Annotated in this window: 63 protein-coding genes and 5 pseudogenes (1 of these 68 cut by a window edge); 7 read left to right on the plus strand and 61 right to left on the minus strand. The window is 47.8% G+C overall.

Features of this window, described 5'->3' with window-relative positions; genetic code table 11:
- Nucleotides 1-220, plus strand: a 220-nt coding sequence (locus tag ACGCCZ_RS04370) for a DUF6514 family protein (RefSeq protein ID WP_411655385.1), incomplete at its 5' end; no start/stop codon positions are given.
- Nucleotides 221-998: 778 nt separating this feature from the next.
- Here the strand turns inward: ACGCCZ_RS04370 and ACGCCZ_RS04375 are convergent.
- The 9 genes and pseudogenes from ACGCCZ_RS04375 to ACGCCZ_RS04415 form a co-directional block, all read right to left on the minus strand.
- Nucleotides 999-1,397, minus strand: coding sequence for an Rrf2 family transcriptional regulator (locus ACGCCZ_RS04375; RefSeq protein ID WP_411655386.1), 399 nt, complete (start codon nucleotides 1,395-1,397; stop codon nucleotides 999-1,001).
- Nucleotides 1,385-1,615, minus strand: a complete 231-nt coding sequence (locus tag ACGCCZ_RS04380) for a hypothetical protein (RefSeq protein WP_411655387.1) — start codon at nucleotides 1,613-1,615, stop codon at nucleotides 1,385-1,387. Before ACGCCZ_RS04380 ends, ACGCCZ_RS04375 begins: the two co-directional genes overlap by 13 nt.
- Before the next feature lie 12 nt (nucleotides 1,616-1,627).
- Nucleotides 1,628-2,737 (minus strand): annotated as a pseudogene (gene rpoD / locus ACGCCZ_RS04385) (RNA polymerase sigma factor RpoD).
- Nucleotides 2,738-2,748: 11 nt separating this feature from the next.
- Nucleotides 2,749-3,393 (minus strand): DnaB-like helicase N-terminal domain-containing protein, encoded by a 645-nt coding sequence (locus ACGCCZ_RS04390; RefSeq protein ID WP_411655388.1) that lies wholly within the window; start codon nucleotides 3,391-3,393, stop codon nucleotides 2,749-2,751.
- 23 nt (nucleotides 3,394-3,416) lie between these two features.
- A complete protein-coding gene (dnaG, locus tag ACGCCZ_RS04395) occupies nucleotides 3,417-4,556 on the minus strand; it encodes a DNA primase (RefSeq protein ID WP_411655389.1) in 1,140 nt (379 codons plus the stop codon).
- On the minus strand, nucleotides 4,541-5,539 hold the full coding sequence (locus tag ACGCCZ_RS04400) for a deoxyguanosinetriphosphate triphosphohydrolase (protein ID WP_054323178.1): 999 nt from the start codon (nucleotides 5,537-5,539) through the stop codon (nucleotides 4,541-4,543). Before ACGCCZ_RS04400 ends, dnaG begins: the two co-directional genes overlap by 16 nt.
- 149 nt (nucleotides 5,540-5,688) lie before the next feature.
- Entirely contained in the window at nucleotides 5,689-6,315 is a 627-nt protein-coding gene (locus ACGCCZ_RS04405) for a YigZ family protein (RefSeq protein ID WP_411655390.1), read from the minus strand.
- An 84-nt stretch (nucleotides 6,316-6,399) separates the two neighbouring features.
- A complete protein-coding gene (gene rpmE, locus ACGCCZ_RS04410) occupies nucleotides 6,400-6,609 on the minus strand; it encodes a 50S ribosomal protein L31 (RefSeq protein WP_054323125.1) in 210 nt (69 codons plus the stop codon).
- Nucleotides 6,610-6,706: 97 nt separating this feature from the next.
- A complete protein-coding gene (locus ACGCCZ_RS04415; protein ID WP_054323126.1) occupies nucleotides 6,707-7,516 on the minus strand; it encodes a M15 family metallopeptidase in 810 nt (269 codons plus the stop codon).
- A gap of 203 nt (nucleotides 7,517-7,719) precedes the next feature.
- On the opposite strand from ACGCCZ_RS04415, the gene pyk reads away from it, so the two are divergent.
- Nucleotides 7,720-9,468, plus strand: coding sequence for a pyruvate kinase (gene pyk / locus ACGCCZ_RS04420; protein ID WP_054323127.1), 1,749 nt, complete (start codon nucleotides 7,720-7,722; stop codon nucleotides 9,466-9,468).
- Nucleotides 9,469-9,742: 274 nt separating this feature from the next.
- Here the strand turns inward: pyk and ACGCCZ_RS04425 are convergent, their stop codons facing one another.
- The 12 genes and pseudogenes from ACGCCZ_RS04425 to ACGCCZ_RS04480 all read right to left on the minus strand — a co-directional run bounded on the left by ACGCCZ_RS04425 (nucleotide 9,743) and on the right by ACGCCZ_RS04480 (nucleotide 19,502).
- The gene (locus ACGCCZ_RS04425) at nucleotides 9,743-10,366 is read right to left on the minus strand and encodes a sugar O-acetyltransferase (protein WP_054323128.1); all 624 of its coding nucleotides are present in this window, start codon (nucleotides 10,364-10,366) and stop codon (nucleotides 9,743-9,745) included.
- Between the two features lie 207 nt (nucleotides 10,367-10,573).
- Nucleotides 10,574-11,977, minus strand: a complete 1,404-nt coding sequence (locus tag ACGCCZ_RS04430) for an oxaloacetate decarboxylase subunit alpha (protein WP_411655391.1) — start codon at nucleotides 11,975-11,977, stop codon at nucleotides 10,574-10,576.
- A 50-nt stretch (nucleotides 11,978-12,027) separates the two neighbouring features.
- Nucleotides 12,028-12,393: a biotin/lipoyl-containing protein gene (locus ACGCCZ_RS04435; protein ID WP_054323130.1), complete on the minus strand. Its 366-nt coding sequence runs from the start codon at nucleotides 12,391-12,393 to the stop codon at nucleotides 12,028-12,030.
- Nucleotides 12,394-12,446: 53 nt separating this feature from the next.
- Nucleotides 12,447-13,802: an acyl-CoA carboxylase subunit beta gene (locus tag ACGCCZ_RS04440; RefSeq protein WP_054323131.1), complete on the minus strand. Its 1,356-nt coding sequence runs from the start codon at nucleotides 13,800-13,802 to the stop codon at nucleotides 12,447-12,449.
- 173 nt (nucleotides 13,803-13,975) lie between these two features.
- Nucleotides 13,976-14,272, minus strand: coding sequence for a hypothetical protein (locus ACGCCZ_RS04445; protein ID WP_054323132.1), 297 nt, complete (start codon nucleotides 14,270-14,272; stop codon nucleotides 13,976-13,978).
- Nucleotides 14,273-14,417: 145 nt separating this feature from the next.
- Nucleotides 14,418-15,137: pseudogene (locus ACGCCZ_RS04450) on the minus strand (pseudouridine synthase); the annotation flags it as partial.
- Between the two features lie 25 nt (nucleotides 15,138-15,162).
- Complete coding sequence (locus ACGCCZ_RS04455; protein WP_411655392.1) at nucleotides 15,163-16,266, minus strand: D-alanyl-D-alanine carboxypeptidase family protein; 1,104 nt, start codon at nucleotides 16,264-16,266, stop codon at nucleotides 15,163-15,165.
- 161 nt (nucleotides 16,267-16,427) lie between these two features.
- The gene (gene ytfJ, locus ACGCCZ_RS04460) at nucleotides 16,428-16,802 is read right to left on the minus strand and encodes a GerW family sporulation protein (RefSeq protein ID WP_411655393.1); all 375 of its coding nucleotides are present in this window, start codon (nucleotides 16,800-16,802) and stop codon (nucleotides 16,428-16,430) included.
- An 86-nt stretch (nucleotides 16,803-16,888) separates the two neighbouring features.
- On the minus strand, nucleotides 16,889-17,260 hold the full coding sequence (locus ACGCCZ_RS04465) for a DUF2953 domain-containing protein (RefSeq protein WP_411655394.1): 372 nt from the start codon (nucleotides 17,258-17,260) through the stop codon (nucleotides 16,889-16,891).
- A 272-nt stretch (nucleotides 17,261-17,532) separates the two neighbouring features.
- On the minus strand, nucleotides 17,533-18,087 hold the full coding sequence (gene scpB, locus ACGCCZ_RS04470; protein ID WP_411655395.1) for an SMC-Scp complex subunit ScpB: 555 nt from the start codon (nucleotides 18,085-18,087) through the stop codon (nucleotides 17,533-17,535).
- On the minus strand, nucleotides 18,057-18,797 hold the full coding sequence (locus ACGCCZ_RS04475; RefSeq protein ID WP_411655396.1) for a segregation and condensation protein A: 741 nt from the start codon (nucleotides 18,795-18,797) through the stop codon (nucleotides 18,057-18,059). Before ACGCCZ_RS04475 ends, scpB begins: the two co-directional genes overlap by 31 nt.
- 12 nt (nucleotides 18,798-18,809) lie before the next feature.
- On the minus strand, nucleotides 18,810-19,502 hold the full coding sequence (locus ACGCCZ_RS04480; protein ID WP_411655397.1) for a site-2 protease family protein: 693 nt from the start codon (nucleotides 19,500-19,502) through the stop codon (nucleotides 18,810-18,812).
- Nucleotides 19,503-19,876: 374 nt separating this feature from the next.
- Here ACGCCZ_RS04480 and rpmB point away from each other — a divergent pair, with 374 nt between their 5' ends.
- On the plus strand, nucleotides 19,877-20,065 hold the full coding sequence (rpmB, locus tag ACGCCZ_RS04485; RefSeq protein ID WP_054323139.1) for a 50S ribosomal protein L28: 189 nt from the start codon (nucleotides 19,877-19,879) through the stop codon (nucleotides 20,063-20,065).
- Nucleotides 20,066-20,213: 148 nt separating this feature from the next.
- Here the strand turns inward: rpmB and plsY are convergent, their stop codons facing one another.
- The 11 genes and pseudogenes from plsY to nagB all read right to left on the minus strand — a co-directional run bounded on the left by plsY (nucleotide 20,214) and on the right by nagB (nucleotide 30,328).
- Nucleotides 20,214-20,921 (minus strand): glycerol-3-phosphate 1-O-acyltransferase PlsY, encoded by a 708-nt coding sequence (plsY, locus tag ACGCCZ_RS04490; protein WP_411655398.1) that lies wholly within the window; start codon nucleotides 20,919-20,921, stop codon nucleotides 20,214-20,216.
- A gap of 23 nt (nucleotides 20,922-20,944) precedes the next feature.
- Nucleotides 20,945-22,277, minus strand: a pseudogene (gene der / locus ACGCCZ_RS04495) (ribosome biogenesis GTPase Der).
- Nucleotides 22,270-23,586: a DUF512 domain-containing protein gene (locus tag ACGCCZ_RS04500; RefSeq protein ID WP_411655399.1), complete on the minus strand. Its 1,317-nt coding sequence runs from the start codon at nucleotides 23,584-23,586 to the stop codon at nucleotides 22,270-22,272. Before ACGCCZ_RS04500 ends, der begins: the two are co-directional and overlap by 8 nt.
- A gap of 71 nt (nucleotides 23,587-23,657) precedes the next feature.
- Complete coding sequence (gene rpmF, locus ACGCCZ_RS04505) at nucleotides 23,658-23,840, minus strand: 50S ribosomal protein L32 (RefSeq protein WP_054323143.1); 183 nt, start codon at nucleotides 23,838-23,840, stop codon at nucleotides 23,658-23,660.
- A gap of 23 nt (nucleotides 23,841-23,863) precedes the next feature.
- Entirely contained in the window at nucleotides 23,864-24,364 is a 501-nt protein-coding gene (locus ACGCCZ_RS04510; RefSeq protein WP_411655400.1) for a YceD family protein, read from the minus strand.
- 155 nt (nucleotides 24,365-24,519) lie between these two features.
- Nucleotides 24,520-24,936 carry a hypothetical protein gene (locus ACGCCZ_RS04515; protein WP_054323145.1) on the minus strand — a complete coding sequence of 139 codons (417 nt, stop codon included), beginning with the start codon at nucleotides 24,934-24,936 and terminating at the stop codon, nucleotides 24,520-24,522.
- Nucleotides 24,937-24,991: 55 nt separating this feature from the next.
- Nucleotides 24,992-26,332: a glucose-6-phosphate isomerase gene (locus ACGCCZ_RS04520; protein WP_085532197.1), complete on the minus strand. Its 1,341-nt coding sequence runs from the start codon at nucleotides 26,330-26,332 to the stop codon at nucleotides 24,992-24,994.
- Nucleotides 26,333-26,524: 192 nt separating this feature from the next.
- Nucleotides 26,525-27,673 (minus strand): D-alanyl-D-alanine carboxypeptidase family protein, encoded by a 1,149-nt coding sequence (locus ACGCCZ_RS04525; protein WP_054323146.1) that lies wholly within the window; start codon nucleotides 27,671-27,673, stop codon nucleotides 26,525-26,527.
- A 221-nt stretch (nucleotides 27,674-27,894) separates the two neighbouring features.
- On the minus strand, nucleotides 27,895-28,653 hold the full coding sequence (gene hisF / locus ACGCCZ_RS04530; RefSeq protein WP_054323147.1) for an imidazole glycerol phosphate synthase subunit HisF: 759 nt from the start codon (nucleotides 28,651-28,653) through the stop codon (nucleotides 27,895-27,897).
- A 12-nt stretch (nucleotides 28,654-28,665) separates the two neighbouring features.
- The gene (hisH, locus tag ACGCCZ_RS04535) at nucleotides 28,666-29,283 is read right to left on the minus strand and encodes an imidazole glycerol phosphate synthase subunit HisH (RefSeq protein WP_054323148.1); all 618 of its coding nucleotides are present in this window, start codon (nucleotides 29,281-29,283) and stop codon (nucleotides 28,666-28,668) included.
- Nucleotides 29,284-29,575: 292 nt separating this feature from the next.
- Nucleotides 29,576-30,328, minus strand: a complete 753-nt coding sequence (nagB, locus tag ACGCCZ_RS04540) for a glucosamine-6-phosphate deaminase (protein WP_054323149.1) — start codon at nucleotides 30,326-30,328, stop codon at nucleotides 29,576-29,578.
- 333 nt (nucleotides 30,329-30,661) lie between these two features.
- On the opposite strand from nagB, the gene ACGCCZ_RS04545 reads away from it, so the two are divergent.
- Nucleotides 30,662-30,922: a putative ABC transporter permease gene (locus ACGCCZ_RS04545; RefSeq protein WP_411655446.1), complete on the plus strand. Its 261-nt coding sequence runs from the start codon at nucleotides 30,662-30,664 to the stop codon at nucleotides 30,920-30,922.
- A gap of 252 nt (nucleotides 30,923-31,174) precedes the next feature.
- On the opposite strand, the gene ACGCCZ_RS04550 is transcribed toward ACGCCZ_RS04545, so the two are convergent.
- A complete protein-coding gene (locus ACGCCZ_RS04550; RefSeq protein WP_054323151.1) occupies nucleotides 31,175-32,095 on the minus strand; it encodes a GH25 family lysozyme in 921 nt (306 codons plus the stop codon).
- A 180-nt stretch (nucleotides 32,096-32,275) separates the two neighbouring features.
- Here ACGCCZ_RS04550 and ACGCCZ_RS04555 point away from each other — a divergent pair, with 180 nt between their 5' ends.
- A complete protein-coding gene (locus ACGCCZ_RS04555) occupies nucleotides 32,276-32,521 on the plus strand; it encodes a heavy-metal-associated domain-containing protein (protein WP_411655401.1) in 246 nt (81 codons plus the stop codon).
- An 81-nt stretch (nucleotides 32,522-32,602) separates the two neighbouring features.
- Here ACGCCZ_RS04555 and ACGCCZ_RS04560 read toward each other — a convergent pair whose 3' ends face one another.
- From ACGCCZ_RS04560 to rpsU, 18 genes and pseudogenes are all read right to left on the minus strand, one after another.
- On the minus strand, nucleotides 32,603-32,971 hold the full coding sequence (locus ACGCCZ_RS04560; protein WP_411655402.1) for an ABC transporter permease: 369 nt from the start codon (nucleotides 32,969-32,971) through the stop codon (nucleotides 32,603-32,605).
- On the minus strand, nucleotides 32,968-33,741 hold the full coding sequence (locus ACGCCZ_RS04565) for a hypothetical protein (RefSeq protein ID WP_411655403.1): 774 nt from the start codon (nucleotides 33,739-33,741) through the stop codon (nucleotides 32,968-32,970). The genes ACGCCZ_RS04560 and ACGCCZ_RS04565 overlap by 4 nt, the downstream gene beginning before the upstream one ends.
- A 60-nt stretch (nucleotides 33,742-33,801) precedes the next feature.
- Nucleotides 33,802-33,978, minus strand: coding sequence for an ABC transporter permease (locus ACGCCZ_RS04570; protein WP_411655404.1), 177 nt, complete (start codon nucleotides 33,976-33,978; stop codon nucleotides 33,802-33,804).
- 130 nt (nucleotides 33,979-34,108) lie between these two features.
- A complete protein-coding gene (locus tag ACGCCZ_RS04575) occupies nucleotides 34,109-35,611 on the minus strand; it encodes a hypothetical protein (RefSeq protein WP_411655405.1) in 1,503 nt (500 codons plus the stop codon).
- On the minus strand, nucleotides 35,589-35,900 hold the full coding sequence (locus ACGCCZ_RS04580) for a hypothetical protein (protein WP_411655406.1): 312 nt from the start codon (nucleotides 35,898-35,900) through the stop codon (nucleotides 35,589-35,591). The genes ACGCCZ_RS04575 and ACGCCZ_RS04580 overlap by 23 nt, the downstream gene beginning before the upstream one ends.
- Before the next feature lie 11 nt (nucleotides 35,901-35,911).
- Nucleotides 35,912-36,655: an ABC transporter ATP-binding protein gene (locus ACGCCZ_RS04585; RefSeq protein ID WP_085532186.1), complete on the minus strand. Its 744-nt coding sequence runs from the start codon at nucleotides 36,653-36,655 to the stop codon at nucleotides 35,912-35,914.
- Between the two features lie 993 nt (nucleotides 36,656-37,648).
- The gene (locus ACGCCZ_RS04590) at nucleotides 37,649-38,299 is read right to left on the minus strand and encodes a glycoside hydrolase family 10 protein (RefSeq protein WP_411655407.1); all 651 of its coding nucleotides are present in this window, start codon (nucleotides 38,297-38,299) and stop codon (nucleotides 37,649-37,651) included.
- A gap of 70 nt (nucleotides 38,300-38,369) precedes the next feature.
- Complete coding sequence (locus ACGCCZ_RS04595; protein ID WP_411655408.1) at nucleotides 38,370-39,059, minus strand: glycoside hydrolase family 10 protein; 690 nt, start codon at nucleotides 39,057-39,059, stop codon at nucleotides 38,370-38,372.
- A 263-nt stretch (nucleotides 39,060-39,322) separates the two neighbouring features.
- The gene (locus ACGCCZ_RS04600) at nucleotides 39,323-41,215 is read right to left on the minus strand and encodes a nucleoside-diphosphate sugar epimerase/dehydratase (RefSeq protein ID WP_054324060.1); all 1,893 of its coding nucleotides are present in this window, start codon (nucleotides 41,213-41,215) and stop codon (nucleotides 39,323-39,325) included.
- 179 nt (nucleotides 41,216-41,394) lie between these two features.
- On the minus strand, nucleotides 41,395-41,559 hold the full coding sequence (locus ACGCCZ_RS04605) for a hypothetical protein (protein ID WP_411655409.1): 165 nt from the start codon (nucleotides 41,557-41,559) through the stop codon (nucleotides 41,395-41,397).
- Between the two features lie 13 nt (nucleotides 41,560-41,572).
- Nucleotides 41,573-42,025, minus strand: a complete 453-nt coding sequence (locus ACGCCZ_RS04610) for an ABC transporter ATP-binding protein (protein WP_411655410.1) — start codon at nucleotides 42,023-42,025, stop codon at nucleotides 41,573-41,575.
- Between the two features lie 9 nt (nucleotides 42,026-42,034).
- The gene (locus tag ACGCCZ_RS04615) at nucleotides 42,035-42,739 is read right to left on the minus strand and encodes an ABC transporter permease (protein WP_411655411.1); all 705 of its coding nucleotides are present in this window, start codon (nucleotides 42,737-42,739) and stop codon (nucleotides 42,035-42,037) included.
- Nucleotides 42,740-42,825: 86 nt separating this feature from the next.
- Nucleotides 42,826-43,866 carry an ABC transporter substrate-binding protein gene (locus ACGCCZ_RS04620; RefSeq protein WP_411655412.1) on the minus strand — a complete coding sequence of 347 codons (1,041 nt, stop codon included), beginning with the start codon at nucleotides 43,864-43,866 and terminating at the stop codon, nucleotides 42,826-42,828.
- Nucleotides 43,867-43,998: 132 nt separating this feature from the next.
- The gene (locus ACGCCZ_RS04625) at nucleotides 43,999-44,418 is read right to left on the minus strand and encodes a CD1247 N-terminal domain-containing protein (RefSeq protein ID WP_054324063.1); all 420 of its coding nucleotides are present in this window, start codon (nucleotides 44,416-44,418) and stop codon (nucleotides 43,999-44,001) included.
- A 128-nt stretch (nucleotides 44,419-44,546) separates the two neighbouring features.
- Nucleotides 44,547-45,105, minus strand: a pseudogene (gene efp, locus ACGCCZ_RS04630) (elongation factor P).
- Nucleotides 45,106-45,195: 90 nt separating this feature from the next.
- On the minus strand, nucleotides 45,196-45,627 hold the full coding sequence (gene aroQ / locus ACGCCZ_RS04635) for a type II 3-dehydroquinate dehydratase (protein WP_054324064.1): 432 nt from the start codon (nucleotides 45,625-45,627) through the stop codon (nucleotides 45,196-45,198).
- A complete protein-coding gene (locus ACGCCZ_RS04640) occupies nucleotides 45,624-46,139 on the minus strand; it encodes a YqeG family HAD IIIA-type phosphatase (protein ID WP_054324065.1) in 516 nt (171 codons plus the stop codon). Before ACGCCZ_RS04640 ends, aroQ begins: the two co-directional genes overlap by 4 nt.
- Nucleotides 46,140-46,244: 105 nt before the next feature.
- Nucleotides 46,245-46,421, minus strand: coding sequence for a 30S ribosomal protein S21 (gene rpsU / locus ACGCCZ_RS04645; RefSeq protein ID WP_054324066.1), 177 nt, complete (start codon nucleotides 46,419-46,421; stop codon nucleotides 46,245-46,247).
- Nucleotides 46,422-46,750: 329 nt separating this feature from the next.
- Here rpsU and ACGCCZ_RS04650 point away from each other — a divergent pair, with 329 nt between their 5' ends.
- The gene (locus ACGCCZ_RS04650) at nucleotides 46,751-47,089 is read left to right on the plus strand and encodes a helix-turn-helix domain-containing protein (protein ID WP_054324067.1); all 339 of its coding nucleotides are present in this window, start codon (nucleotides 46,751-46,753) and stop codon (nucleotides 47,087-47,089) included.
- Nucleotides 47,086-47,823 carry an ImmA/IrrE family metallo-endopeptidase gene (locus tag ACGCCZ_RS04655; RefSeq protein WP_054324068.1) on the plus strand — a complete coding sequence of 246 codons (738 nt, stop codon included), beginning with the start codon at nucleotides 47,086-47,088 and terminating at the stop codon, nucleotides 47,821-47,823. Before ACGCCZ_RS04650 ends, ACGCCZ_RS04655 begins: the two co-directional genes overlap by 4 nt.
- A gap of 827 nt (nucleotides 47,824-48,650) precedes the next feature.
- Here the strand turns inward: ACGCCZ_RS04655 and hisE are convergent.
- From hisE to ACGCCZ_RS04705, 10 genes and pseudogenes are all read right to left on the minus strand, one after another.
- Nucleotides 48,651-48,977, minus strand: coding sequence for a phosphoribosyl-ATP diphosphatase (gene hisE, locus ACGCCZ_RS04660; RefSeq protein ID WP_054324070.1), 327 nt, complete (start codon nucleotides 48,975-48,977; stop codon nucleotides 48,651-48,653).
- Between the two features lie 25 nt (nucleotides 48,978-49,002).
- On the minus strand, nucleotides 49,003-49,365 hold the full coding sequence (hisI, locus tag ACGCCZ_RS04665; RefSeq protein WP_411655413.1) for a phosphoribosyl-AMP cyclohydrolase: 363 nt from the start codon (nucleotides 49,363-49,365) through the stop codon (nucleotides 49,003-49,005).
- On the minus strand, nucleotides 49,362-50,090 hold the full coding sequence (gene hisA / locus ACGCCZ_RS04670; RefSeq protein WP_054324072.1) for a 1-(5-phosphoribosyl)-5-[(5-phosphoribosylamino)methylideneamino]imidazole-4-carboxamide isomerase: 729 nt from the start codon (nucleotides 50,088-50,090) through the stop codon (nucleotides 49,362-49,364). The genes hisI and hisA overlap by 4 nt, the downstream gene beginning before the upstream one ends.
- A 69-nt stretch (nucleotides 50,091-50,159) precedes the next feature.
- Nucleotides 50,160-50,734: pseudogene (gene hisB / locus ACGCCZ_RS04675) on the minus strand (imidazoleglycerol-phosphate dehydratase HisB).
- 43 nt (nucleotides 50,735-50,777) lie between these two features.
- Nucleotides 50,778-51,587, minus strand: coding sequence for a pyridoxal phosphate-dependent aminotransferase (locus tag ACGCCZ_RS04680; protein ID WP_411655414.1), 810 nt, complete (start codon nucleotides 51,585-51,587; stop codon nucleotides 50,778-50,780).
- Nucleotides 51,536-51,844 (minus strand): hypothetical protein, encoded by a 309-nt coding sequence (locus ACGCCZ_RS04685; protein WP_411655415.1) that lies wholly within the window; start codon nucleotides 51,842-51,844, stop codon nucleotides 51,536-51,538. Before ACGCCZ_RS04685 ends, ACGCCZ_RS04680 begins: the two co-directional genes overlap by 52 nt.
- Nucleotides 51,845-51,873: 29 nt before the next feature.
- Nucleotides 51,874-53,175 carry a histidinol dehydrogenase gene (gene hisD / locus ACGCCZ_RS04690; RefSeq protein WP_411655416.1) on the minus strand — a complete coding sequence of 434 codons (1,302 nt, stop codon included), beginning with the start codon at nucleotides 53,173-53,175 and terminating at the stop codon, nucleotides 51,874-51,876.
- 14 nt (nucleotides 53,176-53,189) lie between these two features.
- Nucleotides 53,190-53,822 carry an ATP phosphoribosyltransferase gene (gene hisG, locus ACGCCZ_RS04695; RefSeq protein WP_411655417.1) on the minus strand — a complete coding sequence of 211 codons (633 nt, stop codon included), beginning with the start codon at nucleotides 53,820-53,822 and terminating at the stop codon, nucleotides 53,190-53,192.
- Complete coding sequence (gene hisZ / locus ACGCCZ_RS04700) at nucleotides 53,819-55,027, minus strand: ATP phosphoribosyltransferase regulatory subunit (RefSeq protein WP_411655418.1); 1,209 nt, start codon at nucleotides 55,025-55,027, stop codon at nucleotides 53,819-53,821. The genes hisG and hisZ overlap by 4 nt, the downstream gene beginning before the upstream one ends.
- Before the next feature lie 168 nt (nucleotides 55,028-55,195).
- Nucleotides 55,196-55,561: the 3' portion of an HAD-IA family hydrolase gene (locus tag ACGCCZ_RS04705; protein WP_411655419.1), read on the minus strand. The gene runs 21 nt beyond the window's last position; only the last 366 of its 387 coding nucleotides appear in the window; its start codon lies beyond the right edge, outside the window; its stop codon occupies nucleotides 55,196-55,198.

Below are 55,561 nucleotides of genomic sequence, written 5' to 3' on the forward strand. Positions count from 1 at the left end.
GTACGTTCCCTTTGAAGAGTCTCTTTTTTCTCCATCCATAGGTGTTTATCATTCTTTTGGAATTGCTATTCTTCAGTTCGTCAAACACGGATGGAAACAAATCGACTCCATATCGGATGTCTCGACAGATTACAATTTTGTGGCCAAACTAGCACAGCGTTGTACAAGGGGGCAATTACATCCCGTACACCTGATCGATGTGATTCAAGATTCTATCTGAGCATTTCAGCATGTTTGCTCACAGTTTTCTGTGGGCTTTTTTGTGTTGCCCTTATAGCCTCTCTATAAAAATTTTCTGTATAGCAGCTAAAAGACTGATAAGGTGGGACGTCATTGCCAGACGCAATCTTGTACCAAACTGGTTCTGATATGATTCTACTATCCCATTCCCTAAATTTTCCTACTTAACTCATGCGGTGGCATTCCACCAGTCTCTGCCTGTACTCCCTGAAAGACAAAAAGACATCTGTGTAAGGAGCAAAATCGGGCAGAAAATTGGCAGCCATATGATTTCACGTTGTAATTGAGCTGCAAGTCGAAGTCACGAAAAGCTGACATCTACTTAAGGATGCGTTTCCATTTTAATTAATAAATAATTTATATGCTATTTCAAAGCTGTGGCTGTCTGATCTATGGGTTCAGAGTGCATTGTAACTTGATGACAGACTGTGATCTGCACCAAATTCGTTTTTGGTTGGATATAGACACCTACAATTCACAATTAAAAACCGGGACAAGATCTTGGTTGCGACCAAATCTTGCCCCGGTTTTTGTGCTTATCTTAAATTTTCTCGGCTGCATTTAGAACTCGGAACGATCAAGTTCCGTACCACTTCATTTTCAATGGATTACACTCTTTTCAGTTTCTTCATACAGAACACAATCTCGACTTCTATCAAAAAACGTCTCTCTTTAAAGTACAGTATATCCTGTCCAGCCAGTGCTCCAAAAATCGTTCCATGCCACGCAACCGTAAGAATTCAGCGGTTTCATCACACTCAACCCGCCGCTGGACGATAGCACACATAGCAAGATAAACCGTTGAATGAACCCGCTCGTGCTTTTATCCGTATGAAAATGAAGTAGGTGCGCCCCATTCGATTTCCACATGTTTTCATGAACACTCTTATCAATACACTCTTATTCCCCACCATTTTTTCTCTTGGAATCCTTGGATGTATGTATGGATTCCTTTGAAAACTTTCGGGAATGCAAAAACGATCAAACCCAGAGACATCAGCAAATGTATAGGAATCCAGCTTTTCCCGTACGATTTTGGAAATTTCAGAATAGATCTCATGAAACCGGCAACTCGCTGTATGCGTACAGGAATATTCTCTTTGCTGGCAACGGCTGATTACATAAGGGCCTTCTACCGATTCAATTACCTGACGCAATGTGATTTCCCCCGGCGGATGTGCCAGCAGGTATCCCCGCGCGCCCCTTTGTAAGAGATCATAATATCATCTGCAACCAATTTTCGTAAAATTTTCAAAGCAAAGCGCAGGGGCACATGCGTTTCTTCGGCGATTGTACGCGCATCCACCTTCTGGTCGGCCGACGCAGAAACTCTACAAATCCGCACCGCATAATCCGCCTCCAAAGTCATGTGCATGATTCTTCACTCCTAGTCCAAAAAGTCCTTCAGCTTTTTGCTGCGGCTCGGATGGCGGAGTTTGCGCAGTGCTTTTGCTTCAATTTGGCGGATACGTTCACGGGTCACGTTGAACTCCTTACCCACTTCTTCCAAAGTGCGCGAACGGCCATCCTCCAAGCCAAAACGTAGACTGAGCACCTTCTCCTCACGGGGAGTCAACGTATCCAGTACATCGGCAAGCTGCTCTTTCAAAAGCGTATGGGAGGCCGCATCCTGTGGAGCAGGCGCGTCGTCGTCAGGGATGAAATCCCCCAGATGGCTGTCCTCTTCTTCACCGATCGGCGTCTCCAAAGAAACCGGTTCTTGCGCCACCCGCATAATCTCCCGCACCTTATCCACCGGCATGTCCAACTCCGCAGAGATTTCTTCTGCACTCGGTTCATGGCCGTTCGTGTGCAATAACTGGCTGGAAACCTTTTTTACCTTATTGATGGTTTCCACCATATGAACCGGGATCTCGGATCGTCCTTGCCTCGGTCTCGCAATGGCGCGAGGTAATCGCCTGCCGAATCCACCAGGTCGCATAGGTTGAAAATTTAAATCCCTTCGTATCATCAAACTTCTCGACTGCTTTGATGAGGCCCAGATTTCCCTCTTGAATCAGATCGAAAAATTGCATTCCCACGCGCCAAATAACGCTTCGCAAACGCTGACAACCAGACGCAGGTTCGCCTCCGAAAGACGCTTTTTAGCCGCCTCGTCGCCGTCTTTGATTCGAATCGCAAGGTCAATTTCTTCTTCTGGAGAAAGCAGCGGCACACGGCCAATTTCCTTGAGATACACTTTGACCGGATTGTCGATCGCAATGCCCTCCGTGCTTAGGCTGGACTCCAAATTCTCATCGGAGACGGCCTCTGCGGCAAAATCGATGTCGTCCAAGGGAGCGTCTGCAAAATCTTCAATGATCTCAACGCCCTGCGCTTCCAACGTATCATAGAACTTTTCGATCTGCTCTGGCTCAAAGTCCAGCTCTCCAAGAGCATCGAGAATCTCTTTTGTCGAGAGCTGCCCTTTCGCCTTCCCTTGTTCAATCAATTCTCGAATGACCGTTTTTTTGTCCGGTGTTGCTCCAGTTCCCATTGTACATCCCCCTATTTCTTCTTAGCCTTCAGTTCCGCCAGGTATGCTTCGATACTCTGGGTCGGAACGGCGGCCACATCCTCCACACGGAGTTTTGCATGTTCTTCTTCAATCACGTTTATATATTCCTGTGCATCCTTCCAAGTGGCGGATGCATCGTGATGTTTGGCAAAAATTCGGGCAATCGCGCCGATCTCATCGACGGAAAATTCCCCCGAAATATCTGTAAGGCTATAGTCCTTGCCATCCATAATTTTCCCCATAATCACCTGATATACGCGGCGATTAAAGGAAGTGGAAAATTTTTCAGGCGGCAAACGTCCATAAATCTCCTCTGCACGATCCGGATATTTGACAAGATACGCAAGCAACGCTTCTTCCGCACTAGCAGCCCGCAAGTTCTTTGCCTTGTCAGGATTGATGTCGTCGCCAATCCCCGCTGTCTGCTGTTGAAATGCGCGAAATTGTCTCTGCTGCTGTTGTTTTTGGCGCTTCTTGCTGTTTTTATCCACCTGCATCATAATGGCCGAACGATCGATGCCGATCTCTTCCGCCAGTTTTCCTGCATAAACTTCCTGTTCCATCCGGCTTTCCAAGGTTGCCAACAGTTCTGCCGCCCCCGTCAAATAGGCAACTCGTCCGTCCGCACTTTCCATATTGCAGGACCTTCGAATTTTCGCTAGGCGGTACTCGACATCATTTCCGCAGGCATCCAAAAGCTGTTTAAACCGGGCCGGGCCCTGTTCGCCATAGGAACGTATGTACTCATCCGGATCTTTCCTCCCACGATGTTAAGCACTTTCACCAGCAATCCCGCATCGCGCAACATCGGAATCGCTCGAGCGGTCGCCTTTTGTCCCGCTTCATCGGCATCGTAACAGATGACCACTTCTTTGGCATAACGGGACATCAATCGCGCCTGATCCGTTGTCAATGCAGTTCCTAGCGTGGCCACTGCATTGGAAAATCCCGCTTGGTGCAACGCAATTACATCCATATATCCCTCGGCCAAAATCAACTGTTGGCTTCCTTGGTTTTTTGCAAAGTTCAGCGCAAAGAGCGCATCGCTCTTCCGAAAAACCAGGGTATCCGAAGTATTTAAATATTTGGGTTTGGCATCGGTGAGCACCCGCCCGCCAAAGGCAATGACATTACCCCGCAGGTCGATGATCGGGTACATGACCCGACCGGAAAAACGATCTACCGCACGGCCACTACGTCCTTTAAAAGCGACATTCGCTTGAATCATTTCCGACGGTTGGTACCCTTTCTGAGCCAAGTAGTCCACCAAAGCATAGCGGGAGGGCGGGGAATACCCCAACCCAAAGTGACGAATGGTCGCCTGCGTCAATCCACGGTCTTGAAGATAAGCAAGCCCCGGTCTCCCCTGTTCCGACATCAACATCGCGTGGTAAAACCGAGCCGTCTCACGGTTGATCTCCAGTACCCGTGCGCGCAGTTTGGCCATCCCATCGTCTACCCGATTTTCAGGGACCTGCAAACCGGCGCGCTGTGCCAGAAATCGCACTGCTTCCATATAGTCCAAGTTTTCTATACGGCGGATAAAGGTGATAACATCCCCTCCAACGCCGCACCCAAAGCAATAAAACGAACCGTTCTCCGGGTACACATTAAAGGACGGCGTCTTTTCATTGTGGAAGGGACACAATCCCACCAAATTCCTGCCGCTGCGCCGCAGGCCGACATAGGAAGACACCACATCGCTAATATCGCTGCGCATCTTCAGTTCCTGCAGAAAAGCTTCCGGCAAGGGCATAATTGCAATTCCCCCATTTTCTTCTGTCAATAATGGCTCCAAGCCTCGGGAATATAGATATTTTGAAAGAGCCGGATCGCATAATGATCCGTCATTCCCGCTAGATAATCGCAGGCAGCTCGTTCGCAGCCTTCCTCCTCTGCTATCCGCCGCATATCATCCGGAAGATGTGCAGGATTCTTTAAATAGGTAAAAAGGATTTCAATCAGCGTTGGAACCTTTTTTTCTTCCCCTTTTGCATAAGGATTGTAATAAACCCGCTGATACATAAAAGAATTCAATTCATCAAAGGCTTCTTTACACGCTGGGTCCATACGAATCTGACCGTCTTGGCTATTGTCCACCACAGCATTGACCAAACAATTGATTCTTGCAGATTTGCTTGTTCCCAAAAGATTGGTAATCTCCTTTGGAATTTGGGATTCTTCTAACACGCCTGCGCGCTCTGCATCGTCAATATCGTGGTTGATATACGCTATGCGATCGGCATAGCGCACAATTTGCCCCTCTAATGTAGAAGCCTCCTGGCCATGTGTATGGTGCAGAATCCCGTCACGCACCTCTTTTGTAAGGTTAAGGCCCAAGCCGTTTTTTTCCAGTTTTTCCACTACACGAACACTTTGCTCATAATGGCGGAAACCCCCAGGAAAAATTTCGTTTAATGCGCGCTCTCCCGCATGTCCAAATGGCGTGTGCCCCAAGTCATGTCCCAAGGAGATTGCCTCTGTCAAATCCTCATTCAGCCGCAATGCCCGGGCGATTGTACGCGCGATCTGTGCGACCTCCAATGTATGGGTCAGGCGCGTCCGGTAGTGATCGCCTTCTGGCGACAAAAAGACCTGTGTTTTTCGTTTCAAACGGCGAAATGCTTTACAATGGATAATTCGATCCCGATCCCTCTGATAGGGAGTCCGGAGATCACATTCCTCTTCCGGTCGGTCTCTGCCCTTAGTATTGCGTGAAAGGGAGGCATAGGGTGAGAGGATCTGTTCTTCAATCTGCTGCGTTCGTTCTCTGACATTCATCATTCGGCGCACCTTCTTTCCCAAAAGATTGACCGGTTCCATGAAAGATTGCGCAGAATTCTGTTTCTTTCTTCTACAGAGCGCACACGGTTTCAAAGAACCTGTCGTTATTGATTATATATGCGGCAAAGTGCGGATTTCCTGCATCATTATTTAAAAATCTCAAAAAATTTTTTTCCTTCTTCCTGGATCTCCACGGAACCACAGGTTGCGTCCGCCAGTTTTGGCCGCATCCGTTCCAAATCTATATCGCTCATATGGAAGTTTATGGTCACACGCTCGCCAAAGTCTGCATCGTCAATGATCCCTCCGCACTCCGGAATCAACGCTTGTAAACGTCCATACTGATTATAGTCACAAGAAAGCGACGATAAGATGCATTCGCGCATCGTAACGATCCCCGCCGCTTCTAATGCAATGGACGCTCCGTGCGAATAAGCGCGTACCAAGCCGCCTGCTCCCAACAAAACACCGCCAAAATAGCGCGTGACAACAACGACTACATCGGTAACGCCGGATTTTTGCAGTACATCCAATGTCGGGATTCCTGCCGTTCCCTGCGGTTCACTGTCATCCGAATAACGTTTGATCTGTCCATCGCGCAAAGAATAGGCATAAACATTGTGGGTGGCATCCCAATAAGTTGCCTTCATTTCATTGATAAAGGCAATTGCTTCTTCTTCTGTTTTTACAGGGGCTGCATGGCCAATAAAACGCGACCGGCGTTCGACAAATTCGTCTTCCGCCCGTTTTAAGACTGTTTTATATTCTGTCATAATGCGCCTCCGATTGGTTCAGACAAAACAGAAGGCGACGCAAAATCTCTTTGCGCCGCCCAGTTCATCAAAAAGAAACCCGAATTATTTTTTGTCCTGCATGCCATAACGCTTCTTAAACATATCAACACGACCGCTCGTATCGACCAGCTTCTGCTTACCGGTAAAGAACGGATGGCATTTGGAGCATATTTCAACGCGGATGTTTTCCTTCGTGGATCTCGTCTCAATCACGTTGCCACAAGCGCAGGTAATCGTCGTTTCTTTATACTTCGGATGGATCGCTTCCTTCATTTATGTCACCTCTTTCACCCAAACTGCAACCTAACGTTTGAATTTTAACATAGAACGACTAAAAATGCAAGTAGTTCCGGCACAATTTTTCTGTATTTCAATTTGCCGCTTGCTGCCTAACATACTGTGCATATTCTTCCAAACACATGGAATATTCCCGCATTTTGATCGCATTGTCCGTTCCGACATAACGAAAGCAAGACGGCGTATAATCGGTCCCAGTGATGCTGGTTTTATTTTCTGGATAGCGGAGTACAAAGCCATAATTTACGCTGTTCTTCATCAGCCACTGATACGCCTGTGACTGTTCAAACGGAACGCCCTCCTCCGAAGCTGCAAACTCCACCAGCATCCCCGTTTGATGCTCATTGTAACCGCCACGTCCAATCGTCTTTTGCGCTTGATCCTCGGCGCGCACTTGGCTGTACCCTTCCTGTTCCATCAATTGCTGAATCTTCGCATGGTATTGTGCATCCTGGTCTTCCTTGGAAACGTAACCGCTGGCAATTTTTAGTGTGCAACCAGCATTTCTTGCATCTTCAACCATCCGCTCAAGTGCCTCCACAATTCGTTCTTCAAAAGGCACCCCTTCATATTTTTCTAATTGCACCACGAAGTCTTCGGAAAGTGGTGAATCTGCATTCACAACCACCAGATTAAATGTATTATCATATACCGGCAATTCTGTCTCCGAAGAGACTGATGGCTGTGAAGAGACTGGAACACTGCTCGAAGAGGTATCAAAAGGATGTTGAATCTCAATCCAAGCCAAAACTGCTCCGGCTGCCACAGAAATACATAGGGCAACTACCACAAATGTCATTACAATTTTGATTTTGCGCACCTGGTCCGCTTTTCTCCAGCTTGCACGCGTTTTTACAACTTTTTCTCCCTTATTTCTGCGCATCCCTTCCGCTCCTTCATTCTGGCATTTTAGTCTTTTTATACTCTATTGTAACGCCAATTCCAAATTTTTTCAATAAAACTGCGTTTCCTTGTACAGGAAATGGAAAAAGTAAAATGGGATTGCTTTCTTGACATCATATCTTGTATACTATATATTGAAAAAATTTTGAAATCCGATCTTTCAACAATAAGGATGGCGTTATTATGAGAAAAACAAAAATTATCTGTACGCTTGGCCCCGCGACGGATGATGAATCTGTTTTGCGGGAATTGATGCTCGCGGGTATGGATGTCGCCCGACTAAATTTTTCCCATCAAACCAATGCAGAGCAAAAAGTTCGTATCGACATGGTTAAAAAACTTCGTGAAGAACTGAAACTTCCCATTGCGCTTCTCCTGGATACCAAAGGCCCGGAAATCCGCACCGGAAATTTCTCTAAGTCTAAGGTCACGTTGGAAGAAGGACATACATTCACCCTGACGACACGTGACGTAGTTGGCGATGAAAACATTGTCAGCATCACATTTCCACGCCTACCACAGGAAGTTTCGCAGGGATCCAAAATTCTGATTGACGATGGTTTGATTGAACTGCGCGTAGAATCCTGTACCGACACAGACATCGTGTGCACGGTTGTCAACGGTGGCGTAGTTTCTTCCCACAAGGGAATTAATGTGCCGGGCGCCCATCTCTCCCTACCCTTTATCAGCGATAAAGACCGGGAGGATATTGCCTTTGGCGTCGAACAAGGATTTGACTTTATCGCGGCTTCCTTTACACGTACAGCCCAAGATATTCTCGATCTGCGTGCAGAGCTTGAGAAGCACGATTGCCACAAAATCCGCATCATTGCTAAAATCGAAAACGCAGACGGTGTATCCAATATCGACGAAATTTTGCGTGTATCCGACGGCATTATGGTCGCCCGCGGCGACCTTGGTGTTGAAATCCCACTTCAGGAAATTCCGGTCATTCAGAAGGAACTTATCAAAAAAGGATACAACGCCGGTCTACAGGTGATTACCGCCACGCAGATGCTTGATTCTATGATGAAGAATCCTCGTCCCACACGTGCAGAGGCCACTGATGTCGCCAATGCAATTTATGACGGCACCAGTGCAATTATGCTCTCCGGCGAAACCGCCGCGGGTAAGTATCCGATTCAGGCGCTTAAGACGATGTCCACGATTGCTGAACGTACCGAACAGGACATTGATTATAAAAATCGGTTTAAAAAGCGCGATATCGACGAACAGCCCAATGTAACCTCGGCAATTTCCCATGCAACCGTCACAACCGCCCATGATCTTGGGGCTGTTGCCATCATGACTGTTTCTAAATCAGGAAAAACCGCCCGCATGATTTCCAAATACCGCCCCTGCTGTCCGATCATCAGTGGGACAACCGACCCGACTGTCCTTCGCCAAATGAATCTTTCTTGGGGCGTTATCCCAATTATGGTGGATGAAAAAGACAACACAGATGAGTTATTCAATCACGTGGTAGATGTAGCACGCAGTAAGGGCCTTGTCAAAAATGGCGATTTGACCGTCATCACCGCAGGTGTGCCTCTGGGTATCTCTGGAACAACAAACCTTTTGAAGGTTCAGTTGGTCGGTGACGTTCTTCTTTCCGGCATGGGTGTGACCAAGAACATTGTGTGTGGCAATCTTTGTGTTTGCAACAACGAAGAAGAAGCGCATGCCACGTTCAAAACCGGCGATATTTTGGTTATCCCACAGACCACCAATGGGGTATTGACCTTAATGAAGTCTGCTACTGGTATTATCACAGAGCAGGGTGGTTCCAATTCTCATGCAGCGATTGTCGGGCTTGCTCTGGACAAACCTGTCATTGCGGGCGCTGCACATGCTACACAGATTCTAAAAAGTGGTACAACCGTCACGCTAGATGCTTCCCGCGGTATTGTATTCAGCGGCATTACACAATAATTCTCGATTATGATGTGAAACCCCGGTGTTCCAATCATCCGATGGTTTTATCATTAAAGTTCAATAATAAGCTTCAAAACCCCCGGCATCCGTTCGAACGCCGGGGGTTTTCCAGCTTTAACTCAGTTCAATGCTCCATGATATAAAATTCTCTCTGTTACCGTACATTTTCGTTTTCTGCCCGTTCCGTCCTACAGGACATACATCCTGTATTTGAACATGGAAAAGAAGGCATTCAAACCGTACAGGGCTCCTATTGAGATTATTTCTCCTCTCAATCGAGTGGATAGAGCGCAGAATCTGATTTTTCATTGATCCGTCGGAGAACACGGCATGGATTTCCCACAGCAACACTATTTTCTGGTATATCCTTGGTGACGACGCTTCCCGCTCCAATGACACTTCCCTTTCCAATATGCACGCCTGGCAGAAGAATGGCACCTCCGCCAATCCAACAGCCATCTCCAATGGCAACGGGAAGTGCATAGGTCCGGCAAAAATACTCCCCACTTTCCGGAGACCAATTAGGCGTCAATCGCTCTGCCAACTCTACCGGATGGGTTGCTGTATAAATTTGTACATTGGAGGCAATCAGAACATTATCGCCTACCACAATACGGTTGCAATCCACAAAGGTACAGTTCATATTGATGGACACGTTATTCCCCAAATAAATATTACGCCCATAGTCACATGTGAACGATGTTCCAATGGACACGTTTGTCCCTAAACCGCCCAACATTTCTTCCAATATTTTTCTCTTTTGTTCTTTTTGATCATATGGCAACGCATTATATGCGGCAAGTAAACTTCGCGCTTTACGTTTAAACTCTAAAAAGATTGGGTCATGACAATTATACCATTCGCCCGCCATACATTTTTCCAGCTCATTTTTCATCTATTGTACGCCCTCCTCCCTCTGTCGCCGAGAACTTCCAATTCAAAAGTTCCCTATTAAACCGCTCCAAACGCCCATATAACATCCTATGTTCCAGGCATATCGCTTTATATGATACAATAACACATCTGGTAAAAGATTTAAGAAAATGCCCCTGAGCAAACAGATAACGATCTGTTGCCCTGGGGCATTTTTACTCATATAAACTTATACAGGATGTACCTGCTTCTCGGCATTCGAAAGCGAACTATTGATACCGTATTCTGCATCTCTACGCTTCTTGAAGAAATCCAACGCCACCTTCGGGAACTGTGCATAGGAGAGCACATCCTCTTCCTGCTCGGACCATTCGGCGACCTCTGCGCGGAGTTTTTCAAGCTCCGGCTCTAACAAGTCGGCCGGGCGGCAAGTGATCGGCGTCTCATCGCCAATAATCTTCTTACGGAACTCCGGATCGATCGCAACCGGTGTCGTACCATACTTACCGGCAACAAGATCCTTGAATTCCTTCGTGCACATCTTGTAACGTTCTCCGGTAATCACATTGTATACAGCCTGTGTACCAACGATCTGAGAGGTCGGTGTGACCAACGGCGGATAGCCGGAGTCCTTACGCACACGCGGCACTTCTTTGAGCACATCCTCGAGTTTGTCGGCCTTTCCCGCCTGCTTCAGCTGAGACAGCAGATTGGAAAGCATTCCACCTGGAACCTGATATACCAGAGCCTTGGTATTGGTAGCCAGCATGGAGGGGTCCAGAAGGCCGCTCTTGATGTACTTAGCACGCAACGGCATAAAATATTCACGGATCTCGTTCAACAGTTTGAGATCTAAGCCTGTATCATACTTGGTGCCCTGCAAAGCTGCAACCATAGATTCCGTCGGCGCATGGGACGTACCCAGTGCCAACGGGGACATCGCTGTGTCGATCATATCGACGCCCGCTTCGATTCCCTTCATCAAGCACATGGAAGCCAAGCCGGAAGTATAATGTGTATGCAGCTGAATCGGAATCTTAACAGCGCCCTTCAAAGACTTGACCAAATCATAGGTCTCATACGGCGTGAGAAGCGCCGCCATATCTTTAATGCAGATCGAATCCGCACCCGCATTTTCGATCCGCTTCGCATACTTCACATAGTAATCGGTCGTAAAGACCGGACCTGTCGTATAAGAAATTGCAACCTGTGCGTGGCCGCCCTCTTTCTTCGCCGCCTTAATCGCAGTCTGCAAATTCTTAATATCATTCAGAGCGTCAAAAATACGGATGATATCAATACCATTCGCAATGGAACGCTGTACCAAGTATTCCACAACGTCGTCCGCATAATGACGATAGCCCAACATATTCTGGCCGCGGAACAACATCTGCAGCTTTGTATTCGGGCAATGCTTACGGGTTGTGCGCAGTCTCTCCCACGGATCTTCGTTCAGAAACCGAAGGCAAGCATCATACGTAGCGCCGCCCCAGCACTCCAAGGAATGAAAACCAACCTGATCCAGCTTTTCCAAAATCGGCAGCATATCGCCGATCGGCATTCTGGTTGCAATCAGGGACTGATGCGCGTCACGCAGCACCACTTCGGTAATTCCAATTTTTTTATTAGCCATAGTTTGATACGTCCCTCCTAAAATATGATTCCGGATCTGTGTAAAAACTCTTACTGGAGGGAAACGAGCGCCGTACCGGACTCAACGCTGTCGCCTTTATTGACATGAACAGCTGCAACTGTCGCGTCATGGGGCGCCATGATCTCATTTTCCATCTTCATAGCTTCCAAAACAACCAACACGTCGCCCTTCTTGACTGCCTGGCCAGCCTTTACATTGATCGACATAATGGTACCTGGCATCGGAGAGGAAACCACCTCAGCACCAGCCGCCGGTGCAGCCGCCTTCGGAGCCGGAGCAGCTTTTGGAGCTGGAGCCGGAGCAGCCGCCGGTGCTGCAGGAGCAGCGCCGCCGCTAACTTCTTCTACCTGCACATCATAAGGAGTGCCGTTTACTGTAATTTTGAGCGTTTTCATATCGTAATCCTCCTGACAGTAATGACAAAATTTAAATCAAAACAAACAGACGCTTAAATCTGAATATTGGAGTGTTTCTTCGGCAGTCTGGACACACGCTTGCCATCCAACATCTCGAGGTTGGCGATGACTCTTGCGCGCGTCTCCGCAGGATTGATAATATCCTCAATAAAGCCCTCGGCCGCGGCTGCAAACGGGGTTGCCTCCGTCGCTTTATACTCCTCAATCAGTTTATTGCGGGCGTCTTTCGTATTGCCGGACTTCTTTAAGCGGTCGCTCCACAGGAACATTGCCGCTGTCTGCGGCGCCAACGGACAAACCACTGCATTTGCCCAAGCCATTGTATAGTCGGCATTTGCACCACGGCCGGCAACTGCAATATATACCGGGCCATATGCTTCCCCTGTAATGACCGTAATCTTGGCGGTTGTTGCCTCCGAATAGGCATTGCTCAACTTTGCAGCCTCTCGCACAGAAGTAAATTCCTTGGCATCTACCAATGTAACCACAGGGATCGAGAACGCATCGCAGAAGCGTACAAACCGCGCTGCCTTGGAGCAGGAGTCTGCATCCAAAACGCCGTTTAATGCAACAATTCCTACGGTAGAGCCATCAATCTGCGCCAAACCGGTCACTGCAGAAGTGCCAAAAGCGGAGTTCAGCTCAACAAAACTGCCTTTATCCGAAATGGCTTCCACAACCTTTTTGGCATCCGCACCTGCGGCAAGGGCTGCTTCCGCGCTGTCGGAGGATTCAAACACCGGTGCACCAGCCAGATTGTTGGAGGGAAGAACCGCCAGCAACTTGCGAACCTGCTCCATTGCCTCTTTGTCGTCCTTCGCTACCACATGGCAGATTCCCAGCTTTGCAGCATCGTCTGCTGCGCCGTCTTTACCGGTAGTGTCAATGGTCAGCTGTGCTTTTTCCGTCATCACAACGATGTCTGCGCTCGCAGCAATCATCGCAGAGGTACCCAGGCATGGTCCGAGCACAAGGGAGATCTGCGGCACAACACCGGAGAGGTTGTTGTTTCCCAAAAGGATTTCGCCGTAAGCGGCCAGCATATCCGCTCCCTGGTTCAAGCGGCCTCCGATGGAATCGTAAATTCCTACAACCGGCGAACCGGTTTTGACTGCTAAATCATAGATCTTCTTGATCTTCGCCGCCTGTGCCTTGGACATTGCGCCGCCGTCTACGTCGCTGTTCTGGACAAAGGCATATACCGGACAGCCGTCCACTTCGCCGTAGCCCGCTACAACTTCTGCAGAACCGTCGCCCGACTTTGCAAAACTGTCGACCTCATTGAAGGTGCCTTCGTCAAACAAGGCGGTGATGCGCTGGAACCCCTTCGTCTTTGCCGCAGCCTCGCGGGAAGCCTGCAGCCGTTCCGCACTGTTTCCTGTGCTCATGATGATAATTCCTCCATTCTATCGGTTGGGTGCTACTCTGCTTGTCCACCGATTCGGTGAATAAACAGTTGAAAAATACAATGAAAAGTTATCGCAATAAATAGATTATCACAATTGTTTTCATTATAATATATTCCAAAAGTCTTGACAAGAGTTTCTTCGGGAATTCATCCTCAATCTTTACAGATTTTCACAATCTTTGACAAGTCACAAACAAACTTTTTTCCTTCAGGAAGAAAACCGACTCCCTTCAAAAGCGTCCCCAGACCCGGAATCTCTGTTTCTATGCGATAGGCCCCTTTATTGGCGCCATAGGATGCAGCGGCCCGCATCAAGCTGTCTGAACAAACGCGAGCGTTCAGATCCGGCTGTTCCAAATTTGAGCCGAATACTTCCATTTTACGCATCCGCAGAACGGAATCCTTCATATCCACTGCTACATAACCCAGCTCATCTATCGGATCGCCCATTACCAAAACGGCGGCGTTGTCCCCTCTGTCCGGCAGATCTTCCAACACTGCCTCCACCCGTTTGGAATCTTGTAGTGGAAGAATAGTAATCATGTTTTGCTTCCCCTTTCCGGTTTATTTGAGTTTGCTGGACATGCTTGTCCGACTTCGCTCCAGCCATTAAACGCTTCACTTCTTCTCCGGTGAGCTCCCGCCATTTTCCCGGCTGAAGCATCCCCAGGCGTACGGGGCCGATGGCGATCCGCTTTAAACGCGCAACTTCAAGGCCCAGTGCCTCACACATTTTTCGAATCTCACGATTGCGCCCCTCGTGCAGCACCATCTCCAGCACGACTCGTCCCGGTTCCTGGGACAACACGCGTACATCGGCGGGCGCCGTCTTTCTTCCCTCGATCTCAATTCCCACTGCCATCTGGGTGAGTTGATCCTCCGTAATGGAAGGACGTACTGTCACCCGATATGTTTTGGGCACATGCTTAGAAGGATGCATCATCGCATTGGCGAATGCACCGTCGTTTGTCATTAGAAGGAGCCCCTCGGAATCCCGATCCAGCCGGCCCACCGGATAAATTCGTTCAGGGATCTCCCGAACCAGCTCTGCCACACATTTCCGGTCCATCTCATCGTTCATAGTTGTGATAAAACCGCGTGGCTTGTGAAGCATAATGTATACGTCCTGTGCACGGGATTCCACCGGTTTCCCCTTTACTGTGACCTTGTCTTTCTTCGGGTCCACCTTATCCCCGACCTTTGCAATGCTTCCGTTGACGCGCACCTCGCCGGCTGCAATCATTTCCTCCGCCTTACGGCGAGAAGCAATGCCGCAGTCGGCGAGCATTTTCTGTAATCTTATTTCTTTAGCCATCCATTCAACATCCTTTTGTTATTTCTCAATCCATCTGAAACAGACTCCGTATGGACTCCCATACCTGCTTCCAGAAAGGTTTCTCCTGGGGAGGCTGTTCCGCACACGCTTGCGCAAGTAGCGCCGTCTCTGCAATCGTTTGGCCGTCCAATACATAACGTACCCGTCCAACCGCTTGCTGTTCCATCACGGGTGCATATACAAAGCGCGGTAACTCTACAAGACGCTCAACGCGTGCCGCTGCCCCCCGCGGAATCACGACCGTTTCTCCCCTGGTTCCTTGTACCTGCACAGTGGAAGTCAACCCGCCGGTGACCGGCAAGGCGACACAATAACCACTGTCGTCTACCGGAAAGGATTCCAACTGAGTGAATCCATAATCCATCAGAGCAATATGATCGTTCCAATCGTCCGGAGCGTTCAAAGTTACTGCGATCAGGCGCACCCCATCGCGTTCCGCCGCTGAAACCAGACAACGGCCCGATTTCTTTGTAAACCCTGTTTTTACACCAATACAGCCCTCATACATGCTCAACAGCTTATTATGATTGGTATACCGCCGGGTCTGCTCCGGCGAGACAAAGGAAATGTTCATCGCCTTTTGCCCCACGATGGCCGCGAAATCGGGATTTTTCATTGCCGCAGCAGCCAATGTTGCCATATCGCGCGCGGTGGAATAATGCGCTTCATCGTCCAACCCCGAAGGCGTAACAAAATGCGTATGTTCCATGCCCAGCTCTTGGGCACGCAGATTCATTTTCTCTGCAAAAGCTTCCGTCGAACCAGCCACCGCAATTGCCACTGAATTTGCTGCATCATTTCCGGAGACAATCAACATCCCAGCCGCCAGGCTTTTCAGCGTCAGGCGATCCCCAGGCTGCAACCCCATGGAAGACCCCTCCACTCGCACCATCGGTTCGGTGATCGTGACCACTGGGTCATTTGTTGCAGCTGTCTCCAAAGCGATTAAGGCTGTCATAATCTTAGTTGTGCTAGCCATCGAACGCTGTTCGTCCGCATTTTTCTCATAGAGCACCTGCCCGCTGTCTGCATGGATAAGAATTGCCGCCTGAGCTGATACCTGAGGTTCCCCTACTGCATATGCAACCGGCGCAACGCGGACAGACATCCAAAAAATGAAAGCACCTGCCAAGAGAAAACAAATTGATTTTTTACACAAAGCAACCACCTGCCCATAAAAGGTATATGCAGGCGGCTGCTCATTTTCAGTATTGGATTTATTCTGCCGGGGATTCTGCGGAAGTTTCCGATTTTTTCGCTTTCTTTTCCTCACTCTTTTTGCTGACAAGGCCGCTGATCTTGTCCACAACGTCCGGCACCATACCAACAATCCGGTCCAGCCGAGCTGTTGTACAAATCGATCTGTAAAAGTTTCACATTCCCATTGGAAATCGTCAGAAATGCGATCGGATTTATAGAGATACCTGCGCCGGTACCACCTCCAAAAAACTCCTTGGTACTTTGCACTTTAGAAGGGAAATCCGAACCTCCGGATGCAAAGCCATAAGAGATCTTGGAAATGGGGATGATGATGGTGCCGTCCGGGGCTGTAATCGGATCTCCAACAATGGAATTGACATCCACCATCTGCTTAATTTTTTCCAAGGTGGTATTCATCATACCTTCGATCGGATGGTCGCTCATGTTTGATACACCGCCTTTTTCAATATGGTTATAATCCTTGTATTTCTATGGCACACGGCGTTTATTCTGCACGGGTAACTCCAGCTTTATGACGCGCGCTGTGCCGCTTGTCCACTATCCTTTTGAATCTGGATAAAATGCCAAAAAGCGCTTAAACTGCTTGTGATTAAAAAGAGAAGCCGGATACGCGCCTGAAATTCCAGAACAGCACGACTCTCTTCCCGATCAAAATCCGGTGTGATTTGCACATGGTAACGTTTACAGACACTGTTTTGCAAGAAAACGCTCAACGCCGTACAGACTACACCACATACATAGCCATAATGCAGGGCAGCCTGCGCGGCATCCTCGTCTGCCACCACAATTTCTAAATGCAGGCGCGTCACGACTAGATGTGAAAAAAGCTTGCGAGCCACTCCCACCGCTACTTCGCCAACTTGACGGAGGAGTTCCAACAAACCTGAAACACCCTTCTGTTTCCAGTATTTCCTGAAATTTTGATTTCTTGTGTTCCTGTGGCTCCTTTTTTCTTCGATTCTGGTTGTTTCTGTTTAGCTTTTTTCGGCTTTTTTTTCTGTGGCGCCACTTGATAAGTAAAGCACAAATAGCGCACCTTGATCTCCAGCTTCTCCCGAAAGTCCGCCGTAACCGCCACCGGACAGATCATAAGAAAAAGCAGCCCCAATAAGATTCCAAGGCTAATCCACAAAGCCGTCATAGACGCGCCCCCTTAGCTTTCATCTTCCCCCTCACGCTCCTTCTCAGACTCCTCCTTCTTATGTGGCAAGGGTGGGAGTTCGTTGAGGGAAGAGATATTGAGGCACCGCAAAAAGTCAGACGTCGTCCCATAGAGCAAAGGCCGTCCTGGTAACTCCAACCTCCCGCGTTCCTCAATCAGCCCTTTTGCTGTTAAACTTCCCGACACGCCAGAGCAGTCCACACCCCGGATCTGCTCCACAAACGCCTTTGTCACCGGCTGATTATAGGCGACAATCGCCAATACCTCCATCGCGGCCTGTGAAAGCGGTGTATTTCTATGAAGATCCAGCGCTTGACGAATCTCCTCCGCATAGATGGGATTGCTACACATCTGGTAAGAATCCTCCAATTTCACAATGCGGACCCCGCCATCCTCCTTATTAAAATCATCCATCACACTTTGCAAGAGCTTGGCTGCGGTCGCCCGGTCCAAAGAAAGCACCTGGGCCACGCGGTCCGTCGAAACCGAATCCCCGCTGGCAAAGAGGATTGCCTCTATTGCTCCTCGGATCTTTTTGATTTCCAATGCCGTTCACCGCCATCCATCAAATTTACTGTAGCCGCTTCGCCTTCTCCTTCAATACGCACGCGTTTCCCCTTGACAAGTTCCAGTACCGCCAAAAAGGTTGCCACCAGATCGGACTTTTCCCGCTTTTCAACAAACAAGCTCTCGTACGCAATGGATTTCACTTTCCACAATCTTCGAAGTACGTAGACAATCTGTGAAGTAACGGACACAATCCGGTGGGTAACAATTCCAGAAAACGACTGTGGCGAAGGCGGCAACACCCGCTTTCCTCGCCCTGCCGCACTCAAGTAAGCTGCCAATATCTCCCGGGGATCATGATGCCGTTTATAGCTCTTATCCAGTTCCACTTCAGCTGGTTCTCGCACATAAATATTATAATTAAACCGCTCTGTCAATTGTGCCGCAACTTGCTTGCACTCCTGATATTCAAGCAACTGACCGGTCAACTCTTGCCGGAGTGCCTCCATCTCCTCATGTTTTGGAAGAAGCGAAACCGTTTTCATGTATACCAAGCGGGCGGCCATCTCTAAAAACTCACTGGCAATGTCCATATCAGCTTCCTGCATGGCATTGATCTGCTCCATATATTGATCTAAAAGCTCTGAAATCTGAATATCGCAAATATCGAGCTTATTCTTGGTAATCAGATAGAGCAGGAGATCCAAGGGCCCCTCAAACGTCTCCAACTTATAGGATAGCTTTTCCATGGCTCCCCCGTATTATAACAACCCCAAAAGCTGATAGGGAAGTTCTGCCAACCACATAACTCCATTGTAACAGATATTTTGTAGGAATCCGATGGGCCCATCCAACAACCCCGTAAAAAGGACCAGCATCAGAATCATCATAATCATATTTTGATACCGGTAATAACTGTAAAGCGCCCGAGTCCGAGAGAAATGCACCCACAATCCGTGATCCATCGAGCGGGGAATGGGCAACAGATTGAACACCGCCAACCCAACGTTGATGATAATATAATACTGAAAGAAAACCCATACAAAAGTCGGTGCACCAAAATTGGTCGCCAGCAAGACACCGATATAAATCAAAGCGCCAATCAAGGAAGCCAGCAAATTGGATATTGGACCTGCCAACGCTGTGATCGCCATTCCACGTTTGGGATTCTTAAAATTATTTGGATTCACTGGAACAGGCTTTGCCCAACCAAAACCAAAAAGCAACAGGAACAACGCGCCCATTGGGTCAACACTCGCAATCGGGTTAAACGTCAAACGCCCCTGATATTTTGCTGTATTGTCGCCAAGCTTATAAGCCACCCATCCATGGGCAAATTCGTGCAGAGGTAAAATACAGAAGATGACGAACAATACCGCCACAATCTGCATTAAGATGCTCATAAAGTCAACGGAACCTCCGCTGAACAACGAGCGAATGACACTAAACAGCATAAAAACACGCTCCCTTTTTCCATTGTAGCTCCGCCCAGCGGAAAACCAACATTCAAACCGTGATTTCCAGTTTCATCGCCAAACAACGATGCATCTAATTAAAACCCTGTGATTCCCTCCGCAGGGCCCCTACCCTTCTCTGTACGGAAAAGTATTGGTTTAAAAAGGACCTACCCGCAGGCATCACATTTTTGTCGTTTCATTATAATACGTTTGGCCGCAAAATACAAGATATGGGTGGTTGACACGCAATTTTGTGGAAATGTTTGCCGTTTTGCGAAATATTCTTGCGAAAAAGCTTGCAATTGCCAGAGGAATCTGCTAGAATACTACTGTTACAAATTTGATGAGCCCGTTAAAGGAGGTGCAGACTCATGGCAAAATGTGATGTTTGTGGCAAGGATATTGCTTTCGGTATCAAGGTTTCTCATTCTCACAGACGTGCGAACAGAACTTGGAAGCCCAACATTCGTCGTGTGAAGGCGATTGTAAATGGCAGCCCCAAGCGTATTTACGCCTGCACCCGTTGCTTGCGTTCCGGCAAGGTTACCCGTGCCGTCTAAACTGAACAAAGAAGCTTAAAGGAGTCCAGAGGTGGACTCCTTTTTTCGTTTTCTATCAGTTGCATAGAGAGAGGCCGTGGAAACATCGTTCGGATGTTTCCACGGCCTCTTTGATTCTTCATTTTGTTATGTAGAGATTGCAAAGCCGTCAATGCTTTTTCACACTGAGCTTCTTTTCTGTACCTGCACGCAAACGTGCAATGTTTTCATGATGCTTCCATACCAGCAGCCCTCCCAAGAAGAATGCCGCTACCATGCTCAAAACACAGTATGTCGGGCTGCCAATCTGAAACATGCGGAGGTCCACAAGATAGTTGAATAGAAACGTACAGATCGGGAACGCAATTCCTGCACTGATAGAACCTGCTGAGACGATTCTTGTCAACAACACCACTAAAATAAACACAACAATTACAAACACGAAACTACGCCAATCGATCAGCAGAATAATCGCCCAGCTGGTTAAAACACCCTTTCCTCCCTTAAATCCAAAGAACACTGGAAAATCATGTCCCAACACGCAAAAAATTCCTGCCAAGTAGGCGCCATACTGTACAAACTCCCATGGGGACACTCCCGCTAATGGATATGCTGCGGCAAAATATTGAAAGAGCAACTTTCCAATAAAGACCGCCAACACACCTTTGACAAAGTCAAAGACAAAGGTACATGCCGCGGCCTTCGCCCCTACTGACCGAAGAACATTGGTTGTGCCAGCATTTCCGCTTCCCATCTTTCGAATATCCTGATGGCTGAACAGTTTGGTAAAAATGATGGAAGAGCTGACACTCCCCAGCAAATAGGCAATCACCATTGTCAAAAGTGCCGGCAAAACAGCGCTCATGAAAAGATTCATGGATCGTCCCTCCTACAAAATCGTTAAACAGATGATTTATCGCCGCGCTCGCGGACAATGAAGCGCACCGGAGTGCCCTCCAAACCAAACGTTTCACGGATTCGGTTTTCCAAATATCTCTGATAGGAGAAATGGAACAACTCCGCCGAGTTCACAAAACATACAAATGTCGGCGGCTTTGTAGAAGCCTGAGTCATATAATAGATCTTTAATCGTTTGCCCTTATCTGTAGGAGGCTGTACGCGTGCCGTAGCTTGTGCTAACACGTCATTGAGCATCCCCGTCGCTATCCGCATAGCATTGGAATTGGCTACATGTTTAATCAGCTCGAATAGACGATCGATGCGCTGCCCTGTCTTTGCCGATAAAAATAGAAACGGCGCGTAAGACATAAAGGAGAAATCTTCCTCTAACTTTTTGCGGTAAGCCGTCATAGTGTTGCCATCCTTCTCCACTGCATCCCACTTATTGACGGCAATGACGCATCCCTTTCCAGCCTCGTAGAGCCAATCCTGCGACCTTTGAATCCTGATCGGTGAACCCTACCGTTGCATCAATCATAATCACACAGACGTCTGCGCGTTCGATCGCCATCTGTGCACGAATCACACTGTATTTTTCAATGGAATCATCCACCTTATTGCGGCGGCGTAGCCCTGCTGTATCGATCAGAATAAAATGCCCATAAGCATTTTCCACTTCAGTATCAATAGCGTCGCGCGTTGTCCCAGCGATGTCGGAAACAATACAGCGATTTTCCCCGGAAATCCGATTCACAAGAGAACTTTTTCCCACATTTGGCTTCCCGATGATCGCCACACGGATCAGTTCGCCTTCCTCTTCTCTTCCATCCTCTTCTGGAAGATACTCGATCACACGATCCAACAGATCTCCGGTCCCGTGCCCATGTACCGAAGAAACTTGCACGGGGTCCCCCAGACCAAGATTGTAAAACTCATAAAAATCGGCCGGAGGCTCTCCAACCGAATCACACTTGTTGACGCAAAGGACCACCGGACGGCCGCTTTTGAGGAGCATCGCTGCGATGTCGGCATCCGTCGCCACCAAGCCGGAACGAATGTCCGTCACCAAAACGATCACATCGGCCGCATCAATGGCCAACTGCGCCTGTGCGCGCATCTGAGACAGGATTACGTCATTCGCACTCGGCTCAATTCCTCCGGTATCCACCAGAGAAAATTTACGCCCTTCCCACTCGCAGTCTCCATAAATTCGGTCGCGTGTGACTCCCGGCGTATCATCCACAATCGACAAACGCTGACCAATCAACTTATTAAACAAGGTCGATTTACCGACATTGGGCCTGCCGACAATCGCCACAACTGGCTTAGCCATTTTCTTCCCTCCCTGTCACCGCATCCAACAGCGCATAACCGTCGTTTGGTACGGTGATGATTTGAATCTGTAACGCCTCCGACAGCTCTTCTAAAGAAACATCGTCTAAAAAAATGTCCCCTTCTCTGCGGAGCATCACATCGGGCAACAGCAGTGCGTCGCCCAGGTTCCGGCCTTGAAGCTGCTTGAGGAGGTCTCCGCCTGTCACAAGACCTGCTACGGTAATAGTATCCCCAAAAAAGTGATTTACAATGGGTACCACATCGCATGTTAAATTATGACATCTTTGCCGCAGTTCGTCAAGCAATGTATCCAAGAAAGGATGCGCTGCCACACCGGTAGCCAAAGTGACCTTTCGGGGATTTTCTAGCAGAACAAAATCCTCTAGCGCATCTAAAAATTCCTGCCGTAAACTCGCCATCAACCCCACGCCATTTTCCAACTGGTCGAAGTCCCCGTAGAAGGGTGCAGCCGGAATCGGCAATTGCGCTTTTAGATAAAACTCATCTGCGGCATAACAGATACGTTGGCCATATTCCTTTTCGCAGTGATCTCCCCAGCGCTCCAATTGCCGTACAACCGCCAGAGCTGTCTCCGGATCGTATCCGATTAAGGGATACAACCCTTGACGGTGTTTGGTAAGCCCTATTGGAACAACCGCCACACTTTGGACCGACGGCCATAAACCCGTCAAATCCCGCAACGTGCGTTCCAGTTCTTCCCCATCGTTGATGTCCCGGCACAGCACAATCTGACAGTTCAGCTTAATTCCCGCCTTTGCAAAACGGTACAGAATGTCTAAGGACTTCCCTGCAAAGCGGTTTCCCATCATTTTGACGCGCAACTCTGGGTTGGTTGTATGTACAGAGATATTGATCGGGCTGATATGCATCTTGATAATGCGGTCTACCTCACGTTCCTTCAAATTCGTCAACGTTACATAGTTTCCAAACAAGAACGACAGACGCGAATCATCATCCTTGAAGTAAAGGCTTTTTCGCATCCCTTTGGGCAACTGGTCGATAAAGCAGAAAATACATCGGTTGGTACAAGAATGCTGCTGGTCCATCAAATATGTTTCAAATTCCAACCCGATGGATTCATATTGTCCTTTTCGGATTTGAATGGTCCGTTCTTCCCCAATCTCATTCTGCAAAACAATCGACAAATGCCGGTCCGTCTCATAAAACCGATAATCCAAAATATCACATATCTCATTGCCATTGATAGAGACAAGGGTTTCCCCCGGCTGAATCCCAGCATGCCGGGCAGGGCTGTTTGCCTCCACCGCCAGAATTTTTACAGGCATGTTCTCCCCCCTGTTCAGAGCAAAAAAATAGAGAAGGATTTCTCCTTCTCTATCCTTCGGAAATCAAAAAATCAGGCTTCCTTCTTGATGACTTCTCTGCCGTTGTAAAAACCGCAGTTGTCGCACACTCTGTGAGGCGCCTTGTACTCCCCGCACTTCGGGCATTTCATCAGTGCAGGAGCGTCGAGCTTCCACACATTGGAACGTCTCTTATTCTGTCTTGCGCTGGATACTTTCCGCTTTGGTACCGCCATGGTCAGCACCTCCTTATAAAAGCTTAGCTATCTATCAGTTGTTTAAGGACCTCCATACGGGGGTCAATCTGATGTGTTTGACAATTGCATGCGCCTTCATTCAGATTCTTTCCACATTGCGGACATAAACCCTTGCAATCCTCTTTACAAAGGAACTTTGTCGGAAGCTCCAACAAAATATCCGCCCGGACTAGTTCGTCCAAGTCCAACTTATAATCACTCACCTGAATGTATTCGCCACTGTCCTCTTCATTTTCCAAGGACAACACCAGCACATGCGAAAAAGGATAGTTATATGGCCGTTCTACTTGGACTGCACACCGGTCGCAAGGAATTGAAAACTGAAATTTCGCCTTCACATCCAACTGCACAAGTCCCGCGCGGTTCTCAACCTTTCCCTCAACTTCAACCGGCGCAACAAATGGATAAACGCCGTTTATATTGACGGATGATAGATCGATTGAGCCACAAAACGAACGACTGGCACCCTCCTGTAAAAACACGTCTTCGAGTTCAAGAAGCATTTTTCACACCTCGGCGCTACATTAGCTTATTATATAGGTTCCTCTACGCTTTGTCAATACAATTTATAGGTAAAAATTTGAAATATCCACAAAATATACGCAAAGATGCCGCCGGTACCGTAAAAGCACCGGCGGTATCGCATACATCAAACGGTTTAAATCTGCGTTGCGAGGTTTTCAATTCCCTCTGGAAGTTCACCCTTATCCGCAGAAACCAACAGGATGATGTTGACCTCGTCTTCCTTGGAAAGCTTGTTCATACGGCCAACAAACTCCTCCAGCGCTTTCATATCCTGGCCAATGATCTTCAATGTGGAATCCACAAAAATATCGGTCACGTCGTAATTACCAGCACAGATTCCGCTGATAAAGCCTGCCAACGCTTCCATCCCACAGATGTTGTAACTGTCGCTGTCCACCAGACGCGCCTGATGGGAGATGTCATAAGTCAGCTTCAAACCTTTTTCAATGACGACGACGTTTCCGTCAGAAGTCTTAACCGCTTCATTTGCGCGCTCAATCAATTTTTTTGTTTTGCCGGAACCTTTTTTACCTACGATTAGAGTAACCATTGAAACTCCCCCTGTATGATAGTATTTCCGCGTTCCGCGGATAAAATCGCCAGAATTATTTGTGGAGTCTTGCCTCCAGAGCTTCCTTCTGTGCCTCATAACCGGGTTTTCCAAGAAGAGCAAACATGTTCTTTTTATAGCTCTCTACGCCGGGCTGATCAAACGGATTGACTCCCAACAGATAACCGGAGATGGCACACGCTTTTTCGAAGAAATAGATAAGTGAACCCAAGGACTCTTCGGAGAAATCCGGTACATGTAGCACAACGTTCGGAACACCGCCGTCCGTATGTGCTAAGACCGTGCCCTCAAAGGCCTTTTCATTGACATAAGACATGCTCTTGCCTTCCAAGAAGTTTAGGCCGTCCACATTTTCAGGATCGTTGCCGATGTAAAGTTCTTGCTTTGCTTTGTCAAACAGAACAACCGTCTCAAAGAGGGAGCGGCGGCCCTGCTGAATGTATTGCCCCATGGAATGCAGGTCTGTAGAGAACACCACGGATGCCGGGAACAAGCCTTTATTATCCTTGCCTTCACTCTCGCCATAGAGCTGCTTCCACCACTCGCACATCATCGTATAGCAGGGTTCATAGCTGACGAGGATTTCGATCTCCTTCCCCTTGCGATAGAGCATATTGCGCAGAGCAGCATAAAGATAGCAGGGATTCGTGAACATATCGGGATTGTTGTACTCCTGCTGTGCCTTTGCAGCGCCAGCCATCAGCGCATCAATATCCGCGCCGCTGACGGCGATGGGCAGCAGGCCAACAGCTGTCAGAACTGAGTAACGTCCACCAACGTCGTCCGGGACTACAAAGGTTTCGTAACCTTCTTTGGTCGCAAGCTGCTTGAGCGTACCGCGCGCCTTATCGGTTGTGCAGTAAATGCGCTTTTTCGCCTCTTCTTTGCCGTACTTCTTCTCCAGGAACTCACGCAACACGCGGAATGCGATGGCGGGTTCTGTCGTTGTACCGGACTTGGAGATCATGTTGATGGAGACGTCCTTTCCTTCACAGATCGCCAGCAACTCGCTCAACGCGGTAGAGCTGATGCTATTTCCTGTGAAGTAAATGTCGGGCGTATCCTTCTTCATGTTGTTGTAATTGGGCGATTTTAAAAACTCAATGGCTGCGCGCGCGCCAAGATAGGAACCTCCGATGCCGATGACAATGAACACCTGCGAATCCGACTGAATTCTTTTGGCCGCCTCTTTGATGCGGGCAAATTCTTCTTTATCGTAATTGGTCGGGAGATCCACCCACCCGATAAAATCGTTGCCGAGGCCAGTGCCACTGTGAAGCATTTCGTGCGCAAGCTTTACCTGCGGCGCGAGCGCCTTATATTCATTTTCACCAACAAACCCGGACAGATGTTGTGTATCAACTCTGACAGACATATGAAATCCTCCTAAATATTGCAATCTTGGGTATGTTGTTATTTTACAATAGTTTGTCCATATTTGCAAGGGAAGGCACATATTTTATAATTAAATAATTTGTGAATCCTGCTTGCTTGTGCATTTTGTGTATTTTTGACGGGCGGCAAAGAGAGCCGTGCCCTTTTTCAAAGGGCACGGTCTTGCCGATGGTCACATGGACACAAGCTGCCGGAACAAAAGTTGAAAAACAGAGGAAAAGGTAATCTCCGGGATGGAAGTCTTAGCAAGAATGTTATATTCCTTGAGGATTTCGCCATCCAAAGTGCAGGTGACTTTCCCCAAAACTTGCCCTTCTTCAACCGGTGCCGTCAAGTTTTCTCCCACTGTCACCTGGTACTGAATCTCCGTATCCTTCCCCTTGGGAATTAATAGAACCCCATCCGTTGTGACCGTGGTCTCCACTTGATCGGACATGCCATTCAAAACCGGAATGGGAGCCACCGCTTCCGGCGGCACCTGAGGCGTAGCGACCGACCAGTTGGCGAACCCATAATCCAATAGGGTTGAAGCAGCGGAAAAGCGATCTTTGGTGTTTGCAGCGCCCAAAACCACGGCAATCAACTGGACCCCATCGCGCTCTGCGGTGGCACTGATACAGCTTCCTGCTTGCCCTGTTGTACCCGTTTTCAGCCCGGTAATCCCCTTATAGGATTTAATGAGTTTATTGGTATTGACCAACTGTGTCTGGCCATCGCGGACATAGTCGATCCAAATCATTGTATAATCAAAGATTTTCTTATGTTTCATCAATTCCCGTGACATAACCGCGACATCATAGGCAGAGGTTAAATGTCCTTCCTCGTCCAAACCGTTGCAGTTTTTAAACGTCGTATCCGCCATCCCCAGCTCCTGCGCTTTTTCGTTCATCTGCCGCAGAAAATCTTCCTCACTGCCGGCAACGTATTCTGCCAAAGCCACAGCGGCATCATTTGCGCTCGCCACTACAGTCGCTTTGAGCATGTCGTCTACAGACATGGTCTCCCCTTCTTTGAGCCAAATATCTGATCCTCCCATCGAAGCAGCATGAGCACTTGTCGTCACTGTATCGGTCAAAGAAATCTTCCCCGCATCCAGGGCTTCCATCACCAGCAACAATGTCATGACCTTTGTGATCGATGCACAAGGGCGTTTTTCGTGTGGGTTCTTCTCGTATAGCACTCTTCCTGTCTGCGCTTCCATCAGGACAGCAGCAGGCGCTTTGACCTCTTCTTCTGAAAGTGCAGATGCAGCGCGCATCGGAACGGACAATCCGATCAGCAGAACGGCCAGCAGCCCTGCTGCAATTCGTTTGCCTTTCATTTGTGTAATCTCCCTCCTCGTTCTGCTCCCGGAGCGGAGGCTGTACAGCTGCCCTCTTGGCATCCGGGAATCCAAACCCGTCCGAATAGACTTGTTCGGTCTTCCCTAATTCTTATGCCGTCCAATGCGGGATTATCGCAATATCTGCTCTGAAAATCAAAAAGTTCCTGTGCAGAAGGATGACATCCCCTTCATACACAGGAACTCAAATGCCAAATAACTCACTGGCGTACAGAAATCCCTCGCCCGGCAAGATACCCTTTCAATTCCGGAATCGTGATCTCTCCAAAGTGGAACAGCGAAGCCGCCAATACTGCATCCGCCTGCCCTTGGGTAAAGGCATCATAAAAATGCTCCATTTTCCCTGCACCTCCAGAGGCGATCACCGGCACATGAACACATTCCGAAACCGCTCGTGTCAATTCCAAATCATAGCCGTTCTTGACGCCATCACAGTCCATGCTGGTGAGTAAAATCTCTCCTGCCCCCAACCGAACCGCCTTCTGCGCCCATTCTATGGCATCCAATCCGGTATCCACCCGGCCGCCATTCAAATAGACCGTCCAGCCGCCTTCCGAACGGCGCTTCGCATCGATTGCACACACCACACACTGGCTCCCAAATTTATCGGCTGCCTCCTGAATCAAAGCAGGGTTTCGGATAGCTGCCGAATTGACGGACACTTTATCTGCGCCGGCACGCAACAAAGCGTTGAAATCGTCCACGGAACGGATTCCTCCTCCTACTGTAAAGGGAATAAAGATGCTATCCGCTACCTGTGACACTATGTCCAGAATAATGTTGCGCGCCTGCGCCGAAGCAGTGATGTCCAGAAAGACCAGCTCGTCCGCTCCCTGTGCATCATATATCTTTGCCGCTTCCACCGGGTCCCCAGCATCGCGCAGATTGACGAAATTGGTCCCCTTGACCACTCTCCCATTGTTGACATCTAGGCAGGGAATGATTCTCTTGGCGTACATATCCATTCCTCCTCAAACTGTATCAATCTGTGCAACAAAGTTTTGCAACATCTTCAAGCCAGTCCGTCCACTTTTTTCGGGGTGAAATTGGGTGGCAAACAGCTTTCCCCGCTGAATCGAGGCGTCAATCCGCACACCGTATTCCGTTGTTGATGAGACAACGCTCGGATCGTCTGCATGCAAATAATAAGAGTGCACAAAATACACGTATGGGTCTTCCTCCAAACCAGAAAAAAGTCCACTTTGGTTGCGGAGTTCCAGAGAATTCCATCCCATATGCGGTACCTTTAAACCGCGATTTGCTGGTATACGGTGGATTTTCCCCTCGAGGACCCCTAAACCGTGTACACCGGGGCTTTCCTCACTCCCCTCAAAAAGAAGCTGTAAACCCAAGCAAATCCCTAAAAAAGGCTTTCCACTCTCAATAAAGTCCAAAACCGGCTGAACAAGGCCGGATTGCTTCAAACTATTCATGGAATCGCCAAAAGCACCCACCCCCGGCAAAATAGCTGCCTTGGATTCCCGAATGACCTCCGGGTCTGCTGTCACCTGTACTGCACAACCGATATGATGAAATGCTTTTATTACACTTTGAATGTTACCTGCTCCATAGTCAATGACCGAGATCACATATATTCCCCCGTTCTCAGCTATTTCTGCTACTTTTCCGCATTGCTATGCTAAAATACGATATACGTTATTCTATCATTTTTTGCTTAGAAAGGCAAATGGTTTCTAGGTTCTACAAAGAGAAACCCCTTATTGCTTCGACTTTATGTTTGAATATCCTCCTTATCAAAATACACATGAGTTCCTATAGCAAACCCCTTTTCCTCCCTAGAGATGCAAAAAGAGGCCCCTTCCGGCGAAAACAACGCCAAAAAGGGGCCTCTTTTTGTATAAAAATACACGACTCTTACAATTAATCAATCATTTCCGGATGCTTTTCGCGGATGACAGACATTGCCTCCTCGTCTGCCACGATGGTGACATCCGGGTGCACCTGCAAAATAGATGCCGGCACCTCCGGAGTGATCGGCCCGAACAGGGACTTATAGAGAATTTCTGCCTTACCAGCACCATTGGCTACCAAGAGCACTTTTTTTGCCTTCATAATTGCGCCGATTCCCATGGTTACCGCATATCTCGGAACCTGATCCTTGCTGGCAAAAAAGCGGGAATTGGCATCGATGGTTTTTTGATTGAGGGTGACACGGTGGGTTTCTTTGATATAACTCTCGCTCGGCTCATTGAATCCAATGTGGCCCGTATTGCCAATGCCCAAAAGCTGTAAGTCGATTCCACCGAGAGATTCGATGAGCGCGTCATACCGGCAGCCTTCTTTTGCAACATCTTCCGCTAAACCGTCCGGCACATGGGTGTTCTCCAAGCGGATATTAATGTGCTTAAAGAAATTTTCCTTCATGTAGTAATGATAACTCTGCTCATGCTCCGGTGCAAGGCCGCAGTATTCATCCAAATTAACGCTACGCACTTTCGAAAAATCGACATCGCCCTTATTATACCAATCAATCAGTTGTGCATAAACCCCCAAGGGCGTAGAACCTGTTGCAAGCCCCAAAACGGAATCTGGCTTTAAAATAACTTGTGCAGAGATGAGATTTGCCGCCTTCCGGCTCATTCCTGTATAATCCGGCGCGCTGAAAATTTTCATACAAACCTTCCTTTCACGACCACCGGCTGCCGCTTCCTTCCTGCTGCTGGCCTCCGGCTCCCATAAAATATTCTAAAGTATATTATACTGTTTTTTTGGAGAATCGCAAGCGTGAGATCTGTATAATTTTGTCCATTTTGCAAACAACTATGTTCATCTAGTTAGGATAGGAGGACACAAAAAAGACAAATGAAGAAAAATGCGCTATTGTTTGCTACCGGTGGTTCCGTCTATCCGGCATTGGAAATTTTATGCCGCGGACACACCGACCTCTCCATGTCTGTAGCCGGTGGAATTTGCCTGTGCTTAATTGATCGAATCTGCAATCGTTCTATGAAAGGAAAATGTTTAGCTGTAAAATGTTGCATTGGGTCTGGAATTATCACTTCTGTGGAGTTTGTTGTCGGTCTCATTGTCAATGTTGCCTGGAAACAAAACGTTTGGGATTATTCAAATCTACCATTGAATATTATGGGACAGGTTTGTCTTCCCTTTTCCATTCTTTGGTTTCTTATCACAATTCCAGCACTCGGCGTATGCAATCTGTACGATAAAATTAAATTTGTTCCATCGAAAAAGCATATGGCTAAATAGATTTGTCCACCTAAAATAACCCTTCAGTAATAGATTGTACGCATTTAGAGAAATTACACTCTTTTGGTAGAAAAGGTAAATTTGAAGAGCAAAAGAAACAGGAGGGTGTCCCAAAAGTCATGAAATGACGGAAGGATGCCCCCTCTTTTTAGAAACGCAGATATTTTTCCAAACAGAAAGAGGATGCCCCTTTCCTATGAATCGAGAGATCCGTAGTTTTGGGACACCCTCCTGACGCTATTCATCCGCGACTTAAGAAATCCAAAAGACAAATCTCCGGGCAGCGGTATCCTCATCCCCGCCATAGCGAGTCCAAATACCAGTGGATTGTCCTGGTTCCCCGATAGGAACCACCAAGAAAAACTGCTCTGTTTTTGTCCTACGGACAGGAATCACGGTAACGATATTGGATGTCCCTGCATACAGTTCGATCTTTGAAGGGTCAGAAGCCGTACATTTGACACCATACCATTGCCCGCGCGCTTTGTGTACATCCATGGTCGTGTCAATTGCGATAGGATTCTCCAATTCCCAGCCATTCAGGCCCTTGCTCTTGATTATTTCTGGGAAATTTTTGAAGCTAATATCCGTGTCACAGCCATCCTTTCCCCCTGTTTGTACACCGGGCCATTCCCCTCCTGTGGAAGAGATTTCATCTTGCCAAAGTTCACAGGATACATCCGGCTTATCTACACCGGGACGGGCATACCAAAATACATATTCCGTCAGTTGTTCCGGGTAGATCATCCGGTTATACCAATCCTTGTTGACATAATAGGCAGCCAGATAACCTGCTTCTTGCAATCCCTCACAGATGGTGTGAATAATATCGGTGAGCGTCTGACGGGAAGGCATTCCATTTTTTTCTTTATAACCGTCTCCGTCCTCCATGTCAATTGCAATCGGGAACAACGGTTTCTTGCCTTTGAGCAGACGTAAAAGGTGTGCTAACTCACTTTTGGCATCTGCCGTGTTTAATGCATAGCTATAGAGATAGGCTCCCCAGGGAATCCCCAATCGTTCACAGGCTTTTACATTTTCTTCAAAAGTCCGGTCATCTTGATCCGCCTGATCGTTTCCGTAACCACAGCGCAGCATAGCAAACTCTAACCCTGCCTCTTTGGCCGCATCCCAATTCACCGTATTATGGCTACTGACATCAATTCCTTTCATGCATCTTGTCCCCCTTCTCTATTTGATACAGTCCATACTACGCAGAAAGGGTTCTATTCGTGACTGCTTTGGTTTTCAAGGAAATATCATAAAAAAGATGGATAGACCTATACCCGAAATTCCGTCCAAAACTTGCCGCGTTATAACCATTCACTTCTCGGGAACGCTATTCTTGAGGTGATGAAGATGCCAAGTGAAAGCGCTTATATGATTGTAGAGCGAGTCAGTGGAAAACACGATTTAAAGGAAATTAAGCGCGGGTTGGATCAACTTCACGGTGTTACTTCCGTCAGTGTAAATCCTTCCCATAATCTGGTAGCCGTGGACTACGATAGTTCCGGTACGTCTTATGACGCAATCGAACATCAACTCAATAAGCTCGGCTATGAAGTCGCAGCAGATGCAAGTAATATTAACACAAGGTAATCTCCTCCCATATCTCCTAAAACAAACAAAGACGGACACTTCCACACGGGATTGTGTCCGTCTTTGTTTTAAACGTAAGCACTATTCCTGTTTAATTGCTGTCAAGGCGCTAATTTTAACGGCGCGATTGGCTGGATAAAAACCAGACACCAAGCCAATCATCGTGGCAAATACCAAAGCGCCAAGAGCCAGCCAAATCGGTATGATCGACACATTTGCCCCGGTCACACCCACACCGACGATTCCTCCCAACGAGATGCTGTTCCCTCCGGCAGCAAACGAATTGATCGCAAAAGAAATACCGTAACTGAATGCAAGCCCCAAAACACCTCCAAAAAATCCAATGGTACCCGCTTCAATCAAGAACATGGTCCGAATGTTCCCAACTACGCATCCCAAAACCTTCATTACGCCGATTTCTCTTGTACGTTCATAGATGGACATAATCATCGTATTGGTGATACCAAAGCGCCGCTACCAAAAGCGATATAGCGCCCAATCCGCCTAAAATCATTTGGATGGTACGCATTTGTTCTTCCAGAGGCTTGCGAATACTCTTCCATGCTGTAGGTATCTGCAAAGCCAAGCGCTTGAATGGCTTCTTCCACCTCGGCAACATGATCCACACTGTCTGCCTTCACACTAACATTGTCATAACTCGTATTTGTATTGGAGCTGTCAATCTTATTTAGCTTATTGTATTGCTCTTGAAGTTTCTTCGCAAAACTGACATCCATAAAAACCGCATAGCCCGGCGGAGGATTCCGGCTCCAATCGTCCCCCATCACACCGATACATTCCAACTTAACTGGTTTTTGCTTTTTACTCGCTGTTGTCGTCCCCGTACCTTCATCTAAATTGCCCTGCATCTCATTAATCACCAGTTCCAGCTCATCCTCCATAGGGTCTACATATGGATCTGGAATGGTTCCTGTTGCATCGGGCTGAGCAAAAATCATATTATTGCTGGTTTTTTTCGTATTGTAGAAGTTATAAAGAGCCGACCACCCGAAGAGAATCATATTCTCCTTGAAATCCGCTCCGGGCAAAACTCCCTCTTGGACGGTATAGCCAAAATCAGCCAAGGATTTCATATTCACACCATAAATTTGTCCCTGATAAGCATACTTCCCGCTATTGATGGTCACTGCATTCCAATCCAATGTATATACCGGCGTAACAGCCGCCACATGGGGGATTGCTTCAATTTGAGCAATCATGTCGTCATCCAACGGGGTCGAATCCGGCGTCTGATTATAGTTGTTAATCTGGACGATGGTTCAGATCCCCATTCCCTCCATCATAGTGTTCATGCTCTCTTTGATTCCAATGCCAAAGGAAACCATCACAACAATCGCACATGTACCGATAATGACGCCCGCAATGGTCAATAACGTTCGCACCTTACGCTTGAACAGATTGCTCAAGCTCATGCCGATCATATCTTTCCATTTCAAAACCCGGACCCTCCTTCTCAGCGGAGAGGCTGTTTGATTGTTGCATCATCATTTTACAGTGTCCTCCGGCGAAATGTCGTCATAGTCATCCTCTGCTTCCAACATTCGAAGCTTTCTAGCCTTCAGTTTTTTACGCACAAAGACCAAAATCACAATCAACAAGAGCACACCGCCACAGACAGTACAGTCCAATGGCCCATGCCGGTGGTCCAGCAGCCGCTGTCGCATCGCCATCTACCGGCATATCTCCACCGATTACCTCGCCGCCCATATCCGTAGGCAGGGGAATGACATCGCAGGAAAATTCTTTTTTGATCTCTTTTGTTTCCCCGTTTGAATCCTCATATGTAAAGGTCGCTGTCCCCGCCATGGTTCCCACGTCCATTGGCGTAAGCGATGCATCGAACGAATCGCCCGTGCCGGATTCCACATTGCCAATATAGGTCGACATATCCTCTGAAGTAAAGTTACCCTCCAGATCTACCGCCAGGTTAAAGATTTTGCTCTTTCCCTTATTGACATAGCTAATGCTGAGCTGACCTTGATCGCCCATATAGATCGGACCAAAAAGATCCACCTGATTGATTTCAAAGCGGTCAGGCTGTGTCAAAGGAATGGAGATCGTTTCCGTTCCCTTCAAGTCCGCTTTGCGAATCCCATCTACAACCGCCTCATATGTGTAATCAATCGTCACACCATAGGACTTTGGTGCCGCATCCACTTTCGGATAGAGGGCAATTTTCTCCTGGAAACTACCTCCACCCTTAACATTCTGGATAAAAAAAGTATTGGATGACCGGGACGGTGTAAATGCTACAATTCCCTCATCCCCATCCGGAGCCGAAGAAACTGTCATCTTCAAATTTTCAATGGCTATATTCGGGCTGGTATTCCGGAAATTCATGGTCAGCATGAACTCCGTACCACCCGTAACCGACATTCCACCATAATCGTAGCTTTCGATGATAATCTGCGGAACACTCGAATTAGAGCTTTCCTCTTCATCCGCACTGACTTTGGTCCCCTGTACTGGAATAAACATGCGGGGAGCAACACTGGCATCCGCGGCCAAATCACTTGAAGTAAACTTGACCGATAACGGATAACTCTTTGTCTCCATCTTTGCAGAACAAACCAAGGGGTAGGTTAAAGTCGCTGTGGCCTGTGCAGGTAGAGAATCGATATAGAGCGTGTCCGTTGCACCGCGCATAGCGATTTCAGGGGCATTGGCATTGTCAAAAGCAGCCACAATATTGTTGCAGACAACATTACTGTTATTCTTTACGGTCACTTTTAAATTGAAAGCATCGCCCTCCTTGATTCCGCTGGCAGGGTCAGTGGAGTAGGAAGTCACTGTCAGAATGGGATTGTCCTCTTCATCTTCATCGTCAGAGCTGGCACCATCTCCCACAGGATCAAAGATCGTTTTTTGGACGGTAAAAGAATTGATTTTGCTATTATTCTTATCGTAGTAAGAGATCTTGAAACGTAAAGTTCCCACTTTATCATTGACACGTTTCATATATTTTTCTGGGATTGTCAACTTATAACCAAAATCCACTCTTGTGGAGTCCTCATCCTCTGAAGAAGTCGGCAGCTCAATGTCGGTATCATTGGTCCAAAGGTATCTCATTTTTGTCAGTCGTATAGCTTTTCTTTCCCAAGGAAATCGAACTGGTAACACTGCTGACATCTATGTCAATTCTCTCCACGCTTGTAGCTGAAGAATAATCCGAATGGTCAAAAACAAAGGTCGCTTCAAACGGCGTATTCTTGGACACGGTTTGTTTGTCGCTGTATACCACGGGGTCAGGCTCATACTCCTTATCTGCCGCAAAAGCAGGCACGGCGGACGCCAACATGGCGGAAAGCAGCACCAGCATAGTAAACAGCGAGATTCCCTGTTTCACGATCCTGTTCATAAAGCTCCTCCTCATTCATTTACGGCCGCAGAAGCCGGCTCTTTTTGTTCATTTTCAAGGGTAACAATGGACTGATTCGGTTCATCGCTGACAATACTGCCGTCATGCAGGTTGATAATACGATCTGCATATTTCGCAATATTGACATCATGCGTAACAATAATCAATGTCTCATGGTATCGTTTTGCCATACGAACCATGATTTCCATAACCCCCCGGCTTGTCTTACTGTCCAGATTTCCGGTGGGTTCGTCGGCAAAAACAATCTTCGGCCTTGCTACGAATGCCCTAGCAATGCCGACACGTTGCTGCTGGCCGCCACTCATCTGTGTCGGCCGGTGCATCATACGGCTGGCAAGACCTACCGCTTTGAGCATATGTATCGCTTCTTTGGTTCTTGTGCGCTTGTTGACGCCTTTAAACATCAACGGCATCGCCACGTTCTCGATCGCAGTCTGGGTAGGCATCAGATTGTACGACTGAAACACGAAGCCGATATTTCTTTGACGAAACAAGGCCCATTGCTTCTCAGAGAACTGCGTCACATTTTTCCCCGCTATCCATACGCTACCCTTTGTCGGTTTTTCCAACCCCGCCATAATGTTCAGCAAAGTAGATTTACCCGAACCGGAAGTTCCAAGGATGCAGCAGATTTCTCCTTGTTCAATCCGCAGATTAATCCGGCCAAGCGCAACAATTTTTTCCTCATCCACTCGATAAACCTTTCGAATATCTTTTACATTGATTAGACTCATGCGTCTCTCCCCATGTATAAAATCGCCGCCAAGCAGCCAATTCTGATCTTATTCCTGGTTTTGTCAAAGGAATCTCATCCAGTGTTTCATCCCTTGCCGGCTTTACATTGTAAAATCCTTTCCAGCTTACTCCGTGAGGTTATCTATAACATTCTCCTACTCGCATGGAGTTTAAAACCAGTTCAAAGGCACCTGCCCGATCATCCTCTGAACGTTTCAATGTCCTCCCTGGCATCGGAAGTCTGCAAGTTCTTGCTACGCTGGTTTCCGCTTATGCCATGAAGCTATCTATGGCATTCTCCTACTCGCATGGAGTTTAAAGCCAGTTCAAAGCCTCCTGCCCGATCATCCTCTGAACGTTTCAATGTTCTCCTTGGCATCGGAAGCTTGCAAGTTCCCGCGGCACTGGATTCCACTTATGCCATGAAGCTATCTATGGCATTCTCCTACTCGCATGGAGTTTAAAACCAGTTCAAAGGCACCTGCCCGATCATCCTCTGAACGTTTCAATGTCCTCCCTGGCATCGGAAGCTTGCAAGTTCCCGCGGCGCTGGCTTCCACTTATGCCATGAAGCTATCTATGGCATTCTCCTTCTCGTATAGAGTTTAAAACCAATTCAAAGGCACCTGCCCGATCATCCTCTGAACGTTTCAATGTCCTCCCTGGCATCGGAAGTCTGCAAGTTCTTGCTACGCTGGTTTCCGCTTATGCCATGAAGCTATCTATGGCATTCTCCTTCTCGTATAGAGTTTAAAGCCAGTTCAAAGGCACCTGCCCGATCATCCTCTGAATGTTTCAATGTCCTCCCTGGCATCGGAAGTCTGCAAGTTCCCACGGCGCTGGATTCCGCTTATGCCGTGAGGTTATTATAACACACGTTTCCCAGAATTTCTCTATTTGTGAAAAGAATGTAATGATTTGTAGAATTTATGTGATACGGCCCGCCAACAGAGAACTCCTGCTGGCGGGCCGTATTTCTCCTGATACAGAAATCAACCGTTCAGGAGCTTCTTCACATTTGCCATCTCTTTTGCAGTCTGTGGATGATCAAGATATGCCCAAGAGTAAAGCATGAATCCGTCGCAATCCAGACTGCGGGCGGTTTGAATCTGCCGGGCGATGATATTATCTGCCTTTTCCCATCCGCTCGAATTCGTTCCCGCTTTGTAAAGGGCCAAGCCTATGTAAATCTTTACATGATCTGCCGTTACAAGGCTCTTCCACTTTTTCGCCAGAGTCTCAAATGGAGCGGTCGGATGATCGTAGGTCCAATAAATTTGCGGACAAATATAATCGATATAGCCTGGCTTACTGCACCATGTATACACATCTGCACCTGCATTGAGATCGTTTGCAATATTGCCCTGTGGAGAAATGCCAAACACAACATTTGGCTTTGTCTCCTTTACCATCTTGTATACAGCAGCCACCAAGCTATTGATGTTCTGCGTCCTCCATGCCCCAATGGACAAGGTTGAACCGCTCTGCTGATAGGCCGCTTTGTCAAGAGTTACATCCGCCGAATTCACATTGAACGGATAGAAATAGTCATCAAATTGTACTCCATCGACATCATACTTTTGGACGACCTCTTTTATTCCATTTACAATATAATCACGCACCTGAGAATACCCAGGATTCATATAAATGGCCCCATCCTTTGTGAACGTCCAATTGGATTTGACCGGATCATTTTTCCACTGGTTGTATGGGCTATTTGAAGCGACAACCGGCGGATAATTTCCTGCTTTTGATCCGCAGTGGATTAAACCATGCGTGGAACTTCATACCAGCCTGGTGCGTTGCAGAAACCATGTAAGCCAAAGGATCGTATCCCGGTCCCACCCCCTGGGTACCGCTCAAGAAATGCGTCCACGGATAATAGTTGGAAGGATAGTATGCGTCTCCATGAGAACGCACATGTACAACCAGTGTGTTCGCGCCGCTATTTTTGGCCTTAGCAATGATGTCATTAAACTTTCTCTGGAAAGCAGCATAACTCTTATCCGCTTCCTTGGTCATATCCAAGCTAAGATAGGGAACCCAAACCGCCCGCATCTCCTGTTCCTGTACAACGGGCGTAGTAGTCGCCGGCGCATTATAAGATGGACTACTGACAGTGCCCTCCACCAGCTCTGGTTTACTGGTCTCTACGGTCGATTCCGTTTGAGAGCTCTCTGTGACAGCCTTTTCGGATACAGATGAATTCATTGCAGAGGACACCTCTTCCAACTCGCTGGACAATTGAGGCGCGGAAGAATTCTCTACTAAAATTTCACTGGAAACAAAATCATTTGTCACCAATGAATCCTCCAGTTTCTGCGGGGCGCTCGAACATGCGACACTACTGCACAACATGGCTGCCGCGAGTACAGCTGCCGCAATCTTTCTCCATTTTTTCACGTGTGTACGCTCCTTTTCTCATTGATTTCTCTGTCTCAGGAAACATTTGTCTTGATTTCCTATGTAAAAGCTCTGAATCCGAACAAATTTTAGTCATAAACTTTAGAATTCTGTTCCATGAAGTCTATTATATGCGATGATGCATGGGAATTCAAGAAAAAATTCACTCGGCAGCGACTGGAAATAACCGTAAAAATGCCTCCCCTATACATACACAATACAAGGGAGGCATCCAAAATCTTTCAGTTTTGTTACAAAAATGTTTATTCAGCAGCTAAGGCATCGCTGCGCTCTGCATGACCTGTATAAGTTGGCACCAACCGGTGTACAATCTCAATCATTTTTACATTGTCCACCCCGGCTACGCCACGCAATTGTTCCAGATCATTTAAGAAGGTATCCTCGTCAAATGGGATCGGCTTGCCAATGTAGATCAATTCATGCGAAGTCTTTTGACAACCGCCCTCGCTGTCCAGCAAAAGCTCCTCATAGAGCTTTTCTCCCGGACGCAAACCGGTATACGCAATCTTAATATCCACATCCGGCTCCAATCCTGACAAACGAATCAGGTTGCGGGCCAAATCCACGATCTTGACTGGCTCTCCCATATCGAGAATGAATATTTCTCCGCCGTGTGCCATTCCGCCAGCCTGAATGACCAGCCGCGCCGCTTCCGGGATGGTCATAAAATAGCGAATAATATCAGGATGTGTAACGGTTACTGGCCCACCGGCTGCAATTTGCCGCTTAAACAGCGGAATAACGCTGCCGTTGCTTCCCAAAACATTGCCAAATCGCACGGCCATATAGTCTGTATTCTGGCTGTGGCGGCTGCAATATTGAATAATCAGTTCACAGATACGTTTGGTCGCTCCCATGATATTGGTAGGATTGACTGCCTTGTCCGTCGAGATCATGACCATCCGTTTCACTCCGTATTGATCGCAAGCCTGAGCAACATTGAGCGTACCAAAGACATTGTTTTTGACCGCCTCGCCTGGGCTCAGTTCCATCAACGGGACATGCTTGTGCGCAGCAGCATGGAAAACCACATCGGGCCGGCATACTTCAAATATATGCTCAACACGTGCCCGGTCACGTACAGAACCGATCAAAACCTCCAAATTCAAATTTGGAAATTTCATTAAGAGTTCGTTCTGAAGATCGTAGGCATTATTTTCATAAATATCAAATATAATCAGGCGCTTGGGATGGAAGTGTGCAATCTGACGGCACAATTCCGAACCAATCGATCCGCCGCCTCCTGTAACCAATACCGTTTTATTCTTCAAATAACCGCTGATTTCCTCCACATTGAGGTTGACCTCATCGCGCCCCAGCAAGTCTAAAATATCTACATCGCGCACTGCGGGATGCTCCATATCCCCCTCGATCATCTCATACAACGCAGGAATCGTTTTTAATTTGCACCCGGTTTTCGCACAGATGCTCAAAATATCCTGACGGTCTTCCCGCTTGGCCGAGGCAATGGCCAGAACGATTTGATCGACGTTATAACGGCCAGCCATCCGCGGAATGCTTTCCCGGCCACCCACCACTTTTACGCCGTGGATGCGGGTCCCTCGCTTGCTTTTATCATCGTCGATTGCTACAACTGGAATTCCCTTGCTCTCTGGGGCGGATTTCATATCCTTTATGACCATAGACCCCATCTCACCGGCCCCAACCACCATAACCCGATGGAACTCTTCGCTATCCTGCTGGGACAGGCGGCGCTTCCGCCGGTGCCACAATCGAATGGCAAACCGAGAACCGCCGACAAACAGGAACATCAATGCCCACCCCATCAAATATACGGGAATCGGCAAACGATTTGTATGAAACACAGGATCTGCCATGGTGAAACCCATCGCAGCAATTAAAACGCTCGAGATGGATACTCCAAAAAAAATCTGAATCAATTCATCAAGGCTGGCAAATTGCCACATCGTTGTATAGAATCGACACAGAAAAAACACAATCAGACAGATACCAGTCGCCCACGGAATTTGAATTTGAAAATACTCAAATTCCCACCAGGGCACTTTCCCATCGAACCGGAGCATTAAAGCAATCCAATAGCTGAAATACACCCAAACAATGTCAAAAAACACCTGCGGCAGGGCCGACCATATATTCGCCCTCTTTTGTCTCATTACCATTCCCCCACAGTATCATGATCCACAGCGCTGAAGCGCCGCATCCTTATCGACCTGGCAACTACCAGGACGCGGTCTTTGGCATCCTTTTACAAAAGGGTCTGTTTTCGATTATAGCATAGATTTCCCATAAAAGGAACATCTTCTTCCAAATCGCTACAAAAATGGAGCCAATATCAGGCATTCTTGCGTTGAGCCCCTTGTATTTCCGAATGTACGACACGCAAGGGTGGTCCTTCCAAATAGAGAATCTGATCTGCCAAAGAACGTGCCTCCTCCAAATCGTGTGTCACCAGAATTTTGAGGGCCTCCTGTGTGTGCTTTTGAAGCAGAGTCTGCATCCGCAGGCGCGTCTTATGAATCCAAAGCTCGGAACGGCTCGTCCAATAGAAAGATCTCCCCACCAAATGCCAACGCTCGGGCAAGCGCCACACGTTGACGCATCCCACCGCTCAATTCCGCTGGACGCTTTTCCATATCATCCTTCAATCCAACGGCTTCTAACCATCGTTCGGCTGTTTTTATATGTGGATGGTTTAATATAACTTCCACATTTTCACGTGCGCTAATCCAAGGTAATAAACGGTCTTCTTGGAACATGTATGCGATTTTACGATCCTCTATCCCCAAAACAGCGCCAGAATCCAACATCTCCAAACCTGCAATACAATTTAGCAGAGTTGTTTTTCCGCACCCCGAAGGACCTAATAGGCAAATTGTACCCTTTTGAGGAAATTCTAAATCAAACTGATCCAATATTGCCCGCCCTTCATACGCCTTACAGGCATTTTGTATGGTAACATTCATGTAGGTTCCTCACGAAAGATTGTATTTTTTTCCAACGGCTTTCATCAGCTTCACCATCAGCTTTTCCAGTACAACGCTAATGACGATAACAACTGCAGTCCATGCGAAGAGGTCGGCCGTTTCAATATAGATCTTTGCATTATAGATATTGCCGCCGATGGAGTGTTTCGTGTTGGCCAAGACCTCTGCGGCAACGCCCGCCTTCCAAGACAGCCCCATGCCGGTCGTACAGGCAGCCGTAAAATAAGGCATGACGGACGGCAGATAGATTCGACGGATGGTTTTCATTGTATGAAAACGGTAGACCGCTGCCATCTGCAAAAGATTCCGATCGGTTTTTGCAATTCCATTGGATACATTCCCCCATACAACGGGCAATACCATCAGAAAAGATGTAAAGACCGGCACGTAAGGGGATTCAATCCAAACCAAAGCAAGCAATATAAAAGAAGCCACTGGGGTTGCTTTTATAATACTGACAATCGGATGGAAAAGGTCGTACAGGAAGCGCGACATTGACGTCAAGGCTGCCAAAAGAGTTCCAATTCCTACGCCCAATAGAAATCCGGAAACAATTCGCAGCATGGAATACATCGCTGTGAGCCAAAACTCCCCTTCCCCTGCCAACTCCAAAAGCCGCTGTGATGCGCGAACAGGAGATACAATCAGTATCTCCTGTTTGACAACCAAATATAAAATCTGCCAGAGAATCAACCAAAATAAAGCTACCAACACTTTCCGCATGCATATTGCTATACGGCTCTGGGATGAGGCCGCCTTATTTGATATAGTAGAAATCTTCACCCGGCAACTCTCCTCCAAACGGACTTTGGATTGGCTGTGAACAGAATATTCAGGAAGTCTGGCATTTTTTTCTGCATTTCCTCTCCATCCATGTAAACAATATTGCAGTTTGGAATGGCCTTTTCTGCAACTGCTGCTGGCATGATGTCATATTTTTCAGAAAGTTCTGCCGCCTCATCGACGTGATTATTTGTAAAATCAACCGATTCTTTATATTCATCCAGGAAGGCGTCAAAGGCCTCCTTATTCTGTTCCGCAAAGTCCTTACGCACTACCAGACATCCCATGGTCAACACGCTCTTGTCCCCTGCAACTTTATTCCATTCATCGGTGAGATTTAAAGCGACTTGGACATTCGGATCTTTTGCCGTCACCTGTGTGACAAAGGGCTCTGGCAACACTGCGATCTTTGCATCACCGGACAGGATGCTTGCTGCCAATTCACTGTGATCTGCCTTATATTCTACGGTTACATCTGTCCCGGGAGTCAAACCATTCTCAGTCAGAATATAGTTAAAAGCATATTCCGGAGTGGCACCCTGACCCGAAGAATAAACCGTCTTTCCTTTTAGATCCTCTATGCTGCTGATGTCTTCTCCATTCGTCACAATATAGAGTACGCCCAATGTATTGAGAGCAGCAAGCTGAACATTCCCAGACGTCTTATTGTAAAGAATTGCAGCTGTATTGGTGGGCAGTGCCGCAACATCCGCTTCTCCACTGGAAATCATAGAAACCGCTGCATCCGGGGAAGAGGCAATCGTCACGTCATAAGTATTTACTGTGGAACCTTCTTCGCTGTCCTGCATCAACTTAACCATACCAAGTCCGGTCGGTCCCTTTTGCGCGGCAATTTTGATTGTGATCGTTTCTTTCGGAGAACTGGAAGGATCTTCTGAACCCTTCGATGAAGACGCTGGCACACTCTCCGGCGCTTGACTGCTGGCCTCCTCCGGCTGTGAGCCACATCCAGTCAAAACCGCCCCCAACATACACAATGAAAGCGCCATCGCTGTCAAACGTTTCATGAAATTCATGGCAAATTCCTCCTTTTGCTTCATAAAAACTCTTTTATTTTTTTGCAAAAGCTTTGCAAGAAAGATGATATTGGAAAAAGCACCGTATCCGCCCAAGCAGATACGGTGCCCTCTCGTCCGAAGCTCTAAAAATTATTCACTGCAACTTTCGCAGCCACAGCCGCAACTGTCCTCATCGCACTCATCGATGTCGAACTCCAGCGTCTCGCCACAATTCGGGCAGTCCATCTGACCATCCTCAATAATGTCCTCGGAGAGGCAGATCGTCTCATGACAATTCGGGCAAGTCACTTCATAATAGCACTCGTCCTCATCCTCATCGTCCTCTTCGTCTCCATAAAAGTCATCTTCCAGCGAGCCCAAGTCCTCGTCAACCGCATCGAGCTGATCGGCCATATCATTATAGCCGTCCTCCAGGTCGGACAGGGACATTGCCATATCGTCCAGTAATTCGATGATCGCGTTCAGAACCTTGACCTCTTTCTTGTTGTCGTCGAGCTCTAGGCCCTCTGCCAAACCACGGATGTACGCAACTTTCTCAGTGTTCGTCATGACTTGTGCCTCCTTTAATTTCATTCAAATCAATTCTTCCCACCGCTTTAAGCGGCCAAAAGCAAAAACGTAGGCAAGGAAGCACCGAAAACGACACTTCCTTCAAAAGAATCCCAATGTATTGTGCGTTATGCGCGCTCCATATATTCACCTGTACGGGTATCAATACGGATTGTCTCTCCCTCATTGATGAAAAGCGGGACTTTGATTTCCGCGCCTGTCTCCAAGGTAGCCGGCTTGGTAGCATTGGTTGCGGTGTCGCCCTTAAAGCCCGGATCTCGTCTTGACCACTTCGAGTTCGACAAAGTTCGGCGGTTCTACACCAAACACATTCCCCTTATAGGAGAGAACCTTGCAATCCATGTTCTCTTTGACAAACTTAAAGTTGTCGCCCAAAACGCTCTTGTTGATCGGAATCTGCTCAAAGGTCTCAGAATCCATAAAATAATACAGGTCTCCATCATTGTACAGATACTGCATGTCCTTGCGCTCTACGAAAGCGGTTGGATATTTGTCGTTCGGGTTGAACGTCTTTTCTGTAACGGCGCCTGTAATGACGTTACGAATTTTGGTGCGGACGAAAGCAGCGCCTTTGCCGGGTTTCACGTGCTGAAACTCGATGATGGAAACAACGTTGCCATCCATTTCAAAAGTCACGCCATTTCTAAAATCTCCTGCAGATATCATGACCGTATCCTCCAATAACTAATTTACTATCCTTTAGTGTATAATATTTCCTGCCATTTTTCAAGACAAATTTTTCACAATACGCGAATCTCACATCAGATTCTTGAGGGCATCCAATGCCAAAAAATAGCTGTATTTGCCAAAACCGCAAATCTGACCTGCGCATACATCCGCAATAACAGATTTATGCCGGAATTCTTCCCGTGCATGGATATTGGACATATGTGTTTCCACAAACGGAATGCGCACACAGGAAATCGCGTCGTGCAACGCATAACTGTAGTGGGTCAATGCGCCAGCATTCAGCACCACTCCATCGTAGTTTCCCCGACTGGCATGAATTTTATCAATGATGTCACCTTCGTGGTTGGACTGAAAGATGTCGCACGTATATCCCAGCTTTTTTGCATGCTCCAAAATCTGTAGATTGATACTTTCTGCTGTCTCATCGCCATAGACGCCCTTTTCTCGGACGCCTACCATATTGAGGTTCGGACCTAGAATCACCAAAACTCGTTTCATACGTCTCCCCCCTTTTTCCCCTGTCGCTGGGCAAGCCGCCTGCGGACCGGCTTCTCCAATGCACGGCGAATACGGATAGAAAAGCCCTTTTCTGCTCCACGTGGGGTGAGTAAAACCGATTTCATTCGTGAGAGATTGGCCCCCACCACATCCGTAAACACCTGGTCACCGATCACAACCGTCTTTTCCCTTTTAGCCCCTAGTTTGCGAATTGCGCGAAGATACGCAATCGGAAATGGCTTGATCGAAAAGGATAAGAACGGCAGATCATACTTCGCTGCAAACGGGGCCACCCGTTTCGCAAAATTGTTTGATAGAATCATCACGCGAAATCCCTGGCGGCGCATCTCATGCGACCACTCAACCGTTCCCGGAAAAGGCTCCTGAGAACCGTGATAAGCCAACGTATTGTCCACATCCAGAAGGATGGTGTCCACCTCCAATGCGGTCAGCATAGCCGGTGTGACATCCAGCAAATTCTCTACTGCTATTGTGGGCAAAAGCAACGCCATCGGGCACCTCCCGTATTGGATTGAAAGCGTCTGGCGGACGCTTTCTTAAAACGTTAAAAAAGCGGGCTTTAAGCCCGCTTTTTGTGAAATTCATTCCTGTAAACGTTATCTGTACTTACGCTTACGGGCCGCTTCGGACTTCTTCTTCCGCCTGACAGAAGGCTTCTCATAAGCTTCTCTCTTGCGAACTTCAGCAATGACACCCGCTCTTGCACACTGCTTCTTGAATCTTCTGAGCGCGCTTTCCAGGGACTCATTGTCCTTAATTCTGATTTCAGCCATTTATTTTCCCTCCCATCCGCCGAAAGGCAGGGGTTAATAGTAACTCAATTACATAAAAGTTATTATACATACACTTTTCAGCTCTGTCAAGTCTTTCCGAACAAACTCTCAAAAAACTCCACTTCGAAAGAGAATATGTATCCTCCCTTTTATCCAACGTTTTATATTATTACATAAATTGGCAAAGAAAGCAATACAAAACCTCCAAAAAATCAGAATAATGATTGCAAAAAAGCAAAAGCTGTGCCATAATAAAAAACAAATGTACGTTTTTCCACGATCGTGGCAAAATGCTCATCTGCAAATTTCGTTCATAAGGAGGGGGTTGCATGGAGTGGAAGGATCGCGCTAAGAACCGGAGAATCCATCAAGGACTTACTCTGGAAAAAGTCGCCCAAGCGGTAGGTGTCAGTGCCGCCACCGTTTCCCGTTGGGAACGCGGCGAAATTGCAAGCCTGAGTGCAGATAAAGTTGCCCGATTGGCAGAAGTCCTTCAAGTCACACCGGATTACCTGATCGGTTGGGAGGTCCCTCCCCAAGAAGGGAAACTCAGCAATGTGTACTTTAATTTCGCACGCGAAGCGCAAGAAAATGATATTGACCCGGATGACATCCGTTTGGCCATTGACATGATCAAGAAGCTAAAAAGGAGACACGCACAGAAATGAACCGGCACTGCACAAAAGCGGAGCTCTATCGGGCGGTCTGTGCATTGCGCAAACGCCTAAACATTCCGGAGTCGGATCAACCATTGGACATGATCTCGCTATGTGAAGCACTCCCGAACCTTGCCCTGGGATTTCCTCCTTTCAAAACCCCCGGCCTTAAGGGAGTTTCCTGTCTCTCCACCGACGGCGGTCCGGACATTATCCTTCTCAATGGAAATCTATCCTGGCGTGAAAATAATTTTACCTGTGGCCATGAATTGATTCATATCACGCTCCATCGCGATGGCCCGGCTAAGTCGTTCAACTGCTTTGAAAAAGCGCGCCCCAATCAGGACCGTTTTTTGGAGTGGCAGGCGAATGAAGGGGCCGCCGAACTTCTTCTCCCCGCACGTGTTCTCCTCCCCCTTGTTCGGGAACGGTATCCAGCACTACATACATGGAAAGACTATCTACGCTTTAAAGGGGAATTGGCAGAGAATTTTCGCATCACGGAAGCTGTGGTCACCTTCCGTTTTGAGAGTCTCAAATACGAGATCACGCAATATCTCTCTGGAATCCCGTACGAGGAAGTCCGTATTCTTTCTTCCGCCAAGCAGCGCGAGTCCGGGCTCCACATAAAATCGCTCAATGATCTGGAAGCCGAGTGTCTGGCGCAGGAATCCGACCGGCTTCGCCGCATTCATAGGCGCATGCTGGACTTTCATTCCATCGATATAGCATACGATCGCCGTTAAAAGGCCATATTGCTTCTCTTCGTTTCGGATGCAAGACGATCCCCTCGTGGGATTATCTGCTAAAGGTATCCTGATTCCGAGGAATGCACATTTACAAATCCAACATAGATGCAATCATAGAAATTGGATCACCAAAAGGCAGGCTATATTCCGGTATCATGTCACTCAAACTCTGGCATGTGATTCAAGGCGTTCAACTGCTTTTTAATTCCAGGGGTGGGCACAAAAATGTTGCAAATCGTTCTGGCCAGAGCGATTGGAGCTGCAATTGGCATGGTTCTAATCGCTGTAATTTATGTAATCCTACAGAACTTGGCTCAAAAAGGTATACGAGTTTTCCAGCATGAGGCTGTTCGATGGATCTGTTCGTTTATCTTAGGAATCCTACTTTTCATTTTGGGCGCAAGTATATTATGTATATAACTGTAGCGGCCGTAGATGGTTTCCTACGATTGCCATTCCTATGCGTCTAAAATCATTTTATTGGATCTATCTGCAACGTATCAAAGGGATTTGTAGTCATAACCACCGGCTAGTCCGGTGGTTTAAAAGGGTCCTATCAGCACCTATTACCGGCAAGCGTCTCAAAAGGCATGGAGCTACATTCTCCCGCTTGCATCACTTGCCCCGTAGCCCGTAAACGGGCATCACCGTTCTCGCGGCAACTTTCTGTCAACAAAGATTGTTGCCAACGGCTTACTTCGCCCAATGCTTCAAGCGAAAGCCTTTTTACAAGGCTTTTCCACCGGCTCTGCCCGGGAGTTTCGAGGTACAAACAAGAGTCCAGCAGAAAATGTTCTGCTGGACTCTTTTATGGCTTTTTACCTTTAACTATTTTTATCCACTGTATGGAATTTCTTCAAATTACCGGTCTTGTTGCTGCGCTTGTCCAATTCAGCCTCCACTTCCTCCATGGAAATGCCGGATTGTACCATCAAAACAGTCAAGTGATAGAGCAGATCTGAGATCTCCATCACAGTTTCACGATTCTCGCCGTTTTTCGCCGCGATGATAACCTCGCTGCACTCTTCTCCGCATTTCTTCAGGATTTTATCCAAACCCTGCTCAAAAAGATAACAGGTATAAGAGCCCTCTGTATGGCTATCCCTACGGCTCAAAACAGTTTCATATAAATTTTTGAAGGTGTCGTTCATAACCACTCATCCCTTCTACATGTCTTCAGATTGGTGCTTCTCTCTGCCAAATCTTATGAAAAAAACAACTATGCGCGCCGGTGTGGCAAGCTGGTCCTGTCTGTTCTACCTGTACTAACAACGTATCATCGTCGCAATCCCCATGAATACAGATTACCTTCTGTAAATGGCCGGAAGTTGCCCCTTTATTCCAAAGCTCTTGTCTGGAACGGCTGTAAAACCAGGTATATCCTGTCTCAAGGGTTTTTTTCATGGATTCCCGGTTCATATAGGCGAGCATCAGCACTTCATTTGTACCGGCTTCCTGTATAATTGCAGGCAGAAGATCTGCTTTCTGGAAGAAGCGCTCGATAAAGGCATCATCGATTCGATTCATCGCTTCCGTCATGCCTCCTTGACTCCTTTACAAAGGTCAACCGCCTGGCGCAGGCTGAGGTCACGGGTGTACAGCGCACGGCCACAAATCGCACCGTGCAACTTCAATGCCGTGAGTACCACAATATCCGTCAAACTACTGACCCCACCGCTGGCAATCACCTTACAGGAAACCGACCGGTTGAGCTTGTCCAGCATTGTAAAATTGGGGCCATCCATCATTCCATCACGAGAAATATCGGTGAAAATAATATACTTTACTCCGACATCTTCCATGTGCTTCGCCAAATCAATATAATTCACTGTGGAGGTCTGCGTCCAGCCTTCCGCTGCAACATTTCCGTCGATCGCGTCAATGCCGACGGCAATTTTATCCCCATATTTTGAAACAGCTTCCTTGACAAGTGCAGGATTGTTCAATGCAGCAGAACCTAAAATGACACGGGAGATTCCATGCTCCATATAATAATCAATCGTCTCCATGTTACGGATTCCGCCGCCCAACTCAACCTTCAAGTTGCACTGCTTCAATACTTCAAAGATCAGGTCCGTATTGACTGGAACAGCATCTTTCGCACCGTCCAAATCCACCATGTGGAGCCACGTCGCACCCATCGCTTCAAAGGCTTTGGCCGTATCCGCTGCACTCTCCGCAACGGTATAAGCGGAGTCGTACTTCCCCTGTACCAAGCGAACACATTTACCATCTTTGATGTCAATTGCAGGCAGAATAACCATACTTCTTGCCTACCTCCTATTCCGTATTTCCATAAGATTCCGTTACAAAAAGGAGTCACAGACCGAACGTCACAGAGAACCTTTGGTTGAAAGAACTCCTTCCCGGTTTGGGTGGCTGCAAGCCGGAGAGCATGTGCGACCGCCTTAAAGATAGCCTCCGCTTCGTGGTGCGCATTGGCGCCATACTCCAAACGGACATGCAGGGTTATACCAGCATTGGTAGCAAACGCACGCATGAATTCTTCTGTCAGGCACAAGTCATATTCTCCTGTACGCTCCTGCGAAAAGTTTGCTCGAAAAGCCAGAAACGGCCTTCCACTGACATCGACCGCTGCAAAGGCCAACGCCTCATCCATTGGCACATAAAAGCTACCAAAACGTGCAATACCGGACCGATCTCCAAAGGCCTGTGCAAACGCCTTTCCCAAGACGATTCCAGTGTCCTCCACGGTGTGATGCCCATCCACGTACAGATCTCCTATAGTTTTGACCTGTAATCCAAACCCGCCATGTACGGCAAAAGCATGCAACATATGATCGAAGAAACCGATTCCGGTCGAAATATCCACAGTGCCGCCATCCAGTGAAAGCGATACTGCAACATCCGTTTCTTTTGTCTTCCGAGTTTCCTGTGCGGTTCTCATAGCTGTACCTCGCTTTTTGAATCCAATTTATTTTACACCATTTTTATGGATTTGTGGAGGATGAAACAAGAGATTCTAAATTTTTTAACAATTGCGCATTTTCTTCTTCGCTGCCTGCAGTAATTCTGAGCGTATCGCCCATAAAACGCACGGCAATTCCCTTAGATAGAAGTCCTTCGAAGATTTCTTTCGCCCGCGGCATCCTCACCAACACAAAATTGGTGTAGCTGTCATAGACGTGCATCTGTTCAGGATACCTCGTTTCCAGATCTTTTAAGCCAGCTTGTAATGCCTTACGAGACAGGATGATCTCATCCAGTGCACGGTGGAGCAATTCTGGAGAGCGCATGACCAAAGCGCCCATTTTTTGCGTAATGGCATTCACATTGTAGGGCGACTTCACTGCACGCAATGTCCGCGTCAGCGTCGGGTTTGCAACAGCAAATCCAAGGCGGATCGCAGCCATACCAAACGCCTTGGAACATGTCCGCAGGATAATCAAATTGTCGTACTGTGCAACTTCCCCCAAAAGAGATTGATCCCAAAAGTCCATGTACGCTTCATCCAATACGACAAGCGCAGAAACGGAGGTAATCAGCTTTCGCACCTCTTCCCGGCGCAATCCCAGGGAAGTCGGATTGCAAGGATTGGAAAACAAAACGACTTTCGCGCCGCTTTCACGAACTTGGACGATCAAATCATCTACATCGATGGACAAATCCTCTTTTTTCTTATAAACGACGCTTTCCGCCTCTGCCAAGGAACCATAAAAGCGATACATGGAGAAATCCGGCTCCACGGTCAAGAGTTTGTCCCCCGCATCAGGAATGATGTAGCAATGATAAACAACCATTCGTCTGAACCATTGCCCGCTGTCACAAGTGCTGGGTCCACGCCATAGTAAGCCCCAAAGCTCTCACAAAGTTCGGTGGCATATGGGTCGGGATACCGATTGAACGCTACATCTGCCATGGAGTACTGCGCTTTTTCCAAAAGTTCCATAGGCAACTCTAAAAAGGATTCATTGGCATCCAGACGGATGGAATAATTCCCTGCAATCGGATCATACGGTTGCAGATCCTTTAATTTGTTGTTGAGCATATACGGCATTGTCGTCCCTCCGTTCTTATTCACGCACATCAATCAGACGACACGCGATTACTGCGCACACGGATGGAATTGGCATGCGCGGTCAGGCCTTCTGTCTCAGCCAACTTGATAACATCCTCTTTGGCCTGCATCAAAGCATCCTCTGTATAATAGATAAAACTGGATTTCTTGACAAAGCTGTCCACGGAAAGCGGCGAGAAAAATCGCGCTGTCCCACTGGTGGGAAGTACATGGTTGGGTCCGGCAAAGTAGTCGCCCAGCGGTTCCGGCGACCAGTTTCCAAGGAATACCGATCCCGCGTTATCAATCTTCCCAATGAATTCCATCGGATTGGCGGCACAAACCTCCAAATGCTCTGGCGCCAGTTCATTTGCAAATGCAACTGCTTCCTCCATATCGCCACACAACATCACCGCCCCAAAGTTGTCAAGAGATTGCTGAATGATCTCCTTTCGGGATAGGCGCTCTATTTGACGGTAAATAGCCGCAATCGTCTCCTCCGCGATGCGCTCCGAAGTCGTCAGCAAAATTGAAGAAGCCAAGGGGTCGTGTTCTGCTTGGGACATCAGATCAGCTGCCAAGAACTCTGGATACGCTGTATCGTCCGCAAGAATCAAAATTTCGCTTGGACCGGCGATCATATCGATGTCCACGGTCCCATAGAGCTGGCGCTTAGCAGTAGCCACAAAAATATTCCCCGGGCCGACAATCTTATCCACCTTCGGAATGCTCTCTGTGCCAAATGCCAGAGCAGCAACTGCCTGTGCGCCGCCTACCAAGAATACACGGTCCACGCCGGCAACTAAGGCGGCAGCCATAATATCTGGGTTAGGCTTTCCGTCTTTCCCTGGCGGAGTTACCATCACCAGCTCCCGTACTCCGGCGATTTTGGCGGGAATCGCATTCATGAGTACAGAGGACGGATAAGCGGCCGTTCCACCGGGTACATACAACCCCACGCGAGCCAGACCGCGCACACGTTGGCCCATGATGACTCCATTGGACTCCGTTTGCAACCAGCTCTGTTGCTTTTGCCGTACATGGAAATCCCGGATATTATCTGCCGCCCGCTCCAACGCCGCCACAAAGGCCGGATCGCATGCCCGGACCAATTCCCGCATATCCGCCTGCTCAATCACCAGTTTTTCTGGCGCGCTTCCGTCAAATCGTTCTGTATACATGCGCACAGCTGCATCCCCGTCACGGCGTACAGTTGCTATGATTTCTGCAACAGCATCGTCCACTTTTTTACCGGAGTTTGCGCTGCGTTCCTTCAATTGTTCGATAAAAGCGCGGCCAAACGCCCCGCCTTCCTTCACATACTGGATCAACGTTTCCGTCCTCCTTACTGATATTCCTTTACCTGTTCCATTTGCGCAACTAGTCCTTCAATTTCCGCCTTGCGCAATTTTAGGCTTGCAGTGTTCACAATCAGTCGAGCTGAAATATCACAGATGGTGTCCACGACTTCCAAACCATTCTCTTTTAGCGTTGTGCCGGTTTCTACAATGTCGACAATTGCATCGGACAGCCCTAAAAGAGGCGCCAGTTCCACCGAGCCTTCAATCTTAATGAAACGAATATCCATCGCTTTGCTTTCAAAGTAATTGCGCGCAACGTTGGGGTACTTGGTAGCAATGGTGCGGCTGGTATAACCGCTGAAAAAATCGCTGCCTTTCGGTGCAGCCAACGCAAATTTGCAGCGTCCAAAACCTAGGTCCAGCACCTCATAAAAGCTGGTGCCATTTTCCATAATGGTGTCTTTTCCCACCACTCCCAGATCACATACGCCGTGCTCTACATAGGTAATGACGTCTGCCGCCTTTGCAAGAACCACTTCCAAGCTGTTTCCCACTGGCAAAATCAATTTTCGTCCCTTATTGTGTACTGCACCACAGTCGTAGCCAATGCGTTCCAACAGGGCTATGGTGTCTTTTTCAAGCCTGCCCTTGGTCAGGGCGATTCTTAATGGTTTCATACTGTCTCCTCTACGATATCGATGGTTTCTACCGTGTCACACACACAGTCAACCCGGCGAATCCCACGCATCTTCGCATAATCGAGCGCTTCTTTCCTCGTCTCAAACACGGAACTTTCACATTTACGCCCCTCCCCTGCCAAACGGGATGCATACTGCAACGCCTTGATCTCATATCCTTCGTCGCTGTGTACCAAAATCTCCACTGGAGGCGGCGCCTGAATCCGGCCCTGCTTGAGCAACAATTCCGCCAGCACATCCACGTTGATTCCAAATCCGACTGCAGGCATCGGTGCGTCAAACTGCGCCAAAAGGTTGTCATAGCGCCCCCCTAACAGAACGGCATCGCCTACATTTTCCACATAGGCGCTAAAAATAATATCTGTATAATAGTCATTGCGCTGTACCAGCCCCAAGTCTACAATCATGCGGTCGCCGAGGCCTAGGTCTACCAACGCGCGGTACAACTCATGTAGATAAGCCAGCGTCTTACTAGACGCATCATCGCTACAGAGTGGTGCAGCCTGTGCAAAGACCTCTTCGCCGCCAAACAACCGCGGCAAACGGCGCATCGCATCAACCGAACAACCGTTTCCCAATTTATCCAAAATTGTATTCAACGCCGCATAGTTCTTGGATTCAATTGTACTGCGGATATCTTCCCGCAAGTCATCATTGATGGGCAGCTGTGCAGCCAAGGCCCGGAAGAACCCCGCGTGTCCCAACTCTAAGCGGAAATTCGGCACGCAACGGCTCAGCGCTTCTACCGCAGTGACAATCACTTCCAAATCTGCCCGGCGCCCCGGTGCGCCCAACAGCTCAATACCGGTCTGTGTTGCCTCGTTATTTCGGCCCGTCAGGCCCGGATTGCTGCGATAAATTTTTTGATTATAATACAGACGCACTGGTTTCGGCAATTTCTGCAATCGAGTGGCGGTCAGACGTGCGATTGGAATCGTAGAATCCGGCCGCATCACCATCAAACGGCCATGCCGGTCGCTCATCTTATACATGGTCTCCTGGCTAATACCCGAGAAATCCGGATCAAATACGTCGTAAAACTCCAACCCCGGCGTAACCACTTCGTTGAAGCCACGGGACGAAAAGACCTGGGACAATGTTTGCTCTACGTAGCGCCGCGCTAGACATTCTTCAAAGAGCAAATCCTTTGTCCCTTCTGGCGTGATCTTATTGTATTTCTTCATAAAAACCTACCGTTTCTGATTCAAATTGGAGCAAAGCATTTCGCGCCTCGCTTTAGCGTGGTAATATAATATCATAGCAAATCAACTGTGTCAACCTTTTTACAACATCTTTCCAGAAGGAAACCTCAGAGGCCATTCCTAAAAAACAGGCCTGCTTTATGCAGGCCTTCATCCAATCAAATCCTTCAGAGCATCCAGGCGGTGGATCGTATAATTTACCCGGACCCCCGCAGGAATCTCTCCACCCTTCGGGCAATACCAACAGGTATCGATTCCGGCATTGTTTCCACCCTGAATATCAGAGCTCAATGAATCGCCGACAATCAGCGTTTTCTTCGGGGAGAATCCGGGAATGCGTGCAAATATATAATCAAAGTATTCCTTCATCGGCTTCTGATACCCTGCATCCTCAGAGACAAAAATCCCTTTCATAAAGCGATCCAGTCCAGAGTCGCGCAGACGGCTGTATTGCGTGCGTGATACCCCATTGGTCACAATATACAGATCACAGAATTGTGCGCAATAGGCGCAAAT

Source organism: Anaeromassilibacillus sp. SJQ-1, from assembly GCF_046693725.1.
In the GTDB taxonomy this organism is placed as follows: domain Bacteria; phylum Bacillota; class Clostridia; order Oscillospirales; family Acutalibacteraceae; genus Anaeromassilibacillus.

Excerpts from the sequence above, each read along its gene's own strand:
- ACGCCZ_RS04380 (WP_411655387.1), bottom strand. The coding sequence starts at position 1,615 with ATGCACATGACTTTGGAGGCGGATTATGCGGTGCGGATTTGTAGAGTT.
- ACGCCZ_RS04390 (WP_411655388.1), bottom strand. The coding sequence starts at position 3,393 with ATGGAAAGTGCGGACGGACGAGTTGCCTATTTGACGGGGGCGGCAGAA.
- ACGCCZ_RS04400 (WP_054323178.1), bottom strand. The coding sequence starts at position 5,539 with ATGAATGTCAGAGAACGAACGCAGCAGATTGAAGAACAGATCCTCTCA.
- ACGCCZ_RS04405 (WP_411655390.1), bottom strand. The coding sequence starts at position 6,315 with ATGACAGAATATAAAACAGTCTTAAAACGGGCGGAAGACGAATTTGTC.
- rpmE (WP_054323125.1), bottom strand. The coding sequence starts at position 6,609 with ATGAAGGAAGCGATCCATCCGAAGTATAAAGAAACGACGATTACCTGC.
- ACGCCZ_RS04415 (WP_054323126.1), bottom strand. The coding sequence starts at position 7,516 with ATGCGCAGAAATAAGGGAGAAAAAGTTGTAAAAACGCGTGCAAGCTGG.
- pyk (WP_054323127.1), top strand. The coding sequence starts at position 7,720 with ATGAGAAAAACAAAAATTATCTGTACGCTTGGCCCCGCGACGGATGAT.
- ACGCCZ_RS04425 (WP_054323128.1), bottom strand. The coding sequence starts at position 10,366 with ATGAAAAATGAGCTGGAAAAATGTATGGCGGGCGAATGGTATAATTGT.
- ACGCCZ_RS04430 (WP_411655391.1), bottom strand. The coding sequence starts at position 11,977 with ATGGCTAATAAAAAAATTGGAATTACCGAAGTGGTGCTGCGTGACGCG.
- ACGCCZ_RS04435 (WP_054323130.1), bottom strand. The coding sequence starts at position 12,393 with ATGAAAACGCTCAAAATTACAGTAAACGGCACTCCTTATGATGTGCAG.
- ACGCCZ_RS04440 (WP_054323131.1), bottom strand. The coding sequence starts at position 13,802 with ATGAGCACAGGAAACAGTGCGGAACGGCTGCAGGCTTCCCGCGAGGCT.
- ACGCCZ_RS04445 (WP_054323132.1), bottom strand. The coding sequence starts at position 14,272 with ATGGGCGATCCGATAGATGAGCTGGGTTATGTAGCAGTGGATATGAAG.
- ACGCCZ_RS04455 (WP_411655392.1), bottom strand. The coding sequence starts at position 16,266 with ATGTCTGTCCGCGTTGCGCCGGTTGCATATGCAGTAGGGGAACCTCAG.
- ytfJ (WP_411655393.1), bottom strand. The coding sequence starts at position 16,802 with ATGAGCGACCATCCGATCGAAGGTATGATGAATACCACCTTGGAAAAA.
- ACGCCZ_RS04475 (WP_411655396.1), bottom strand. The coding sequence starts at position 18,797 with ATGGAAAAGCTATCCTATAAGTTGGAGACGTTTGAGGGGCCCTTGGAT.
- ACGCCZ_RS04480 (WP_411655397.1), bottom strand. The coding sequence starts at position 19,502 with ATGCTGTTTAGTGTCATTCGCTCGTTGTTCAGCGGAGGTTCCGTTGAC.
- rpmB (WP_054323139.1), top strand. The coding sequence starts at position 19,877 with ATGGCAAAATGTGATGTTTGTGGCAAGGATATTGCTTTCGGTATCAAG.
- plsY (WP_411655398.1), bottom strand. The coding sequence starts at position 20,921 with ATGAATCTTTTCATGAGCGCTGTTTTGCCGGCACTTTTGACAATGGTG.
- ACGCCZ_RS04500 (WP_411655399.1), bottom strand. The coding sequence starts at position 23,586 with ATGCCTGTAAAAATTCTGGCGGTGGAGGCAAACAGCCCTGCCCGGCAT.
- rpmF (WP_054323143.1), bottom strand. The coding sequence starts at position 23,840 with ATGGCGGTACCAAAGCGGAAAGTATCCAGCGCAAGACAGAATAAGAGA.
- ACGCCZ_RS04510 (WP_411655400.1), bottom strand. The coding sequence starts at position 24,364 with ATGCTTCTTGAACTCGAAGACGTGTTTTTACAGGAGGGTGCCAGTCGT.
- ACGCCZ_RS04515 (WP_054323145.1), bottom strand. The coding sequence starts at position 24,936 with ATGGTTACTCTAATCGTAGGTAAAAAAGGTTCCGGCAAAACAAAAAAA.
- ACGCCZ_RS04520 (WP_085532197.1), bottom strand. The coding sequence starts at position 26,332 with ATGTCTGTCAGAGTTGATACACAACATCTGTCCGGGTTTGTTGGTGAA.
- ACGCCZ_RS04525 (WP_054323146.1), bottom strand. The coding sequence starts at position 27,673 with ATGAAAGGCAAACGAATTGCAGCAGGGCTGCTGGCCGTTCTGCTGATC.
- hisF (WP_054323147.1), bottom strand. The coding sequence starts at position 28,653 with ATGTACGCCAAGAGAATCATTCCCTGCCTAGATGTCAACAATGGGAGA.
- nagB (WP_054323149.1), bottom strand. The coding sequence starts at position 30,328 with ATGAAAATTTTCAGCGCGCCGGATTATACAGGAATGAGCCGGAAGGCG.
- ACGCCZ_RS04545 (WP_411655446.1), top strand. The coding sequence starts at position 30,662 with ATGAAAGGAAAATGTTTAGCTGTAAAATGTTGCATTGGGTCTGGAATT.
- ACGCCZ_RS04550 (WP_054323151.1), bottom strand. The coding sequence starts at position 32,095 with ATGAAAGGAATTGATGTCAGTAGCCATAATACGGTGAATTGGGATGCG.
- ACGCCZ_RS04555 (WP_411655401.1), top strand. The coding sequence starts at position 32,276 with ATGAAGATGCCAAGTGAAAGCGCTTATATGATTGTAGAGCGAGTCAGT.
- ACGCCZ_RS04560 (WP_411655402.1), bottom strand. The coding sequence starts at position 32,971 with ATGATTATGTCCATCTATGAACGTACAAGAGAAATCGGCGTAATGAAG.
- ACGCCZ_RS04565 (WP_411655403.1), bottom strand. The coding sequence starts at position 33,741 with ATGATTGCTCAAATTGAAGCAATCCCCCATGTGGCGGCTGTTACGCCG.
- ACGCCZ_RS04575 (WP_411655405.1), bottom strand. The coding sequence starts at position 35,611 with ATGAGATACCTTTGGACCAATGATACCGACATTGAGCTGCCGACTTCT.
- ACGCCZ_RS04580 (WP_411655406.1), bottom strand. The coding sequence starts at position 35,900 with ATGAACAGGATCGTGAAACAGGGAATCTCGCTGTTTACTATGCTGGTG.
- ACGCCZ_RS04585 (WP_085532186.1), bottom strand. The coding sequence starts at position 36,655 with ATGAGTCTAATCAATGTAAAAGATATTCGAAAGGTTTATCGAGTGGAT.
- ACGCCZ_RS04590 (WP_411655407.1), bottom strand. The coding sequence starts at position 38,299 with ATGAATCCTGGGTATTCTCAGGTGCGTGATTATATTGTAAATGGAATA.
- ACGCCZ_RS04600 (WP_054324060.1), bottom strand. The coding sequence starts at position 41,215 with ATGAGACAAAAGAGGGCGAATATATGGTCGGCCCTGCCGCAGGTGTTT.
- ACGCCZ_RS04605 (WP_411655409.1), bottom strand. The coding sequence starts at position 41,559 with ATGCAGACTCTGCTTCAAAAGCACACACAGGAGGCCCTCAAAATTCTG.
- ACGCCZ_RS04610 (WP_411655410.1), bottom strand. The coding sequence starts at position 42,025 with ATGAATGTTACCATACAAAATGCCTGTAAGGCGTATGAAGGGCGGGCA.
- ACGCCZ_RS04620 (WP_411655412.1), bottom strand. The coding sequence starts at position 43,866 with ATGAATTTCATGAAACGTTTGACAGCGATGGCGCTTTCATTGTGTATG.
- ACGCCZ_RS04625 (WP_054324063.1), bottom strand. The coding sequence starts at position 44,418 with ATGACGAACACTGAGAAAGTTGCGTACATCCGTGGTTTGGCAGAGGGC.
- aroQ (WP_054324064.1), bottom strand. The coding sequence starts at position 45,627 with ATGAAACGAGTTTTGGTGATTCTAGGTCCGAACCTCAATATGGTAGGC.
- ACGCCZ_RS04640 (WP_054324065.1), bottom strand. The coding sequence starts at position 46,139 with ATGGCGTTGCTTTTGCCCACAATAGCAGTAGAGAATTTGCTGGATGTC.
- rpsU (WP_054324066.1), bottom strand. The coding sequence starts at position 46,421 with ATGGCTGAAATCAGAATTAAGGACAATGAGTCCCTGGAAAGCGCGCTC.
- ACGCCZ_RS04650 (WP_054324067.1), top strand. The coding sequence starts at position 46,751 with ATGGAGTGGAAGGATCGCGCTAAGAACCGGAGAATCCATCAAGGACTT.
- ACGCCZ_RS04655 (WP_054324068.1), top strand. The coding sequence starts at position 47,086 with ATGAACCGGCACTGCACAAAAGCGGAGCTCTATCGGGCGGTCTGTGCA.
- hisE (WP_054324070.1), bottom strand. The coding sequence starts at position 48,977 with ATGAACGACACCTTCAAAAATTTATATGAAACTGTTTTGAGCCGTAGG.
- hisI (WP_411655413.1), bottom strand. The coding sequence starts at position 49,365 with ATGACGGAAGCGATGAATCGAATCGATGATGCCTTTATCGAGCGCTTC.
- hisA (WP_054324072.1), bottom strand. The coding sequence starts at position 50,090 with ATGGTTATTCTGCCTGCAATTGACATCAAAGATGGTAAATGTGTTCGC.
- ACGCCZ_RS04680 (WP_411655414.1), bottom strand. The coding sequence starts at position 51,587 with ATGGTTGTTTATCATTGCTACATCATTCCTGATGCGGGGGACAAACTC.
- ACGCCZ_RS04685 (WP_411655415.1), bottom strand. The coding sequence starts at position 51,844 with ATGCCGTATATGCTCAACAACAAATTAAAGGATCTGCAACCGTATGAT.
- hisG (WP_411655417.1), bottom strand. The coding sequence starts at position 53,822 with ATGAAACCATTAAGAATCGCCCTGACCAAGGGCAGGCTTGAAAAAGAC.
- hisZ (WP_411655418.1), bottom strand. The coding sequence starts at position 55,027 with ATGAAGAAATACAATAAGATCACGCCAGAAGGGACAAAGGATTTGCTC.